Here is a 57,671-nt window from a genome sequence, read left to right on the forward strand (position 1 = left end):
GCCCCGAGCTGAGCGGCCACGTCCTTGTTCGAGGCACCCTGGGCGCAGGCCAGGATAATCCGACACCGCAGGGCCCACGCCTGCGGTGTCGAACGACGCCGCACCCATCCCTCGAGAGCGGCCCGCTCCTCGTCCGACAACGTCAACTCAGCCTTCGGCCGCCCCGTCCGTGCCATAAGGCAAGCCTACACATCTGAACAGAATTCCTGACTCAGAAGACTAGGCCCTGTCGTCGAACTGCCGTTTGCCGTGCGGCGTCTGGCACGCACGGCCAGGCCCCGGGGGTCCGCCGGGGACACGCCGCTACTTGCAGACGGTTCCGGCCGCCGGAACCTTGCCCTCCAGCAGGTAGCCGCCCACGGCCTTCTGCACGCAGGCGTTGCCGCTGTTGTACGCGCCGTGCCCCTGGCCCTTGTACGTCATCTCCATGCCGACGCCCTTGCCCAGCGCGTCCGCCATCGCCTTCGCGCCCCCGTACGGCGTCGCCGGGTCGCCGGTGTTGCCGACGACGAGGATGGGGGCCGCGCCCGGGGCGCTGACGTCCGGGGTGGTCCAGGCGCCCGGCACCGGCCAGCCGGTGCAGGCCATCAGGGACCAGCCCAGGTAGTCGCCGAAGATCTTCGAGGCGGACCGGAACTCGGGGAGCTTGACCTCGGTCTGGTCCGCGGTGAACCGCTGCTTGGAGTCGGCGCAGTTGATGGCGGTGTTGGCGGCCATCGAGTTGTCGTACTGGCCGTTGTCGGAACGGCCGTTCAGCGAGTCGGCGAGGGCGAGGAGCAGCGCGCCGTTGCCGCCGTCGGCCTCGTCCAGTCCCTGTTCCAGCAGCGGCCAGGTCTGCTTGGAGTAGAGGGCGGCAGCGATGCCGGTGGTCGCCAGGGTCTGCGTCAGTTGACGCGAACCGAGCCCCTGGATCGGCTTCTTCTCCAGCTGGGCGAGAAGACCGGCGACCCCCTGCTCGACCTCCTTCGAGGTGGAACCGGGCAGCTTGCAGGCTTCGCCGCGGTCGACGCAGTCCTGGGTGAAGTTGTTCAGCGCGAGCTGGAAGCCCTTGGCCTGGCCGAGCGAGGACTGCTCGGAGTCCAGCGTCGGGTCGACCACCGCGTCCAGTACCGACCTGCCGACGTTCTTCGGGAACAAGTGGGCGTAGACGCCGCCCAGTTGGGTGCCGTACGAGATGCCGAAGTAGTACAGCTTCTTGTCGCCGAGCACCTGCCGCATCAGATCCATGTCACGGGCGGCGTCGGTGGTGCCGACGTACGGGAGCTGCCTGCCGGAGTTCTTCTCGCAGGACTGCGCGAACGCCTTGGTGTTCTTGACGAAGGCGTTCACCTCCGCGCTGGTGTCCGGGGTGCTGTCGGTCTCGAAGCGGGCGTCGAGCTGCTTGTCGGTCTCGCACTCCACACCGTCGCTGCGGCCCACGCCGCGCGGGTCGAAGCTGACCAGGTCGTAGCGGGCGCGGAGCTTGTCGTAGTCGGTGCCGAAGGCGGGCAGGGTGGCGACACCGGAGGCGCCGGGGCCGCCGAAGTTGAAGATGAGGGAGCCGATCCGCTTGTCCTGGTTCTTGGCCCTGGCCCGGATCAGCGCCAGCTGGACCGTCTCGCCCTTGGGCTTCGCGTAGTCGAGCGGCGCCCGCATGAACGAACACTCCCAGGGGGTGCCGCCGGGCAGCGGGGACGGCGCCTTTCCGCTGCCCTGCGCCGGGGACGGGGCGGGGCAGGGCTGCCACGTCAGTTTCTGGGAAGCGAGGTCGCCGGAGCCGCTCGCCTCGGCGGCGTTCGCCGCGAGCGGTGAGCCCTGCGGCCCGTCCGGGTCGTCCTTGTTGCCGCTCTCCGAGCAGGCGGTGATGGGCAGGAGCACGGTGACGGCGGCGGCCAGGGCGGCGGCGCGCAGGGCAGGGGAGGTCCTCATGGCCCCATGGTGCGGCGGGAAGCCGGTCGCTGCACGGGGCACCGGTCCAAGCGGGTGGCGGGCGGCCCCGCCGTCGCCCGACTGGCCTTGAGGGTCCCGCCCGGTGGCTGAGGGGGCGTCAGAGCTCGCCCTTGCGGGTCAGATGGTTGAAACAGAGCCAGCCGGGAAGCACCGGCAGCCACAGCGTCAGCAGGCGGTACAGCAGCACGGCGGGTGCCGCGACCTCCTTCGGCAGGCCGACCGCGATCAGACCCAGCGTCAGCGCGCCCTCGACCGCGCCCATCCCGCCCGGGGTGGGCGCCGCCGACCCCAGCGCGTTGCCGGCGAGGAAGACCACCGCGATGCTGGCATAGCTGAGATGCGGTACGTCCGGACCGCTGAACGCCCGCACCGAGGCGTCCAGGCACATCACGAACAGACCGGTCAGCAGCAGCATTCCGCCGATGCCGGTCAGCAGCTTCTGCGGCCGCTGCACCACGTCGAGCATGCGCGGTACGACTCCGGCGAACAGCGACCGCACCCGCGTCACCACGAACTTCCGCAGGAACGGGACCGCCGTCACCACCAGCACCAGCACGGCGACCGTCAGCAGTCCGGCAATGACCGTCCTGGACGGGGTGAGCGAGGACGGGGTCTTCTCCGTACCGGTCAGATAGCCGAAGGCCGCCAGCAGCAGGATGTGGCAGCCGAGACCGAACAGCTGCGAGGCGCCGACGCTCGCCACGGCGAGCCCCGGGCGTACCCCGGCCCGCTGCAGGAAGCGGGTGTTCAGCGCCACACCGCCGACGGCGGCCGGGGCGACGATCTTCACGAAGGACCCGGCGACCTGCGCCAGCACCGTCTTGCCGAACGACACCCGCTCCGGCACGAAGCCCAGCAGACTCATCGCCGCCGCCACGTAGCTGAGGGCGGAGAAGGCGACCGCGGCCGCCACCCAGCCCCATTCCGCCTGCTCGACGACCGCGCCGAAGTCGGCCTGGGTGACCTGCGAGATGAGGAAGTACGCGGCGATCGCACCGGCGATGCAGCTGAGCAGGGTGCGGGCCTTGATGCGTTCGAGACGCACCGGTTCGACCGGTGCCTGCGGCCGGATCAGCAGCACCTGCTGCCGCATCTGGGAGAGCAGATCCTCCTCGCGGGCCCCGTCGAGGGCGTCGTCCAGGGCGCGTTTCTCGGCCTGCTTCTGGTTGCGGAGCGCCTTGCGGTCTGCCTTGCGGCCTGTCCTGTGGTCGGTGACCGCGCCGGTGGCGGCCGTCCCCTCCGGTGCCTCGGACTGCGTCCCGTGTTCGTGCGTCCTGGCCCGCTTGGCCGCGTCCGACGCCTCCAGCACCGCCTCGCGCTCCCGCTGCGAGCGCTCCCGGGCGAGCCGGCGCAGGGCCGCCCGGGTGGAGCGGCTCAGCGCGATGGGCTGGAGCAGCGGCAGGCAGTCCGCGACGGCGTCGGGACCGAGCACCTCCAGCGCCCCGGCCACGGCCCGCTCGGCGCCCACCCGCAGACCCGTCGTGGTCAGCAGCTGGGCGACATCCATCCGCAGGACCAGATCACCGGCCGCGATCTCGCCGCCGCGCAGATCGGTGACGAACACCTTGCCGGAACGATCGACCAGGATGGCGTCGCCGGTGAGCCTGCGGTGCGCGATCCGGCGCGACTGGAGCGCCTTCACCTGACGCCAGGCGCCGTGCAGCAACTCGTCGGTGATCTCCGAGTCCTCCAGCGCGTCCAGGGAACGGCCGCCGATGTGCTCGTACACCAGCATCACGGCGTCGGGTCCGAGCTCGGACGTGGCGATCAGCTTGGGCGCGTTGGCTCCGGCGGCGATCGCCGCGTAGGCGAGCAGCGCCTCCTGCTCCAGGGCCTGGCGCAGCGACTGGATGGAGCGGCGCTGGGTGATGCCGCGCAGGGTGAGCCTGCGCCACACCCGGTAGAAGAAGCCCTGGGCCTGCTGCTCGCGGTCGACGACCGTGACATCGAGCGGTGGCCCGTCCTCCAGGGAGACCAGATAGCGGCGCCCCCGGTCGCTCTGGTCGCCCGAGTCGGGGGCGTCGTCGGCGCGCATCGCGCTGACCGGGCGGAAGCCGACGTGGCGCAGACCGGCCATCAGATGCTGACCGGTCGGCCGTACGTTCGGCGAGCCGACCGCGTACAGCGTGCCGTACGCGACGGTCCAGCCGATCAGCACGGTGAGAATGATCGAGAACGGGGTCGTGTAGCCGCCGACCAGCATGGCGAACGCGTCGAGCAGCAGCACCACCCACAGCACGACCCGCCAGCGCGGCCGTCTCGCCATGCCGACCGCCGTCATATAGGCGATCACCGGCGCGAGATAGCCGTGCACGGGATCGGTGAGCGCGTCACCGGGCTGCGGCTGGGTCAGGGCGTCCTGGATGGTGCCGGGGGCGGACTTGGCGACCCAGAGGTCGGCGGCGAGCGTGACGCCGTGGGCCAGTACGGCGGCGAGCACCCCGTCGGCGATCCGCAGCCCGTCGCGTTTGATCAGCCGCTCGATGGCGAAGGCGACCGGGACGAGCAGCACGGCGATGCTGGAGACCAGACCCGCCATCTTGATCAGGATGTCGGGCGCCTGGCCGGTGCCTTTGTTGATGTCCTGTTCGAGGCCGGTGGTCGTGCCGTGGGCGAACGCGGCGATCGAGAACAGGACGACGATCGCCAGGACCCCGATGAGGAGCCGCATGAGATCGGAGGGGCGGTGCACCCGGGCGGGGAGCAGTGGTTCGTCTCCCGAGACGCGCTCGGCCTGCTCCTCCGCGGCGGTCGAGAGCGTCGAGCCGACCGGATGTTCGGGGCGCTCTCCGCGCTCGGCAGCGGGTTCCACGGGCTCGGTACGGGACTTTCCGGGCTCGGCATCATCCGGCTTTCCGGGCTCGGTACGGGGCTTTCCGGGCTCGGCATCCGGCTTTCCGGCGGGCGTGCGGGACGCGTCCGGCTGCGGCTCGGCGTCAGGGGCGTCCGCCGCCTTCGGTGGCTGCACGCCCTGCTCCTTCGTCGCCTCTGATTGGTCTTCGTGTTCTCGTATCACCGGTCACCGCCCGCACGATGGTGGCACGGCCCGGCGACGCAGGGGCGCATCAGGGTGCACTGCACGGACATGGGAAGCGCAAGATACGCCCCTTCGCTTCTGCCCGCAGGCCCTGTGACCGGACGCACACTGACCGGGCCGGGATGTCGGTGGCGTACGGCAGGATGGGCCGGATGAGCCAACACCGCACGAGCGGCGACGGGACGAGTGACGACCGCGCGAGCCACGCACTGCCGGAGTACGCGGAGCGGGTGCTCGATGTCGCCGACCTGATCCCGCCCGGCCGCGTCATGACGTACGGCGATGTCGCCGAGTGGCTGGGCGAGGGCGGTCCGCGCCAGGTCGGCCGGGTCATGTCGCTGTACGGGGCCGCGGTGCCGTGGTGGCGCGTGGTGCGCGCCGACGGGGCGCTGCTCCCCGGCCACGAGCTGCGGGCACTGGACCACTACCGCGCGGAGGGCACCCCGCTGCGTGAGGCGTCGCGCGGCGCGGAGGGCCACCTGCCGCGCCTCGACATGAAGCGGGCACGGTGGGACGGCGTCACCGCGGACGGGGGCGCGGACCGGGACAGGGGCGGAGGTGCTCACATCTGACAGCTTCGGCCATCCGGCGGCACAGGGGGCGACACCGGGGCCGTACGACGTACCCGACTTCCGGGAAGTGATCCAGGGCTTACGAGAAGTGATCAAGGGTGCACGGAAAGTGATCCATGGTCGAGTCTATGGCCTGTGACGCGACAGGACCGTGGCCGCGCGGAGTGACGGAAAGCACGGCCGGCCGCAGGACCGGGCACGCAACGGCGCCCGCGCCCCGGAACGTGACGAGGCACGCAGCGCACTCGTCCCGGATCGAGCCCGCGCTGGCGTAGCTTCGTAAGTTCGCGGCGCGCACCGCACCCTCATCTTCAGTACACCCACCAGGACCGGCGATCCACGTGAGCTCCTCCTCCTTCACCCGGCACAGTCCGCACCGTCGAACACGGCAGCGGTCCGCGGGCGCGTACCGACTGGTGCGCACCCCGCCGGGCTCCGTGGACCCTCCTCTCCTGGACGCAGCGCAACGCGCGGTGGTTGATCACCCCGGCGGCCCGCTCCTGGTGCTCGCCGGACCCGGCACCGGCAAGACGACCACGCTCGTCGAGGCGGTCGCCGCACGCATCGCACGGGGCGGCGACCCGGCGCGCATCCTGGTGCTCACCTTCAGCCGCAAGGCCGCCGTGGAGCTGCGCGACCGGATGGCCGCCCGCCTCGGCGCCGCCCGCGGACCGCAGGCGACCACGTTCCACTCCTTCTGTTACGCACTGGTCCGCGCCCACCAGGACGCCGACCTCTTCGCCGAACCGATGCGGCTGCTCTCCGGACCGGAGCAGGACGTCACCGTCCGCGAGCTGCTCGCCGGCCAGCTCGAACTGGAGCGGGACGGCTTCGCGCACATCCGCTGGCCCGACGAGCTGCGGGCCTGTCTGACCACGCGTGGCTTCGCCGACGAGGTGCGAGCGGTGCTGGCCCGCAGCCGTGAGCTGGGCCTGGGGCCGGACGCGCTGGCCGCCTTCGCCCGCCGCACCGGGCGGCCCGACTGGGGCGCCGCCGCCGAGTTCCTCGCCGAGTACCTGGACGTGCTGGACGGGCAGGGGGTGCTCGACTACGCGGAGCTGGTGCACCGGGCCGTGCTGCTCGCGGAGCGCCCCGAGGTGTCGGCGCTGCTCGCGGGGGAGTACGACGCGGTGTTCGTGGACGAGTACCAGGACACGGACCCGGCGCAGGTCCGGCTGCTGCACGCGCTGGCCGGCAACCGGGGCAGCGCCCCGGGCGCCGGGGGCGGCCGGGACCTGATCGCCTTCGGCGACCCGGACCAGTCGATCTACGCGTTCCGGGGCGCCGATGTGAACGGCATCCTCGACTTCCCGGACACGTTCCGGCGGGCGGACGGCGCCCCGGCCCCGGTCGGCGTGCTCACCACCTCGCGGCGTTCCGCCGGACGGCTGCTGGACGCCACCCGGCTGCTCACCCGCCGGATGCCGCTGACCCGGCTGCCCTCGGCGAAGGTCCGCGCCCACCGGGAGCTCGCCGCGGTCCGCGAGGGCGGCAGCGTGGAGGCGTACACCTATCCGACCGCGTCCACCGAGCTCGACAACATCGCCGATCTGCTGCGCCGGGCCCATCTGGAGGACGGCGTCCCGTGGAACGAGATGGCGGTGCTCGTACGGGCCGGAGGCCGCACGATCCCCTCGCTGCGCCGGGCCCTGACATCGGCGGGCGTCCCCCTGGAGGTCGACGGGGACGACCTTCCCCTGCGTCACGAACCGGCGGTGGCCCCGCTCCTGACAGCCCTGCGTGCGGTCGCCACGGCGGCTCTGCGCCGGGGTGCGCCGGGCGCGGAGGAGGAAGAGGAGGCTTCGGAGTCGGAGGGTGCTTCGGCGACGGAGGGTGAAGGCGCGGAGTCGGAGGGTGCTTCGGCGGCGGAGGGCGACGGTGCGGAGGTGCCCTCCTGGCTGGACACCGAGACCGCCCTGGCCCTGCTCGCCTCCCCCCTCGGCTCCATGGACGCGGCCGACCTGCGCCGCCTCGGCCGGGCCCTGCGCGACGAGGAGCGGGCCGCCGGGAACCGCGTACCGGCGCCCTCCGGCGACCTGCTGGCCCGCGCGCTCGCCGAGCCCGAACGGCTCGTCACGCACGATCCGGCGTACGCCCGCGGCGCCCAGCGCCTCGGCGCGCTCCTGCGCAAGGCGCGCGAGCTGCTCGAAGGCGGCGGCACCGCGGAGGAGGCGCTGTGGGCGCTGTGGGCAGGCACCCCGTGGCCGGGCCGACTGGATCGCGCCGCTCTGCGCGGCGGCGCGGGCGGCCGCAACGCCGACCGCGACCTCGACGCCGTCTGCGCGCTCTTCGACACCGCGGCCCGCGCCGAGGAACGCACCGGCGGGCGCGGCGCGCTCAACTTCCTGGAGGAGGTCGACGCCCAGGACATCGCCGCCGACACCCTCTCCAGGCGCGCGGTGCGCCCCGACGCCGTACGGCTGATGACCGCGCACCGCTCCAAGGGCCTGGAGTGGCGCCTCGTCGTCGTCGCGGGTGTGCAGGAGGGGCTCTGGCCGGATCTGCGCCGCCGCGGTTCGCTGCTGGAGGCGGACCGGATCGGCCGCGACGGCCTGGCCGAACCGCTCACCCCCGGCGCCCTCCTCGCCGAGGAGCGCCGGCTCTTCTACGTCGCAGCGACCCGCGCCCGCGAACGGCTCGTCGTCACCGCGGTGAAGGCACCCGCCGACGACGGCGACCAGCCGTCCCGCTTCCTCACCGAGCTCGGCGTCGAACCGCGCGATGTCACCGGCCGGCCGCGCCGCCCGCTCGCCGTCGCCGCGCTCGTCGCCGAACTCCGCGCCACCACCGTCGACCCCGAGGCCTCCGACGCCCTGCGCGAGGAAGCCGCCCGCCGCCTCGCCCGGCTCGCCGCGCTCACCGACGACGAGGGCCAGCCGCTCGTACCCGCGGCCCATCCCTACCGCTGGTGGGGCCTGTACGAACCGACCCGCTCCGCCGTCCCGCTCCGCGACCGGGACCAGCCCGTGGCCCTCTCCGGCAGCGCGCTCGACCAGCTCGCCAACACCTGCGCGCTCCAGTGGTTCCTCGGCCGCGAGGTGAAGGCGGACGCCCCGGCGACGGCGGCCCAGGGCTTCGGCAACGTCGTCCACGTACTCGCCGACGAGGTGGCCTCCGGACGTACCCCCGCCGATCTCGCCGTCCTGATGGAGCGGCTGGACTCGGTCTGGGACGGCCTCGTCTTCGATGCCCCCTGGAAGTCCCGGCAGGAGAAGGAACAGGCGCGGGCCGCCCTCGAACGCTTCCTGCGCTGGCACGTCATGGACCGCACCGGCCGTACCCCCACCGCGAGCGAGCACGACTTCGACGTGACGCTGGAGGCGGGGGAGTACCAGGTGCGCATCCGGGGCTCCATGGACCGTGTCGAGCAGGATGCCGAGGGCCGGGCCTACGTCGTCGACTTCAAGACCGGCAAGCAGTCCCCGACCAGGGACGAGGTCGCCCGCCACCCCCAGCTCGCCGTGTACCAGCTGGCCGTCCGGGAAGGCGCGGTCGACGAGGTCTTCGACGGCCGCCGACCCGAGCCCGGCGGCGCCGAACTCGTACAGCTGCGCCAGCCCGCCGCCAAGAAGGAGGGCGGCGAAGCCCTCCCCAAGGTGCAGGCGCAGGAACCCCTCGCCGGTGAATGGGTCCCCGATCTGCTGGCCACCGCCGCAGGCCGGGTCCTGGACGAACGCTTCACTCCCACGACCGGCCAGCACTGCACGCACTGCGCCTTCCGGGCCTCGTGCAGCGCACAGCCGGAGGGCCGCCACATCCTGGAGTGAGCGGGGCGCCGGACATCCGCAGGCCCGGCACGTTGTCGGTGCGTCCGGTTAGCCTCTGTGGGGTGTCCTCACGTATCACCGATCCCGAGCAGCTCAAGGAGCTCCTCGGGATCCCGTTCACCCCGGAGCAGACGGCCTGCATCACCGCGCCGCCCGCCCCGCAGGTGATCGTGGCCGGAGCCGGGTCCGGGAAGACCACGGTGATGGCGGCGCGCGTGGTGTGGCTGGTGGGCACCGGCCAGGTCGCCCCCGAGCAGGTCCTCGGGCTCACCTTCACCAACAAGGCGGCCGGTGAGCTCGCCGAGCGCGTCCGCAAGGCCCTGATCGCGGCCGGGGTCACCGATCCGGACGCCATCGACCCGGACAACCCCCCGGGCGAGCCCAGTATCTCCACGTACCACGCGTTCGCCGGCCGGCTCCTCACCGAGCACGGGCTGCGCATCGGACTCGAACCCACCACGCGCCTCCTCGCCGACGCCACCCGCTACCAGCTCGCCGCCCGCGTGCTGCGCGAGGCCCCCGGCCCCTACCCGGCTCTGACCAGGTCGTTCCCCACCCTCGTCAGCGATCTGCTGGCCCTCGACGCCGAGCTCGCCGAACACCTCGTACGCCCCGAACAGCTCGCCGAGTACGACACCGGCCTGCTGAGCACGCTCGCATCGGCCCGGCTCAGCAACGCCGAGCTGCGCAGGATCCCCGAGACCGCCGAGGCCCGCCGCGAGCTGCTCCAGCTGACCCGGCGCTACCGCGACGCCAAGAAGAGCCGCGACCTCCTCGACTTCGGCGACCAGATCGCGCTCTCCGCCGAGCTGGCCCTCACCCGGCCCGAGGTCGGCACGATCCTGCGCGACGAATTCCGGGTCGTGCTGCTCGACGAGTACCAGGACACCTCCGTCGCCCAGCGCCTGCTGCTCTCCGCCCTCTTCGGCAGCGGCCCCGGGGGCACGACCGGGCACGCCGTCACCGCCGTCGGCGACCCCTGTCAGGCGATCTACGGCTGGCGCGGCGCGTCCGTCGCCAACCTCGACGACTTCCCGCTCCACTTCCCGCACGCCGACGGCACCCCCGCCACCCGCTTCTCCCTCAGCGAGAACCGCCGCAGCGGCGGCCGGCTCCTGCACCTCGCCAACGGCCTCGCCGCACCGCTGCGCGCCATGCACGAAGGCGTCGAGGCGCTGCGCCCCGCCCCCGGCGCCGAGCGCGACGGCATCGTCCGCTGTGCGCTGCTCCGTACCCACGCCGAGGAGATCGACTGGCTCGCCGACTCGATCGCCCATCTGGTGAGGACCGGCAAGGCACCCGGCGAGATCGCCGTCCTGTGCCGCACCGCGGGCGACTTCCCGGAGATCCAGGCCGCGCTGGTGGCCCGCGACATCCCGGTCGAGGTCGTCGGCCTGTCCGGGCTGCTGCACCTGCCCGAGGTCGCCGACCTCGTCGCGGTCTGCGAGGTCCTCCAGGACCCGGGCGCCAACGCCTCCCTGGTCCGGCTGCTCACCGGTCCCCGCTGGCGGATCGGCCCCCGCGACCTGGCCCTGCTCGGCCGCCGCGCCCGGCTCCTCGTCCACCGCGCGGCCCACGCCGACGACGACTTCGACCCCGACCGCCGTCTCGCCGAGGCCGTCGAGGGCATCGACCCGGCCGAGGTGATCTCGCTCGCCGACGCGCTGGACACCTTCCTCGAATCGGGCGGCGGGGAGGACGACGGACTTCCGTTCTCCACCGAGGCCCGCATCCGCTTCGCCCGCCTCGCCGCCGAGCTGCGCGACCTGCGCCGCTCGCTGGCCGACCCGCTGATGGACGTGCTGCACCGGGTCCTCGCCACCACCGGCCTGGAGGTCGAGCTCTCCGCGTCGCCGCAGGCCCTGGCCGCCCGCCGCCGCGAGACCCTCGCCAACTTCCTCGACGTCGCGGCCCGCTTCGCCGCCGTCGACGGCGATGCCACCCTCCTCGCCTTCCTCGGCTTCCTGCGCACCGCCGCCCAGTACGAGAAGGGCCTGGACAACGCCCTGCCCGGCGGCGAGAACACCGTCAAGGTCCTCACCGCCCACAAGTCCAAGGGCCTGGAGTGGGAGGTCGTCGTGGTGCCCGGCCTGGTCACCGGCCAATTCCCCAGCGGCCAGTCCCGCGACGCCTGGACCGCCCAGTCCAAGGTCCTCCCGCACGCCCTGCGCGGGGACCGGGCGACCCTCCCCGATGTCCACTCCTGGGACGCCAAGGGGCTCAAGGCGTTCAAGGAGGAGATGAAGGAGCACCAGCACACCGAGGAGCTCCGCCTGGGTTACGTCACCTTCACCAGACCCCGCACCCTGCTGCTCGGCTCCGGCCACTGGTGGGGACCGTCCCAGAAGAAACCGCGCGGCCCGTCCGGCTTCCTGCACGCGCTGTACGAGCACTGCGCGGCCGGGCACGGCGAGATCGAGGTCTGGGCCGACGAACCGGCCGAGGACGAGGAGAACCCGGCGCTCGACGGGACGGCCGCCGACCATGCCTGGCCGCTTCCGCTGGACGACACCGCGCTGACCCGCCGCCGGGCCGCCGCGGACACGGTGATGGCGCACCTGGAGGCCCTGGCCACGACGGGGGGCGCGCCGGACGCGTACGAGGCGCTGCCCGACGAGGCTCCGGAGCCGGGCGTCGGCGCTTACGACGACGCCCCGTTCCCGGACGACGAGGCGTACCTCGACGACGCCCCGTTCCCGGACGGGGCCCCGTACGCCGACGACGAGGCCGACGACTGGGACGCACTGTCGACGGAGCCCCCTCCCGCCCGCACCTCCGCACCCCCCGCCCCCACGCCGCACGTCCCCGCGGCCCGCACCCCCGAGCCCGCCGGGGCGCACCGGCTCACCCCCGAGGAAGCCCGCACCCTCGCCTCCTGGGACCGCGACCTCGACGCCCTCACCGGCGAACTGCGCCGCGCCCGCGCCACCGTGCGCGACGTCCTCGTACCCGCGTCGCTCTCCGCCACCCAGCTGCTGCGCCTCGCCGACGACCCCGACGGCTTCGCCCAGGAACTGGCCCGGCCCATGCCGCGGCCGCCGCAGCCGGCGGCCCGCCGGGGCACCCGCTTCCACGCCTGGGTGGAGTCCCGATTCGAGGAGCTGCCGCTGCCGATGCTCGGGCCCGACGAGCTGCCCGGCGGTGACGAGAACGACGCCGAGATCGCCGACGAGCGCGACCTCGCCGCGCTCAAGGAGGCCTTCGAGCGCACCCCGTACGCCCGCCGCACCCCGTACCGCGTCGAGACGCCGTTCCAGATCATCCTGGCCGGCCGGGTGATCCGGGGCCGCATCGACGCGGTGTACCGCACCGGGGACACGTACGAGATCGTCGACTGGAAGACCACCCGCACCAACACCGCCGACCCCCTCCAGCTCGCGGTCTACCGTCTGGCCTGGGCGGAACTGCACGATCTGCCGCTCACCGACGTCACCGCCACGTTCCTGTACGTGCGCAGCGGAGAGACCGTCCACCCCGCCCGCCTCCCGGGCCGGGCGGAACTGGAACGGATCCTGCTGGACGAGCCACCGCCCACGGGGTAGGGCCTTGTCCGGCGGATCACGGCCGCCCCCCGGCCACCGCGGGCGGGCGGACCCCATGGGGCGAGGCACTAGGCTCAAGGCCATGAGCGACACCCCGGACAGCGCCGTCCGTACGTACACCGAGCAGCACCGCACAGCCTTCCTGGACGACCTCGCCGCCTGGCTGCGCATCCCGTCCGTATCCGCCCAGCCGGAGCACGACGGGGACGTACGGCGCAGCGCCGAGTGGCTGTCCGCCAAACTCGGGGAGACCGGCTTCCCGGTCACCGAGATCTGGGAGACGCCCGGCGCCCCCGCGGTCTTCGCCCACTGGCCGTCCGACGACCCGGACGCCCCGACCGTCCTCGTCTACGGGCACCACGACGTGCAGCCCGCCGCCCGCGAGGACGGCTGGGACACCGACCCGTTCGAGCCGGTGATCCGCGACGGCCGGATGTACGGGCGGGGCGCCGCCGACGACAAGGGGCAGGTGTTCTTCCACACACTCGGCGTCCGCGCCCACCTCGCCACCACCGGCCGCACCGCCCCCGCCGTCAACCTCAAGCTCCTGATCGAGGGTGAGGAGGAGTCCGGCTCGCCGAACTTCCGCGCCCTGGTCGAGGAGCGGGCCGGCCGGCTCACCGCCGACGCCGTGATCGTTTCCGACACCGGCATGTGGGACGAGTCGATCCCCACGGTCTGCACCGGCATGCGCGGCCTGGCCGAGTGCGAGATCGAGCTGTACGGCCCCGAGCAGGACATCCACTCCGGTTCGTTCGGCGGCGCGGTCCCCAACCCGGCGACCGCCGTCGCCCGGCTCGTCGCCGCGCTGCACGACGCGGACGGCCGGGTCTCGATCCCCGGCTTCTACGACGGTGTGGCCGAACTCACCGACACCGAACGCGCGCTCTTCGCCGAGCTGCCCTTCGACGAGGCCACCTGGCTGCGCACCGCCAAGTCCCGCGCGGCATCGGGCGAGACCGGCTACTCCACGCTGGAACGCGTCTGGGCCCGCCCCACCGCCGAGGTCAACGGCATCGGCGGCGGCTACCAGGGCGCCGGCAGCAAGACGATCATCCCTTGCTCCGCCCTGGTGAAGATCAGCTTCCGGCTGGTCGCAGGCCAGGACCCGGACCGGATCCAGCAGGTGGTCCGGGCCTGGGCCGAGGAGCAGGTCCCGGCCGGTGTCGGGCACCGGATCACCTTCGCCCCCGCCACCCGCCCCTGTCTGACCCCGCTGGACCACCCCGCCCTGCAGGCCGTGGCCCGCGCCATGGGACGGGCCTTCGGCCAGAAGATCCTCTTCACCCGCGAAGGGGGCTCGGGACCCGCCGCCGACCTCCAGGACGTGCTCGGCGCACCCGTCCTCTTCCTGGGCATCTCCGTACCGTCCGACGGCTGGCACGCCCCCAACGAGAAGGTTGAGCTCGACCTTCTGCTCAAGGGCGTGGAGACGACCGCCCATCTCTGGGGCGAACTGGCCGCCGCACTCCGCTGAATCCTCTGAACACCCGATCCATCCCGGGGGAGTAGGAAGCACCTGTGAGCACCTTCGACAACGCCACCGCAGACCGGCCCATCGGTCTCACCGCGCCCAGCGGCATCGACCGCGCCGCGCACCACCGCCTCGACGAGGCATGGCTGTCCGCCGCGTGGAGCCACCCGACCACCCGCGTGTTCGTCGTCTCCGGCGGCCAGGTGCTGATCGACGACACCGCCGACGGCGGTACGGAGATCGTCATGACCCCGGCCTTCGAGGCCCCGGTCACCGAGACCCATCGCTACTTCCTCGGCACCGACGAGGACGGCGTCAGCTACTTCGCGCTCCAGAAGGACTCGCTGCCCGGCCGCATGGACCAGCCGGCCCGTCCGGCCGGCCTGCGCGAGGCCGGTCTGCTGCTCGGCCCGCGCGACGCGGGCCTGATGGTGCACGCGGTGGCCCTGGAGAACTGGCAGCGACTGCACCGCTTCTGCTCCCGCTGCGGCGAGCGCACGGTCATCGCGGCGGCCGGCCACATCCGCCGCTGCCCGGCCTGCGGCGCCGAGCACTACCCGCGTACCGACCCCGCGGTGATCATGCTCGTGACGGACGACCAGGACCGCGCCCTGCTGGGCCGCCAGGTCCACTGGCCCGAGGGCCGCTTCTCCACGCTCGCGGGCTTCGTCGAGCCGGGGGAGTCGATCGAGCAGTCCGTGGCGCGCGAGGTCTTCGAGGAGGCGGGGGTCACGGTCGGCGAGGTCGAGTACATCGCCAGCCAGCCCTGGCCGTTCCCGTCGAGCCTGATGCTCGGTTTCATGGCACGGGCCACCTCGTCCGAGATCAATGTGGACGGCGAGGAGATCGAGGAGGCCCGCTGGTTCTCCCGCGAGGACCTGAAGGCGGCCTTCGAATCGGGCGAGATCCTGCCCCCGTTCGGCATCTCGATCGCGGCGCGCCTGATCGAGCTCTGGTACGGCAAGCCGCTCCCGAAGCCGGGCAGCGTCGGCTGACGCCGGACCCGTACGCGGACGCCCCCTCCGGTGCCGGACCGGAGGGGGCGTCCACGTACTGCGGCAGCGCCGGGATCAGGCGGCGAGCGCCTGCTTCACCTGCGCCAGCGACGGGTTCGTCATGACGGCCTCGGCACCCGTGGAGCCGACCACCAGGACGGTGGGAACGGTCTGGTTGCCCCCGTTGGCCTTCTCGACGAAGGCCGCGGACTGCGGGTCCTGCTCGATGTTGATCTCGTTGTACGCGATGCCCTCGCGGTCCATCTGGCCCTTCAGCCGACGGCAGTAACCGCACCAGGTGGTGCTGTACATCGTCACAGTGCCCGCCATGTCTTCGCGCTCCTTGGTCTCGTCAGTCTTCTCAGACTCGTCTGTCGCATCCGTCTCATCCGTCACGCGGAGAAGCTGGACCCGTGCGTCGCCGCACGGAAAGGGAACGTACGCGAGGCAACCACCATTCCCGTCGGCCACCCCGCATCGGGCCGCGGCCCTGTGCCGGCCGGGCCGCCCAGCACCAGCCGGGCAGTCGCCCCGCATTAGTACGACAGATGCGGCCCCCCTGTGGACAACTTCCGCGTCCGCCTCCTCCGACCTGGCAGCATGGCGGGGTGACAGCAGCAACGCATTCCTCCCTTTTCCCGCAGGTCCCCGAGTCGGCCGACGCCGTGCTCGACGGCCTGGACCCCGAGCAGCGCGAGGTCGCCACGGCCCTGCACGGCCCGGTGTGTGTGCTGGCCGGAGCCGGTACGGGCAAGACGCGTGCGATCACCCATCGCATCGCCTACGGGGTGCGTGCCGGGATACTTCAGCCGACGAGTGTGCTTGCCGTCACGTTCACCAACCGGGCCGCCGGTGAGATGCGCGGGCGGCTGCGCCAGCTCGGCGCGGGAGGCGTCCAGGCACGGACGTTCCACTCCGCCGCCCTGCGCCAGCTCCAGTACTTCTGGCCGAAAGCGGTCGGTGGCGACCTGCCCCGGCTGCTGGAGCGCAAGGTCCAGCTGGTCGCCGAGGCCGCGGCCCGCTGCCGCATCCGGCTCGACCGCAACGAGCTGCGGGACGTCACCAGCGAGATCGAGTGGTCCAAGGTCACCCAGACCGTGCCCGCCGACTATCCGGCCGTGGTCGCGAAGACCCAGCGCGACGCCCCGCGGGATCCGGCCGAGATCTCCCAGATCTACGCGACGTACGAGGAGCTGAAGCGCGACCGCTCGGTGATCGACTTCGAGGACGTGCTGCTCCTCACCGTCGCCATCCTCCAGGACCGCCACGACATCGCCGACCACGTCCGCCGCCAGTACCAGCACTTCGTCGTCGACGAGTACCAGGACGTCAGCCCGCTCCAGCAACGGCTGCTCGACCTCTGGCTCGGTGACCGGGACACCCTGTGCGTCGTCGGCGACGCCAGCCAGACGATCTACTCCTTCACCGGAGCCACCCCCGACCACCTGCTGAATTTCCGCACCCGCCATCCCAACGCGACGGTGGTCAAGCTGGTCCGGGACTACCGCTCCACCCCCCAGGTCGTCCATCTGGCCAACGGACTGCTCGGCCAGGCCCGCGGCCGCGCCGCGGAGCACCGGCTCGAACTGGTCTCGCAGCGCGAGCCCGGCCCCGAGCCCGCCTACACGGAGTACGCCGACGAGCCCTCGGAGGCCGAGGGCACCGCCCGCCGGATCCGCGATCTGATCGCCGCGGGGGTCCCGGCCGGCGAGATCGCCGTGCTCTACCGGGTCAACTCCCAGTCCGAGGTCTACGAGCAGGCCCTGGCGGACGCGGGCGTGCCGTACCAACTGCGCGGCGCGGAGCGCTTCTTCGAACGGGCGGAGGTGCGGGAGGCGGGAGTCGCCCTGCGCGGCGCCGCCCGTGCCGGAGGCAACGACTCCCTGCTCGACGACGCGGAGGGACTGCCCGCGGAAGTGCGCGCTGTGCTTTCCACCAAGGGATGGACCTCGGAGCCCCCCGCGGGCTCAGGGGCGGTGCGCGACCGCTGGGAATCCCTGGCCGCCCTGGTCCGGCTCGCCGAGGACTTCGAGCGGGCCAAGCCGGGCGCGACGCTCTCCGACCTGGTGGCGGAGCTCGACGAGCGGGCCGCCGCCCAGCACGCCCCCAAGGTCCAGGGGGTCACCCTCGCCTCGCTGCACTCGGCGAAGGGCCTGGAGTGGGACGCCGTGTTCCTGGTCGGCCTGACCGAGGGCATGATGCCGATCGCCTACGCCAAGACCGACGAGCAGGTCGAGGAGGAGCGCCGGCTGCTGTACGTCGGCGTCACCCGGGCCCGCCTCCATCTCTCGCTGTCGTGGTCGCTCTCCCGCTCGCCCGGCGGCCGTGCCGGACGGCGCCCGAGCCGCTTCCTCAACGGACTGCGCCCCGGCTCGGTGCCCCTCAGCACGCGTGGCGCGGCCGGTGGCGGCGGGATCGAACGGGGCCCGGGACCGGTCGCCAAGCGCGGCCGTCGCGGCCCGGCCCGGTGCCGGGTCTGCGGCAAGACCCTCACCGACGCCGGCGAGATGAAGCTGATGCGCTGCGAGGACTGCCCCTCCGACATGGACGAGGCACTGTACGAGCGGCTGCGCGACTGGCGGGCGGTCAGGGCGAAGGAGATCGGTCAGCCCGCGTACTGCGTGTTCACGGACAAGACGCTGATGGCGATCGCCGAGGCCGTACCGGGCAGCGAGGGCGAACTGGCGGTGATCTCCGGGGTCGGCGCGCGGAAGTTGGGCCGGTTCGGCACCGCTGTCCTGGCCATTTGCGCAGGTGAGACGGTGGAGGAAGCGCTCGGGGAGGCCGCTGACGAGGTGTGAGAAAAACTCGTCGAAAAAATAGTTTGCGCCTGCCCCAGTCATCACCATAGGTTCTTAACCACGGGAACAGCGACTTCTCTGAAGCCCTGATCCTGTGCTGTACTTATCCGAATACGTAGGACCGGCCTGCCGGTCCGCCCGAGACGCCGAGAGGAGGCGATTGAAGTGATCAGCATCATCGAGACCAACAAAATGACCGATCTTTCGGTCGTCTCCGCCTGCTCGCTCGGCCTCGCGTGCTCTTCCGAGTCCTCGCTCCGTGGCACCGGTCTGTCCGGCATTTCCGCCGCCAGCCCGCTGTCTCCGGCGAGCCTCCCCGTGCGGGAGCGCAATGAGCGACCGGCTCAGGCACCGGCAGCAGCAGTAGCGAAGGGACAGGCCCAGGCCTATGCCTTTGCGGCCGTCGGTGCGGGAGCGGAATCCGGCGCCAAGAAGCAGACGATGCAGCACCACACGATGTGGGCCTTCCGTGGGCCTGAACCCTGGAGTGATCCAGCCTGATCCACCATCAGGCCGGCGCCTTCAGGGCCGCGGAACCCCACTCGGGATCCGCGGCCCTTTTGTTTTGTCCAAACGGACGAGACAGCACGAAGGAGCCTCGGGACAAGCAACACCCGGTACCAGCCGCCACCCGGCCAACAGGCCGGAACGACCAGACGAGGACACCACCCACCGTGCAACTCGAAGCGCACGCCCCGTCCGTACCGCCTTCCGACACGATCCCGCCGCCCGGCCTCACGGAGGACTCCACCTTGATCCCCCTCACTGCGCTCACCGCGCTCGACGACGCCATCGAGAACCTCGGCGTGCCCGTCCCGTGCCGCTCCTACGACCCGGAGGTCTTCTTCGCGGAGTCGCCGGCCGACGTCGAGTACGCCAAGTCCCTCTGCCGCACCTGCCCGCTCGTCGAGGCCTGCCTCGCCGGCGCCAAGGAGCGTCGCGAGCCGTGGGGCGTCTGGGGCGGTGAGCTCTTCATCCAGGGCGTCGTCGTCGCTCGCAAGCGGCCGCGTGGCCGTCCGCGCAAGAACCCGGTCGCGGCGTGACCGCCGGACTGGGGGTCACGGCCCCCAAACCCATGAAGCGCATCGGAACCATCGACCGTCCCCACACCCACGATCCCCGAAATCAGGCAGAAATGTCCGTCCCCACCAATGAGCCCGTCGGCTCCGCAACACCGAACGTCACGATCATCGGCGCGAACGACTCGCGTCAGAACAGGACCCGCGAGATGCAACTCATCCCAGAAGCCTTGGCTCGTGCTCATATGCACGACCGCCTGAGGGAGGCCGACACGCAGCGGCAGGCCGTGCGCCTGGTCAACGCGCGCCGGATGCAGCGCAGGGCCGAGCGCGCCTCGATGCGCGCCCGCCGAGCGCTGGCCATGGCGGTCATGCACTAGTCAGGCCGAACACCAGCAGCACCCGCTGCCGGGCAGCCGCTCTGCCCAGCAGCAATCAGTACCCATAGTCAGTACCCCTTCCGCGGGGCCGGTCCGAACGGGCCGGCCCCGCGGTCGTGCTGTGCGGCAGTACTGCGTGGCGGTGCTGTGTGGTGCCGCGCGGCACGGCGGCGACGGCGTTATCGTCACGAGGTGGACGAGGAGACACAGCACCGGATTCAGCAGCCCGCGCAGAAGGACGCCGCAGTCGTCACCTGTGCTCTGTGCGGTACCTCCGCCGACAGCGAGGCCGCACCGCCGACCTGGATCTGCTCCGTGGAGAACGGCAGGCGCCAGTACTTCTGCGAAGAGTGCGCCCGCACCCACATCAGGGCGATCGAAAGCCGCCTCGACTCCGCCTGGTGGTGACCCTGGCGGTGGCCCTTGTGGTGACCTGCCCGATGGAAGCGCAGTCGGCCGTGGCGCCCTGACCTACGCCCCGGAGGGCACGTCGCCCGCCAACTCCTGCACCGCCGACTCCTGCACCGCCGACTCCTGCTCGTCCTCAGGCAGAAAGCCCGGCAACCAGGATTCGAGCTCGTCGCGCAGTCGCACCGTCGCACCCAGCTGGCACAGCACCCCGATCGTGCTCAGCGTCACCCGGTGTATCAGCAGATAGGCGGGCGGCAGATTCAGCTGCTTGCCGAGCTGGTGAGCGGGGGAGCGGGGGTCCGCGATCCGGGCCGCCTGATTGCGCATCCAGCTCCGGGTGAACGTGAACTCCTCCACCTGCGCCGGCTCGATGATCGGGAGGAGGTAGTCGAGCACCGCATCCGGGTCGAGGTCGATCGAGTCCTTGACGAACCCCTCCTCGCGCAACAGCTCGTACACCACATCCGCCTCGCCCGCCAGCGTTAGCCGCAGGGAGTCCCCGATGGTCTGCGGCAGACCGCCCGGCAGCCGGTCCACCGTCCCGAAATCCAGCACTCCGAGCCGCCACTGCCCGTCGTCACCGGCCTCCTCGTCCGGGGGCAGCAGCCGGAAGTTGCCCGGATGCGGGTCCGCGTGCAGCAGACCGGTGCGCGCGGGCCCCGAGAAGAGGAAGCGCGCCAGCAGCTGACCGGCCCGGTCCCGCTGATCCGGCGTGCCCTCCGCGATCACGTCGGCGAGCGGGACACCGTCCATCCACTCCGTCACCAGCACCTGGTCGGACTGGTGCACCACACCGGGGATCACCACATCCGGGTCGCCCGCGAACTCCTCGGCGTGATCCCGCTGCGACCGCGCCTCCTGCTCGTAGTCCAGCTCCTCCGAGACCCGGTCGCGCAGCTCCGTGATGAGCGGCTTGATGTCTATTCCGGGGATCAACGGGCCGAGCAGTCGGGCGAATCTGCTGAGCTGGGTCAGATCCGAGAGCAGCGCCTCCCCGGCGCCCGGATACTGCACCTTCACCGCGACGTTCCGTCCGTCGTGCCACACGGCCCGGTGCACCTGACCGATCGAGGCGGCGGCCGACGGTCTGTCCTCGAATTCGAGGAACAACTGCCGCCAGTCCTCGCCGAGCCGCTCCTCCAGCACCGCGTGGACGGTACCGCTGGGCATGGGCGGTGCGGCTTCCTGCAGTTTGGTGAGCGCCGCCCGGTACGGTCCGGCGACCTCCTCGGGCAGCGCCGACTCGAAGACGGACAGGGCCTGCCCGAGCTTCATCGCCCCGCCCTTCAACTCGCCCAAGACCTTGAACAGCTGGTCCGCGGTGCGCTGCTGCACCTCACGGGCGACCAACTCCGCCGATCTCCCGCCGATCCGCTTGCCCAGACCCCACGTCGCCCGGCCGGCGAAGCCCAGAGGCAGGGCGGCCAACTTGGCGGTACGGGTGACCGCTTTCCGGGGAAGATCAGACATGAGCCCCTCCAAATCCCAGACTGCCGTACCGCGTGCGGCGGTTACCCGGCCATTGTGTCCTGCCTCGTGTCGGTCCCGGAGGAGCGCTCCCTCCCAGTGTGCCCAGCCGCTCCGCACGAACAGTCGAGGTGCGGTCCCATCCGCTCGGGGCGCCAGTCCAACAGCGGCAGCGCGGCCTCCCAACGGGTTCCCGTACTCGCGGGCAGTTCCCCGTCCAGAAAGGACAGCGCGTGAGCGGCCGCCAGGCCCGCCACCGCCGTCGCCAGTCCCAGGTCACAGGCCTGTACGGCAGTGCGCCGCCCGGACCGCCACTGGGACAGCATCCTGGTCCAGTCCTCGTCCCGGCCCGCGCGCTCCAGCGCCAGACACCCGGCGCAGGCCGTTCCCCCGGGCAGGACCAGGGGACCGACGACTCCCGTCGCCTCCATCACTCCGGCGTAGAGATGAGGAGTCCCCGACGCGATCCACGGTTCGGCCGACCGCGGGTCGGGGGCGTACGTCGCGAGGCCGTCGCGAGGAGCCACCACGATCAGCGACAGCCCCGCCTCGCCACCGGCCGGAGAACCCGCCGTCTCCGCCGCCCGGGGAGCCGAACCCGCGGCGGATCTGCGCACCAACTGCCGGGCGGCGGTGTCCCTGCGCTCCCCGACAGCCGTCGCCGGAAGCCCGCCGGGCGAGACGTCCCACGGCTCGGTGTGCCCGCCGTCCAGAACCTCCACCCGGCCCACGCCGGACCCGGACAGCACTGCCGCGATCGCGGCGCCGACCCGTCCGGCGCCCCGTACCTGGACCCGCATCGCCCGGCGGGCCGCCAGCCGTCGCATCCCGCCGCCCGGTTCGGGATGGACGACGGAGAGCGACGCCAGATCGGGGCGGTGCCGATCCAGGGCGCCGGGCCGGCTCCGCAACACGTCGGTCTCCGGGCCGGCGGCCCGCACATCGTCGATCAGCCCCGCGTTCGCCAATCGTCCCACCAAGGTGTCCACTTGATGGTCCGACAGGTCCAGCGTGCGGGCCTCCTCGCGCAGCAGCGGCAGGCCGCGTGTTCCGTCGAGCAGTTCCAGAAAACTGCCCGTGGCGATATCCAGCGGGCCGAACTTCACCGCATGGGCGTGAGTCACCCCGAATTGCACGGTGCCTCGGCTGCGCCATGCGCGGCGCAGTGCGGGCTTCAACATCGGATGCACGGTTACCCCCGGTCTGTGTTCCTTGATCTCTGTGCGTGGGGCCGCGGCCCCGGATCTCGCGGGATCCGTTGCCAGAATGCAGGCCGGCGCTGAAGTGTGCGGAAAGTTGTCCACAGGCATGGGGTATTAGTCGTTCAAATGGTGCATGCCGTGGAGTGGATCAAGCGTGAACCGTCCCGGAGACGGGACTTCCTCCACTGACACCGGGTAACGTCGTGGCGTGCCCGCCGACCCGTCACCCGGATTCGCCGGGGAGACCCCCACGCGCAGCGCCGGAACCCAGCAGCGCAGCGCGGCGGACCGTCCGCCCCGCGCCTCGGCAACGAGCGCGGTCGAGGTCCGCAGGAGCAATCGCCGCAGCAGAACGGTCTCCGCGTACCGGGAGGGCGACCGCACCATCGTGCTCATCCCGGCCCGGATGTCGGAGGCCGAGGAGCGGCGCTGGGTGAGCGTGATGCTCGACAAGCTCGCGGCGCAGGAGAGTAAACGCGTCTTCGGCGACAGCGAACTCGCCGAGCGGGCCGAGCGGTTGTCCGCCCAGTACTTCGAGGGCCGGGCCCGGCCGGCGTCGGTGCGGTGGGTGACCAACCAGAACACCCGATGGGGGTCCTGCACCCCGGCGGAGGGCAGCATCCGCCTGTCGCACCGACTCCAGGGCATGCCCGAGTACGTCGTCGACTACGTACTGGTCCATGAGCTGGCCCACCTGCTCGTCCCCGGCCACGGCCCGCGCTTCTGGCGGCTGCTGGAGGCATATCCCCGGACCGAGCGGGCACGCGGATATCTGGAAGGCGTGGTGGCGGCCGACCGGCTGCCTCATCTGCCCGCCGCACGCGGTGAGTGACATCCACCGATTCTGTACCGGGTGTGTACCGACTTAGCTCGATGTCGGCGTTTGCGGTTAGCCTGGCGCGACGCATTCACATTCGGGATGGGGGACGGTCGTTACGCATGGCCAGGGAATTCCAACGCGGCCACAAGGCCAAGATCAGCGATCTCACGCCGGGGACGGATCTGTACGTAGGTGTGCAGATCGCCGGTCCGGGACTGACCTTTGACATCAGCTGCTTCGGCCTCGATGCCAATGAGCAGCTCTCCGACGACCGGTATTTCATCTTCTTCAATCAGCCTAAATCGCCCGAGGAGTCCATTCAGCTTCTCGGCACCCAGGCCGGTGACACCGAGTCGTTCCGCGTCACCCTGGACCGCATTCCGGCCAACATCCACAAGCTGTCGTTCACCGCGACGGTCGACGGGGCCGGGCAGATGTCCCAGATCGGCCCCGGATACATCCGGATCGTCGCAGGTGGCGAGGAAGTCGTCAGGTACGCCTTCAACGGTTCGGAGTTCACCACCGAGCGTGCGGTGATGCTCGGCGACTTCTATCTGAAGGACGTCTGGCGGTTCGCCGCGGTCGGCCAGGGCTTCGACGGCGGCCTGGAAGCGCTGCTGAAGAACTTCGGCGGCGAGGTCGCCGAGGAGGCGCCCGCCGCACCTCAACCGCAGGCGGTGGCTCCGTCGTTCGCCCCGCCCGCCCAGGCGGCCGCACCGGCGCCCGCCCCGTCCTTCGGGGCCCCGGTCGCACCGCAGGCGCCCCAGGCCCCGCAGCCGGCCCCGTCCTTCGGACTACCGCCCGCGCAGGCCCCGGCCCCCACACCGCAGCAGCAGATGCATGCCGCGCCGACGATGGCGGCGCCGCTGGCACCGCACGGCGGCACGGTGCCGCCGCCCGCCCCCGCTCCGGCCCCGTACGGGCAGCCGGGCCAGCCGCCCCAGCAGCCGCAGTTCGGGCAGGTCCCCGGCCAGGCACCCCCCGCCGCCCCGTACGGCCAGCAGCCCCCCGGCCCGTACGGTCAGCAGGCCCCGGCCCCGTACGGTCAGCAGCCTCCCGGCATGCAGCCGCCCGGTGCGCCCCAAGGTGTACCGCAGGGCGTGCCGCAGGCCGGTGCCGGTCTTCAGGCGGCACTCCAGCCGTACAAGGAGACGGCCACCGGCCAGCGCTGGACCCCGCAGAACCAGCAGCTCATGCGGGTCGACCTCACCATGGGCGGTATGCCCGTGCTCGCCCGCCAGGGCAGCATGGTGATGTACCAGGGCAAGGTCGACTTCAGCTACAAGGGCGCCGGTTTCGCCGGTCGCATCGTCGGCAACGCCACCGGCCAGGAGATGCAGCTGATGCGCTGCACCGGCCGCGGCCAGGTCTTCCTCGCCGAGGACGGCTCGCATCTGCACGCCATCGAGCTGCAGGGCGACGGCATCTGTGTCTCGGCGGAGAACGTCCTCGCCTTCGACGAATCGCTGCAGCACGAGGTCCGCAGGATCGAGGGCCACGGCATCCCCGGTGGCGCCCTGTTCACCATGCAGTTCCAGGGCACCGGCACGGTCATCGTCAAAACCCACGGCGTTCCCGTCGTCCTGCCCGTCACGCCGACCACCTTCGCCGACTGCAACGCCGTCGTGGCCTGGTCGTCCGCGTCCCAGGTGATCATCTCCAGCCAGGTCCGGCTGCGCCGCAACGCGTATCCGGGACACAGCGGGGAGACCGTGAACCTCCAGTTCCGGGGAGCCCCCGGCAACTTCATCGTCGTCCAGCCCTACGAGGTCTGAGGGAGCCCGTCATGAATCAGCAACTCGCGGGCTACGCCCCGACCCCCGTCACGGCCCGTATGGAGAACCACGGCCGCACGATGCTCAAGGTCGCCATGGCCACCGGCCAGGACCTCTACGCACGTACCGGCTCGATGGTCGCGTACGAGGGCTTCATCCAGTACGAACCCAACCCGCCCGCCGTCCGGCAGATCGCCTCCCAGTGGATCACCGGCGAGGGCGCGCCGATCATGAAGTGCTCCGGCGACGGACTGCTCTACCTCGCCGACTACGGCGCCGATGTGGTCGTCATCAACCTCAACAACGACTCCCTCTCGGTCAACGGCACCAATGTCCTCGCCTTCGACGGTCATCTCACCTGGGGCGTGGAGCGGGTCAAGGGCCTCTCCAAGTTCACGGGCCAGGGCCTGTGGAACGTCTGCATCTCGGGCACCGGGTGGGTCGCCATCACCTCGCGCGGCACCCCGATCGTCGTCGACTGCGGACGCGGCGAGGACGAGACGTACGTCGACCCGGACGCCCTCGTGGCCTGGTCCCCGAACCTCAAGGTGAAGGGCAAGCGCAGCTTCAAGGCATCCTCGCTCATCGGGCGGGGCAGCGGCGAGGCGTACCAGATGGCTTTCTCCGGCCAGGGCATCGTCGTCGTGCAGCCGAGCGAGGACAGTACCGACCGCCTGCGGGTCCGGAACTGACGGGGGAGGAGAACACACCATGCAGAGTCCGCTTTTCAGCTACACGGAACAGCAGTCCCAGGACCGGTACACCGTCCAGAACCCGCAGCTCCTGCGGGTCTCGCTGACCGGCAGCGACGACGTCCTCGCCCGCAAGGGCGCCATGGTCGCGTACCAGGGTCTGATGGAGTTCGACGGCGAGTACCAGTCGCACGGGCAGCGCCGCGCCCGCGCGAACACCGGCGAAGGCCTCGACCTGATGCGCTGCTCCGGGCAGGGCACCGTCTACCTCGCCAACCTCGCGCAGTACATCCACGTCGTGGACGTCGACCGTGACGGCATCACGGTCGACAGCGCCTACGTCCTCGCGCTGGACTCCTCGCTGCACACCGAGGTCATCGCGGTGGACAGCCAGTACGGCATCTCGGGCACCGGGAAGTACCAGCTCAACATCTCCGGCACCGGCAAGGTCGCCCTGATGACCTCCGGCCAGCCGCTGATGATGCAGGTCACGCCGGACAAGTACGTCAACGCCGACGCCGACGCGATCGTCGCCTGGTCCAGCTCGCTGCGGGTGCAGATGCAGGCCCAGACACATTCCTCGGGCGTCTGGCGGCGGCGCGGAAACACCGGCGAGGGCTGGGAGCTCAGCTTCCTCGGCCAGGGCTTCGCCCTCGTCCAGCCGAGCGAGGTGCTGCCCCCGCAGAACCACGAGATCGGCCAGGGCATCCGGGCCCAGTACGGGATGGGACAGCAGGGCACCCACGGTCAGAACCAGAACAACTCCTGGAACTGAGCCACAGCGCACCGGCACGCACGAAACGGGTGAGGGGCGGTCTCCGCGGAGACCGCCCCTCACCCGTTTCGCAGGTCGCTCCTACCGGCGCCGCTCCAGCGCGGCGCGGGCGCGCTCCATCAGCCGTACGACCGATGTGTCGGCCACCGAAGCGACCTCGTCGTACGCGTACCAGCGCAGGTCCAGCGACTCGTCGCTGATCTGCTCCGTCGCGCCCGAGGGCGCCAGCGCCACGTACTGCACATCCAGGTGCCAGTGGCAGGGCGCGGGGATCGGGTGGCGGTCCAGCGTCACCGGGCCGCCCGCGAGCAGGGTCAGGCCGGTGATGCCGGACTCCTCGGTCGCTTCCCGCAGCGCCGCGGCGGCGAGCGAGGCGTCCTGCGGCTCGCAGTGACCGCCCATCTGCAGCCACATCCGCAGCTTGCGGTGGAGGGTGAGCAGGACCCGGCCGCGCTCCGGGTCGACGACCAGCGCGCTGGCCGTCAGATGGCCCGCTTCGCAGGCCTTCCACATGCCGTCGGGATGCCGCGCCAGATGGTCGAGATAGACCTGGCGCAGCTCGCCCCGGTGCGGATCCGCAGGGCTGCCGTACCCCTTCAGTACGAGAACGGCGTCGTCGTGCAGGCTCACCGCTCGGTGTCGCCCTTGCCGTCGTCCTCGCGGCCCTCGGCCTCCCCGGTGCCGGGGGAGTCCTTGCCGTCCGTGTCCGCGGCGGGCTTCTGCGGGCCCTTCGCGGCCTCGCCGAGCATCTTGTCCAGCTCGGAGAAGTCCAGCTGCTCGTGGTGCACAAAGCCGTCCGGATCGTCCAGGTCCTGGGCCGTCGGCAGCATGTCGGGGTGCTCCCACAGGGCGTCGCGCCCGTCGAGACCGCGCGCGTCGGTGAGAGACGCCCACAGGCGCGAGGCGTCACGCAGCCGCCGCGGGCGCAGCTGAAGGCCGATGAGCGTGGCGAACGTCTGCTCGGCGGGACCACCGGAGGCGCGGCGCCTGCGCATCGTCTCGCGCAGCGCGTCCGCCGAGGTCAGGCGGGACTTCGCGGCCTCGTGGACCACGGCGTCCACCCAGCCCTCGACGAGTGCGAGCGCCGTCTCCAGCCGGGCCAGGGCGGCCTTCTGCTCAGGCGTGTCCTCCGGCTGGAACATGCCCTGCTGAAGGGCGTCCTGGAGCTGCTCGGGCTGCGACGGGTCGAACTGGCCGACCACGTCCTCCAGCTTGCTGGTGTCGACCTTGATGCCGCGCGCATACCCCTCGACGGCGCCGAACAGATGCGAGCGCAGCCACGGAACATGGGCGAAGAGGCGCTGGTGCGCGGCCTCGCGCAGGGCGAGATACAGCCGCACCTCGTCCTGCGGCACGCTGAGGTCCTTGCCGAACCTCTCCACGTTCAGCGGCAGCAGCGCGGCCTTGCCCGCGGGGCCCAGCGGGAGGCCGATGTCGGTCGAACCGACGACCTCGCCCGCCAGCACGCCGACGGCCTGCCCGATCTGCTGGCCGAACATCGCGCCGCCCATCGACCGCATCATGCCGATCAGCGGGCCGGCCATCGCCTGCATCTCCTCGGGCAGCACGTCGCCCATGGCGAGACCGACGCGCTCGGCCACCGGGTCGACCAGCTTCTGCCAGGCCGGAAGGGACGCCTCGACCCACTCCGCACGGCTCCACGCCACGGTCGAGACCGAACCGGAGGGCAGCGACGTCGCGCCGTCCAGCCAGAGGTCGGCGAGGCGCAGCGCCTCGTCGACCGCGGACCGCTCGGACGGGCCGACGCTGGCGTCCTTCGTGCCGTCCGGCGTGCCCTGCGAGACCGTCTGGCGGGCGATCTGCTTGGCCATGTCCCAGTTCACCGGACCGCCCTCGTAGCTCAGCATCTGGCCGAGCTGCTGGAAGGCGGCACCCAGGTCATTGGGGTTCATCGAGCCGAACATCGCCGCGAACGGGTTGTCCCCGCCCGCGCCGGGCCCGAAGCCGAACGGGTTCGCCGGCCCGCCCGAGCCCTGCCCACCTCCGGTGGGGTCCTTCTTCTTGCCCTCGTCGCCGTTCTCCGGCTCCTCCGGCGGAAGGCCGAATCCGAATGGGGTGTCACTCACGGGGTTTCCTCGGCTCGTAGGGCCGTCGGCTCGAACCGACGGCGACTGCCCGACATCACCATCCAGCGTAGACACCAAAAGTCCGCTCAGGGCCTCAGTGCTCCGCCGGCTCCCGGCCTGCGGCAGGATGGACGCCACCTGGTACGCACGCGTCATTCGGGTACGTACTGAAGACAACCGCTGGAGACGCCCGGTGAGTTCCCCAGATCCTCAGGTTCGCGCAGCGCGAAACCTGTCCGCCCCCTCGACCGAGAACAAACCAGAAAAGAGCCGCTCCAGGAGCCGTGGCCCCGTCGTCGCGGTCACCGGAGCCGCGGGGGGCGTGGGCGAGCTGCTCACCGCACGCCTCGCGGCATCCGAGGAGATCAAGCAGGTCATCGCCATCGATGAACGCCGCGGAGAGGTCTCCGAGGCGACCTGGCACATCCTCGACGTGCGCGACCCCGCCATCGCGGAGAAGCTGCGCGGCGCAGATGTCGTTGTGCATCTCGCACTCGATCTGGACCTGGAGACCGACCCCGCCGCCCGCACCGCCTACAACGTGCGCGGCACCCAGACGGTGCTGACGGCCGCCGCCGCCGTCGGTGTCCACAGGGTCGTGCTGTGCACATCGGCGATGGTCTACGGGGCGCTGCCCGACAACGACATCCCGCTCGCCGAGGACGCCGAACTGCGCGCCACGGCCGAGGCCACCGGCGTCGGCGACCTCCTGGAGATCGAACGGCTGGGCCGCCGCGCGCCCCGCGCCCACCCCGGGCTCAACGTGACCGTGGTCCGCCCCACCGTCCTGGTCGGCGGCACGGACACCGCGTTGACCCGCTACTTCGAGTCGCCGCGCCTCCTGGTCGTCGCCGGATCGCGTCCCACCTGGCAGTTCTGCCATGTCGACGACCTGGTCACAGCCCTGGAGTACGCCGCGCTGGAGAAGATCGACGGCGAGTTCGCAGTCGGCTGCGACGGCTGGCTGGAACAGGAGGAGGTCGAGGAGCTCAGCGGCGTCCGCCGGATGGAGCTGCCCTCCGCCGTGGCCCTGGGCGCCGCCGCCCGGCTGCACCGGATCGGCCTCACCCCGTCCCCGGCGGGCGATCTGGCGTACACGATGCACCCCTGGGTGGTCAGCGTGAGTCGGCTGCACGACGTGGGATGGCGCCCGAGCTGGACCAACGAGGAAGTGCTCGCCGCGCTCCTCGAAGAGGTCGAGGGCCGGCACACCGTCGCCGGACGCCGCCTCGGCCGCAAGGACGCCACCGCGGCGGGTGCCGCCGGTGCGACCGTGGCACTGCTCGGCACCGCCGCCCTGGTCCGCCGCGCCCGCAAGGCCCGCCGCCGCATCTGAGGGCTGTCGGGGCCACGCCCTCCCGAGGACTTCTGTAGAAGGCTCCAAGGTCAGGGGCGGCCCGCCGGTGGAAAGCGCTATTCCGCCTTGTCGGTGCCGTACGGCACCATGGGCCCCATGGCACCCACCAACGACCACCCCGGCGAGCGGGCGGCAGGCGACCCCGTCCGGCTGCTGGAGATCCGCGACACCCCGCTGTCGGTCGACGAGATCTTCCGGGCCGTAGGGGACGACGCCGCGGGCGGCACGGCGCTCTTCGTCGGCACGGTGCGAAACCACGACGGCGGTCAGGACGTCGGCGGGCTCGGGTACTCCTGTCACCCCTCGGCGCAGGACGAGATGCGCCGGGTGGCCGAGAAGGTCGTCGCGGATTTCCCGGTCCGGGCGCTGGCCGCGGTCCACCGGGTGGGTGACCTCCAAGTGGGCGATCTCGCCGTGGTCGTCGCCGTCTCCTGTCCGCACCGTGCCGAGGCGTTCGCGGCCTGCCGCAAGCTCATCGACGACCTCAAGCACGAGGTCCCGATCTGGAAGCACCAGCGTTTCTCGGACGGCACCGAGGAATGGGTCGGAGCCTGCTGAGCGCAAGCCGGCCGGGAGGCCGTCCGACCCGATTTGCGTAACCCCACCCCTGCCGTGAGCGTTGGTTCCGCAGACGGTTAATCTGCTGATCGGTCTGTTGCGGTCGCTCATGGCGTAGGGAGGTCGTAATGGCAGCACTCGCCTGGTTGTTGATTCCGCTTTTCGCTGCGCTCGGCGCTGCGATATGGGGAAGCTGGGCCGCCAGAAACCGAACGACCGGCGATGTCTCCGAACTCGCCGGCTACGCCAGGTTCCGTGAGGCGATGGAGAAGTCGCACTCCGGTTCCGATGTCGTCTGACGTTTCATCGCGCGTACGCAGTCGCCAATCCCGCATCGCGGCTCCGGCTGCCGATGCCCTCCCGCGCAGCCCGTGCCCGGTTTCCCGCCCCGTACGGACCGGCCCCGGCGGTGCATTGACAGACCCTTCCCGTACTGTCGTTCCATGCCACGCCGCACCGCGACGATGCTCGCCTCCACCCTGATCCTCATCGCGCTGCTCTGCGCAGGCGTGCTGATCAAAGTGCCGTATTCGGAGATGTCTCCCGGGCCGACCGTGAACACCCTCGGCAAGGTCGGCGGCGAACCCGTCCTGCAGATTTCCGGGCACAAGACGTACCCGACGACCGGCAACCTCAATATGACGACGGTCAGAGTCACCGGTGCCGACTACAGCATGAATCTCGTCGAGTCCGTCTACGGCTGGCTGGCACACGACAGCGTGGTCGTGCCGCACAACACCCTCTACCCCGACGGCAAGACCGAACAGCAGTCGACGCAGGAGAACGCCGAGGAGTTCAGCCAGTCCCAGGAGAGCGCCAAGGTCGCCGCGCTGACCGAACTGGGCATCCCGGTGTCGTCGCGCGTCGTGGTCTCCACGGTGGTCAAGGACAGCCCCGCCCAGGGCAAGCTGCACGCGGGCGATGTGATCAAGCAGGTCGATGGCACGCCCGTCGAGCAGCCCGAGGACGTCGCGAAGCTCGTCACCCGCCGCGACCCCGGCGAGAAGGTCACGTTCACGATCATCCCGGCCCGGACGGCACAGGCGGCCGAGAAGGCCGGCAAGGAGCCCGAGGGCAGCCGGAAGATCGTCATCACCACCGCGAAGGCCCCCAAGGAGAACCGCGCGATCGTCGGCATCCAGGCCGGGACGGACCACACGTTCCCGTTCCGGATCGACATCAAGCTCGCCGACGTCGGCGGCCCGAGCGCCGGTCTGATGTTCTCGCTGGGCATCGTCGACAAGCTGACACCCGGCAATCTCACGGGCGGCAAGTTCGTCGCGGGCACCGGCACGATCGACGACAAGGGCAAGGTCGGCCCGATCGGCGGCATCAACATGAAGCTGGTCGGCGCGCGAAACGCCGGCGCCAGGTACTTCCTGACGCCGGACGAGAACTGCAAGGCCGCCGCCTCCGACACCCCGAGCGGACTCACGCTGGTGAAGGTGAAGACGATCGACGACGCGAAGAAGTCGCTGGAGAAGATCCGGGTGGGGGACACGGCCGGCCTGCCGAGCTGCTCGGCAGGCTGACCGCGCCCCCTCGGGGGAATGCGACGGGGTCAGGCCTCGAAGGTCGCGGCCAGCGCGTCGGCCAGGCCCGGCACCAGACCGGCGCCGGTCCGCACCTCGCTCGGGGCGTCCTTCGCGCGAAGCCGTACGGCCGACTCGCGCGTGCCGTCCCGGAGGACCGCCACGGTCATCCGCACCTCCTGACGTTCCGGGTGCTTGGCGACCCACTTGGTCAGCTGCGCGTCGCTGAGCCCTTCGGGCACGGAGGCCTCGGCGGACGGCGGCAGCATCAGCCGCTCCACCGTCATTGCGCACCCGATCACCGCGTCGGGCCAGGCGATCGTGGCGAGGAACTCGTCCAGGGCGGTGCCCGGCGGCAGCTCGTCCTGCTCGATGGGGGTCAGTGAGGAAGTCGGGGATTCGGCGCTGTCCAGACCGAGCTGGGCGGCGAGACCGGGCTCCTGGACGCGCAGCCGGCCGGTGTCGACCAGGGCGAAGAGCCGGGCCGGCTGATCCCAGCCGAGGCCGGAGATGTACTCGTCGATTTCGAGCACGGCGACGGTGAGCGGGCTCGCGGCCATCGGAGGGCCTGAGGGGGAAACGTTGGGCATGCTCAATATCCTGCCTCCTTCCGCCCCGGGAACGGGAACTAGGTAAAGCCTCAGTAAGTTGCATAGGTGGGCTCTACGATCGCTGGGCCCGCTTCACACGACCCGCGAACTTCGAGGTGCGCACGTTGGCTTTCCAGATGCCGGACCGCGGCGGAGGCCCGACCGGGCCACGGATCAGAGTCGGCCGCCCGTCCCGGCGTGCCCGTACCCTGCTCATGACACTGGGCGTCCTGGCGGTTCTCGCCATGGCGTTCGTCATGTTCGCCGGGTTCTGGACGGACTGGCTGTGGTACAGGTCGGTCGCGTATTCGTCCGTCTTCACCACCACCCTGTGGACCAAGATCGGGCTGTTCCTCGTCTTCGGACTGCTGATGGCAGTCGCCGTCGGCCTGAACATCTGGCTCGCGCACCGGCTCCGGCCGCCGCTGAGCGCGATGTCGCTGGAACAGCAGAGCCTGGACCGCTACCGGATGAGCCTCGCCCCGTACAAGAAGTGGGCGCTGCTCGCGATCACCGCGCTCGTCGGGCTGATCGCCGGAGCATCCGCCTCCGGCCAGTGGCGTACCTGGCTGATGTACGTGAACGGCGTGGCGTTCGGGCAGAAGGACCCCCAGTTCCATCTGGACGTGTCCTTCTACGCCTTCGACCTGCCCTGGTACCGCTTCCTGCTGGGCTTCGGCTTCGCGGCCACGGTGCTCTCGCTGATCGCCGCCGCGATGACCCACTACCTGTACGGCGGTCTGCGCGTCACCAGCCCCGGAGCGCGGGCGACCGGCGCGGCCACCGGCCATCTGTCGGTGCTGCTCGGTGTCTTCGTCTCGCTGAAGGCCGTGGCCTACTGGCTCGACCGGTACGGCCTGGCCGTGAAGTCCAGCGACTTCAAGGCCACGGACAACTGGACGGGCCTGCGGTACGTCGACGCCAACGCCTATCTGCCGGCGAAGACCATCCTGTTCTGCATCGCCGCGATCTGCGCCGTGCTGTTCTTCGCGACGCTCTGGCGCCGCACCTGGCAGCTCCCGGTGATCGGCTTCGGCCTGATGGTGCTCTCGGCGATCCTGATCGGCGGGCTGTACCCGGCGATCGTGCAGAAGTTCCAGGTCCAGCCGAACGAGCAGGCCAAGGAAGCCCCGTTCATCCGGAAGAACATCGAAGCGACGCGTGACGCGTACGACATCGACAACGCGCAGGTCGACGACTACTCGGGCAAGAGCACGACGGACGACGACACCAAGCTGCGCGCGAGCGCGAACGAGGCCGCCAGCTACCGGGTGATGGACCCCAACGTCGTCTCCCCGGCCTTCCAGCAGCTCCAGCAGAAGAGGAACTACTACCAGTTCCCCAAGACGCTGGACGTGGACCGCTACAAGGACGCCGCCGGCAAGGACCAGGACACGGTCATCGGTCTGCGCGAGCTCAACCTCGACGGCATCCCCAAGCGCAACTGGATCAACGACCACTTCACCTACACCCACGGCTACGGCGCCATCGCGGCCCGGGGCACGACGACCGGCAAGAACCCGAAGGGTTCCCCGGACTTCACCGAGTCCGGCCTGCCGACCAGCGGTGACCTCGGCAAGTACGAGCAGCAGATCTACTACGGCGAGAAGACCGAGCAGTACTCCATCGTCGGCGGGCCCCAGAAGGAGCTCGACTACGAGGAGGACGGCGAGAAGACCACCAGCTACAAGGGCAACAGCGGGGTCAGTCTCTCCAACGTCTTCAACCGCGCCGCGTACGCCGTCTCGTTCAGTGAGCCGCAGATCCTCTACTCGGGAGCCATCGGCGAGGGTTCGCGGATTCTCTACAACCGCACGCCCAAGGAGCGCGTCGAGGCGGTCGCCCCGTGGCTGACCATCGACGGCGACGCCTACCCGGCGGTGGTGAACGGCCGCATCCAGTGGGTCGTCGACGCGTACACCACCACCAACGGCTACCCGTACGCCTCCCGTACGACGCTCGGCGACACCACGGCCGACTCGCTGACCACCAACCAGCGTGCGGTCGTCGCCCAGCAGAACCAGGTCAACTACATCCGCAACTCGGTGAAGGCCACCGTCGACGCGTACGACGGCAAGGTCAAGCTCTACGAGTGGGACACCGAGGACCCGGTCCTCAAGACCTGGCGCAAGGCGTTCCCGGGGACCGTGGAGCCCAGGGCGGACATCCCGCAGGAGCTCATGGACCACCTGCGTTACCCGCAGGACCTGTTCAAGGTGCAGCGTGAGCTGCTCACCCGCTACCACGTCACGAACCCCGCGCAGTTCTACAGCGGCAGTGACGCGTGGCAGGTCCCGGACGACCCGACCAACAAGGAGTCCGGTGCCGTCCCGCCGTACTACCTGAGCATAAAGATGCCGGACCAGACGGCCCAGAAGTTCTCGCTGACGACGACGTTCACCCCGAAGGGGCGGCCCGACCTCGGGGCGTTCATGGCGGTGGACGCGGACGCGGCCAGCAAGGACTACGGCACGATAAGACTGCTGAGAGTCACCACCACGGTGAAGGGCCCCGGGCAGGTACAGAGCGAGCTCAACGGCAACGACGACGTCGCCGAGTTCGTGAGAAACCTGAAGGGAACCGACTCCGACATCGAGTACGGCAACCTGCTGACCGTGCCGCTCGAAGGGGGCTTCCTCTACATCGAGCCGGTGTACACGCGCGGTGGCACGCAGAACTATCCGCTGCTGCGCAAGGTCGCCGCTTCGTACGGGTCGAAGACCGTCTTCGAGAACAGCCTCGGGGAGGCGCTCAACGCGGTCTTCGGGGTGACGGACTCCGGCACCACCCAGCCGCCGTCGGACACCACCCGGCCCCCGGGCGACACCACGCAGCCTCCGGCCACCGGTGACGCGGCGCTGAAGAAGGCGATCGCGGACGCGCAGAAGGCCTACGCGGAGGGCGAGGCGGCCCTGAAGGAGCAGGACTGGACCGCCTACGGCAAGGCCCAGGCGGATCTGCAGCACGCGTTGGAGCGTGCGGCGGCGGCTCAGCCCAAGTCGGGCAGTGTGAACAGCGCGAGCAGCGCCAACGGCGCAGACAGCGCGAACAGTTCGGACAAAAAGGGCAAACCGGCCAGCGCTGACAGCGGTGGCTGAGTGACCCGGTAAAGGCTCACCCTCGCGTCGTGGTACTGTTTCAACACAACGACGCGGGGTGGAGCAGCTCGGTAGCTCGCTGGGCTCATAACCCAGAGGTCGCAGGTTCAAATCCTGTCCCCGCTACTGAAAGACGAAGGCCCGGATCCTTTCGAGGATCCGGGCCTTCGTCGTGTCATGACGACTTTCTTGTGCAGGGTGCGTGAAGTGCGGTTCGCGGGGCACGAGTTGGGTCCGGACGTGTTTGACTTATCTCTCTGTGGGCATGTCGACAAAACGCTGAAGTGACCTCACTGGCCGCGATATACCAGGTGTACGCGGGTTGCAGGTGGTGCGACGATGGTATTTATGGGGGACAGGGCAACTCTGTTGGAGACAGGGCGGTTTGTACAGCGTCGCGGTCATCGGCCGGATAACGCGATGAATGCGGCTTTTGGTAGTACCACCGCGGAGAACAACGAGACCACTGACACACCTGAGAAGCCCGAGACACCTGAGATCATCAAGGCGACCGAGACTGCCGAGACTGCGGGGTGTGCCGCGACCGTCGAGAGCACGGAGTTCACAGAGAACACGGGAAGCGCGGGGACCGACAGGAGCGCCGGGGCCGTCGGGGCCACGGAGACTCCCGGGAGCGCCGAGAGCCCGGAGAGCGCCGAGAGCGAGGCGCGTCACCGTCGCGCCGCCGACGCCGGGGACACCGCGTCGATGAGCGTCCTCGGCGCCCTGCTGCTGCGCCGCGGTGATCTGGACGGCGCCGAACCCTATCTGCGCGGGGCCACCGCGGACGGCGACCGGGCCGCGGCCAACAACCTGGGCGTCCTCCTCCACCAGCGCGGATACGTCGACGACGCGGCCGGCTGGTGGCGCATCGCCGCCGTCGCGGGGTCCGCCGCCGCCGCGCACGCGCTGGGCCGCCACTACCGGGAGCGCGGCGACGAGCCCGGTGCCGAGTACTGGCTGCGGCAGTCCGCCGAGCAGGGTCACGCGCTGGGTGCGTACGCCCTGGCCGACCTGCTGGAACACCGCAGCGACGTCGGCGCGGAACGCTGGCTGCGGGCCGCCGCCGAGCAGGGGCACCGGGAAGCCGCGTACCGTCTCGCGCGCATGCTGGACCGCAACGCCGCCGACGATCCGCACGACGCCTTCGGCCGCCCGGGGCTGGGCCCCGGCGCGGGCGACCGGCCCGGTGCGCCCGGCCGTTCCGCGGTGCGCAAGGACGACGGCCCGGTGGCGGGTCCGGCGACCGGGCGCGTGGGCGAGGCCGAGCAGTGGTACCGGCAGGCCGCCGCGCGCGGCCACCGGCGTGCCGCCCTCCACCTCGGCGCCATCCTCGAACAGCGCGGCGAACCCAAGGAGGCCGGCCGGTGGTACCTCATCTCCGCGAAGGCGGGCGAGGCACGCGCCGCCTGCGCGCTCGGCTTCCTGCTGCGTGACGCGGGCGACGAGGAGAGCGCCGCCGTGTGGTGGTTGCGCGCCGCCCAGGACGGCGACGGGAACGCCGCCAACGCCCTGGGCGCCCTGCACGCGGCCCGGGGCGAGCAGCAGACCGCCGAGCGCTGGTACCGCGCCGCCATGGACGCGGGCGATGTCAACGGCGCCTACAACCTGGGCCTGCTCTGCGCGGCCCAGGACCGTACGCCGCAGGCCGAGCAGTGGTACCGCCGTGCCGCGTACGCGGGCCACCGCGAGGCCGCCAACGCGCTGGCCGTGCTCCTGCTCCAGGCGGGCGACGCGACCGGTGCCGAGCCCTGGTTCTCCAAGGCGGCCGAGGCGGGCAGCGTCGACGCGGCGTTCAACCTGGGCATCCTGTACGCCGGGCGCGACGAGGACCGTACGGCACTGGTCTGGTACGAGCGTGCCGCGGCGGCCGGCCACACCGAAGCCGCCCTCCAGGTCGGCATGGCCCTGCTGCACCACGGCGAGGAGCAGGAGGCGGAGCGTCATCTGCGCTGCGCGGCGGGCGGCGGCAGCGCGGAGGCCGCCTTCCGGCTGGCCGGGGTGCTGGACTCGCGGCAGCCGCCGCCCGGCCCTCCCGCGCTCGGCGAGCCGATGCCGGAGAAGAGCGAGTGCGAGGAGTGGTACGAGCGGGCCGCCGAGCAGGGGCACCGCCGCGCCCAGGTGCGGGTCGGCATGCTCGCCGCGGCCCGGGGCGACGTGGACAGCGCCGCCCGTTGGTACCGCGAGGCCGCCGAGTCGGGCAGCCGCAACGGCGCCTTCAACCTCGGGCTGCTGCTCGCCCGCGAGGGCAGCGAGCGCGAGGCGGCGCTGTGGTGGAGCCGGGCCGCGAACGACGGGCACGGTCGGGCCGCCCTGCGCCTCGCCCTGCTGGCCGCCCGCCGGGGCGAGCTCACCGAGGGGCAGCGCTGGTGTGCGCGGGCGGTCGAGCTGGGCCCGGCGGAGGTCGCCGAGCGGGCTGCCCGGCTGCGCGAGGCGCTGCACCAGGAGCTGACCGCTTAGAGCCTGTCGGGTGACCTCCGACCGGGCGGCCACGCCCTGGCACGCGCGCTATCCGATCTGAGGTCACCCGACAGGCTCTTAGGGCTGTGCAGGGCTGCGCAGGACCATGCGCAGCCCGTCGGCCCCGGGCGCCGGAACGGATTTGCGCTGGTCGGGAGCGGTGACGTACAGTTCTAAACACAACGACGCGGGGTGGAGCAGCTCGGTAGCTCGCTGGGCTCATAACCCAGAGGTCGCAGGTTCAAATCCTGTCCCCGCTACTGAAGACAGAAGGCCGGATCCTTTCAAGGATCCGGCCTTCTGTGCATGCGCTGCGCGTGAGTCAGAGCTTGTGGCCCACCGCCTCCGCGTACATCGCCCGGTCGACGGCCTTCGCCTCCGGCACCGAGGCGCCCTTCGAGACGCCCGAATCGGCGTACGCCTCCTGCAGTCGGTCCGTCGTGCCTTTCCGTATCTCCCAGTCCATCCGCATCGACGGGGTCGACCGCAGCGTGGCCTGGTCGGTCTTCAGCAGCTTCGCCAGCTCGGCGACGAAGCCGGGATCGGACTTGTAGTCGCCGGCGAAGTAAGTGTTCACCGTCCGGATGTAGGCGCGGAGAAAGGCGACCCCCGCGTCCGGGTCCTTGTTCAGCAGCGTCGGGCCGAAGAGCAGGCCGCCGAGCGGTTCGCCGACGGGCTGGCCTCCCAGGAACGCGTACTTCCGGTCGCCGTCCACCTTGCGCCAGATCGGGTCGAGCAGCCAGGCCGAGTCCACGCCGCCGTTCTGCAGCGCGGTCAGCACATCCGCGGAACCGAGCTGCTGGAAGCTGATCCTGTCGAGGCCGCCGCCGTGCTTCTTCAGGGAGGTGTCCATCGGGTACGCGATGACCGAGCCCTTGCCGATCATGGTGCCCAGTTTCCGGCCCGCCATCTCGACGTGATCGGCGCTCTCGCCGTCCTTGAGACGCACCCACAGGCCGCTCTTGGAGGTGGGGTCGGGGGAGAAGTTCCCCGCGACCCACTTGATGTCGAAGCCGCCGTTGATGCCGTTCATCACGGCTGCCTCGGGAGCCGCCCACTGGGCGTCCACATCGCCCTTGGCGAGCAGCGGCAGGGCGTCCGGGGTGGGCAGTACTCTCAGTTCGACGTCCAGCCCCTCCTTCGCGAACTCGCCCTTCGCCACCGCGACCTGGAGCGGAGCGACGTACTCCGCGCTCAGGGTGCCGGTGGCGACGGTGATCTTCCGCTTCTTCGCCAGGGGCCGGGCCGCCGGGGCGCCCTTGTCGCAGCGGGCCGCCTTCCGGTCGGGGGCGAGGTCGGCCGGGTCGGTCCAGCTGCCGGTGCCACAGCCCGCGACGGGCCTGACGGTGCGCGGCGCGGCGGCGGCGCCGTCGCCGCCGGAGTCGTGCCCGGCGCAGCCCGCCGCGCCGAGCAGGGATGCCGTGACGAGCACGAGGGTGCGGGTGAAGGGGGTGTGGGTACGCACAGTGCCTCCGTACGAGGAGCGTGGGGAGCCGTTCAGGACCGACTGCGGCCGCGGTCGCGCGGGGCCCACGGGGTGAGCAGCCGCCCGGCGATCCGCACCGCTTCGGAGAAGACGACACCGAGAACCGCCACACACACGATGCCGACGAACATCACGTCGTTCTGGAACAGTGCCCGGGAGTCGAAGATCAGATGGCCGAGACCGTCGGCCGCGGCGATCTGTTCGGAGGCGACGATGACGAGCACGGCCACCCCTGCCGCGATCCGTGCCCCGACCAGGACCGCGGGCAGCGACGCGGGCAGCAGCACATGGCGGAACATCTGCCAGGGCGAGGCGCCGAAGACCTGACCGGCATCACGATGGCCGACCGGGACGGCGAGCACGGCCGCCATGGTGGAGATCCAGACGAAGAAGAAGACGGTCGCGGCGACCAGGGCGATCTGCGGCCCTTCACCGAGGCCGAACATATTGAGGAAGACCGGCAGCAGGGCCAGCTTCGGCACGACGTACAGGGCGTCGAGCAACGGCTCCAGCGCCGCCCGTACGAGGGAGAGCGAGCCCATCAGCAGGCCGAGCGCGTATCCCGCGACGGTGCCGATCGCATAGCCGCCGAGGACCCGCTTGAGCGTGGCCCATACATCCGGCCACAGTTCACCGGCGCCCGCCCGGTCCAAGCCGTCCGCCAGGATGGTGGAGGGGGCGGGGTAGACCCGGTCGTCGATCCAGGACTGTGCGGCGGCCAGTTGCCAGAGCAGCACGAGGAGCAGCGGTACGGCGACGGCGAGCGAGATCTCCAGGGCGCGGCGCCTGCGGTGGGTGCGTACCGGATGCAGCTCCTGCGGGCCCGGCCTGCGGAGCAGGACGCCGTCGTCGGGCTTCGTGGCATTCATGGTGACGGTCATGCCGGGACCGCCTCCCTGCGCACCTCGCCACGCAGAAGTTCCCACAACTCGCTCTTCAACGCGGTGAATTCGGGCGCCGACCGGACTGTGCCGGTGCGCGGCCGGTCGAACGGCGGGCGGCGCTCGGCGATGATCCGCCCCGGTCTGGCGGACATCACCAGCACCCTGTCCCCGAGCACGATCGCCTCTTCGAGGCTGTGGGTGATGAAGAGGGTGGTGGTACGGGTGGTCTGGGTGAGGTCGAGCAGCTCGTCCTGGAGGATGGTGCGCAGCTGGGCGTCGAGCGCCGCGAACGGCTCGTCCATCAGCAGTATCTCGGGTTCGACGGCAAGGGCGCGGGCGATCGCGACCCGTTGCCGCATCCCGCCGGAGAGGGCAGCCGGATACGCCCCCGCGAAGTCGGAGAGCCCCATCCGGGCCAGCCAGTCGCGCGCCCTGACGTCGGCCTCCTTGCGTGGTACGCGCTGGATGTCGAGACCGAACCGGACATTGGCGAGCACGGTCTTCCAGTCGTAGATGCCGTAGTCCTGGAAGATCATCGCCGCCGGACGGGGTGAGGCCGTACGGATGGACAGCTCGCCGGAGCTGGGGCGGAGCAGTCCGGCGGCGATCCTGAGCAGCGTGGACTTGCCGCAGCCGGACGGGCCGACGATGCAGGTGAACTCGCCCGGCGAGACGGAGAGATCGAGCGGGCCGAGGGCGGACAGGGCCTTGGCGCCGCGCCCGAACGAGCGGGTGAGCGCGTCGGCGCGGAGTTTGGGACTGGTGGTTGCGGTGGTCGGTGGGGTCGGGTGCAGATCTCCCACGGGTCTCTCCTCGCGCGTATCGAGGTGCGGATCCGCCGCGGGGCGGACGTGATCGCCGCAGACGATATGACTACCCGTCAGATTCGGGAAGGGGGTGCGCACGTGCCGGTGGCGGGGAGGCGTGTCGTCCGCTGCGAGGATCCACGCGAAAGGCCCCGGTGCGCGTGATGCTCGCACCGGGGCCTTCGCCGGGTGGATCAGGTCGTCGCGGCGCAGTTCGGGCAGATGCCCCGGTAGGTCACCTCGACGCCGGACACCGTGAAGCCGAAGCGCTCGGCGCTCGGCAGATCCGCCATCGGGTCGCCGGCCGGGTGCACGTCGCGGATCGTGCCGCAGCTCGCGCAGACGAGGTGGTGGTGGGGTCGGTGTGCGTTCGGGTCGTACCGCTTGGCGCGGCGGTCGGTGGAGACCTCTATGACCTCACCGAGCGTCACCATCTCGCCCAGTGTGTTGTAGACGGTGGCGCGGGAGATCTCGGGCAGCTTGGCCACGGCCCGCGCGTGGACCTCGTCGGCCGTCAGGTGCACATGGTCCCCGTCGAGGACCTCGGCCACGACGCGCCGCTGCGCAGTCATGCGCCAGCCGCGTCCGCGAAGTCGTTCCAACAGGTCACTCATAGAAACAAGCCTAACAGTGAAGGGACCAGGTCCCGAACGGGTGTGACTTTGGATGTTCACTTGACTTGGACTAAGTCCATTGTAGGATCGGCATCGGCATACGCCAAGGGACAGGCTGTGCAGGACAAGACGAATGTGCAGGAACGACGCAGGAGGCGCACGTGACGCAGGGACCGCTCACCACGGAGGCCGGCGCGCCGGTCGCCGACAACCAGAACAGCCAGACCGCGGGCGTCGGCGGTCCCGTCCTGGTGCAGGACCAGTCGCTGCTGGAGAAGCTCGCGCACTTCAACCGTGAGCGCATTCCGGAGCGCATCGTGCATGCCCGCGGCGCAGGCGCGTACGGCACGTTCACGCTGACCCGCGACGTCTCGCAGTGGACGCGGGCGAAGTTCCTCTCCGAGGTCGGCAAGCAGACCGAGACCTTCCTGCGCTTCTCGACCGTCGCCGGCAACCTCGGCTCGGCCGACGCGGTGCGCGACCCCCGCGGTTTCGCGCTGAAGTTCTACACCGAGGAGGGCAACTACGACCTCGTCGGCAACAACACCCCGGTGTTCTTCATCAAGGACGCCATCAAGTTCCCGGACTTCATCCACACCCAGAAGCGCGACCCGTACACCGGCTCGCAGGAGGCGGACAACGTCTGGGACTTCTGGGGTCTGTCGCCCGAGTCCACCCACCAGGTGACCTGGCTCTTCGGCGACCGGGGCATCCCGGCCACGCTGCGCCACATGAACGGGTACGGCTCGCACACGTTCCAGTGGAACAACGAGGCCGGCGAGGTCTTCTGGGTCAAGTACCACTTCAAGACCGACCAGGGCATCAAGAACCTCACCCAGGCCGAGGCCAACAAGCTCGCCGGTGAGGACCCGGACAGCCACCAGCGCGATCTGCGCGAAGCGATCGAGCGCGGCGACTTCCCGTCCTGGACGGTGCAGGTCCAGATCATGCCGGCGGCCGAGGCGGCCACGTACCGCTTCAACCCGTTCGACCTCACCAAGGTGTGGCCGCACGCGGACTACCCGCCGATCGAGATCGGGAAGCTGGAGCTCAACCGCAACCCGGAGAACGTCTTCGCGGAGACCGAGCAGTCGATCTTCAGCCCCGCGCACTTCGTGCCGGGCATCGGTCCGTCCCCCGACAAGATGCTCCAGGGCCGCCTCTTCGCGTACGGCGACGCCCACCGCTACCGCGTCGGCATCAACGCCGACCACCTGCCGGTGAACCGTCCGCACGCCACCGAGGCGCGCACCCACAGCCGTGACGGCTACCTGTACGACGGCCGCCACAAGGGCGCGAAGAACTACGAGCCGAACAGCTTCGGCGGTCCGGTCCAGACCGACCGCCCGCTGTGGGGGCCCACCACCGTCACCGGTGAGGTCGCCACGCACGTGGCTCCGAGCCACGCCGAGGACAACGACTTCGTGCAGGCCGGAAACCTCTACCGGCTCTACTCCGAGGACGAGAAGGCGCGGCTGATCGACAACCTCGCCGGGTTCATCGCCAAGGTGTCGCGCGATGACATCGCCGAGCGCGCGATCAACAACTTCCGTCAGGCGGACGGCGACTTCGGCAAGCGTCTGGAGGCCGCGGTCCAGGCCCTTCGCGGCTGATCCGGCGACTGTCGTCGGCGGTGGGCCGGTCTCCCCTTCGGGGGAGGCCGGCCCACCGGTCGTTCACGGGGGCTCAGCCGATGAGTTGCGCGTGGTGGCGGCGCCTGGTGGGTGCCCAGCAGCGCAGGATGTCGCGGACGGAGACGATGCCCACGGGCCCGTGGTCGTCCAGCACGATCAGGTGGCGGAACCCGCCGTGTGTCATGGCCTCCGCAGCCTCTTCCAGGGTCCAGGTGGGGGCGGCGAAGACCACATCGGTGGTGGTGTGGGTGGCGGCGGTCTCGGTATCCGGATCCTGGCCGGAGCCGACGGCGTTGAGGATGTCGCGTTCGGTGAGGATGCCGAGCCCGCTGTTGTCCTTGTCGAGGACGACCGCGGCCCCGATATGGCGGACCGACATCAGCCGGGCGGCCTGGCGGAGCGTATGGGCGGGGCCGATGGTGAGGACCAGCGTGCTCATGGCGTCACGGACGAGCATGAAAGGAGCCACCTCCTTGGTGAAAAGGCCGCGTGAGCCGATTCACAAATTCACAAGCGGGGGGACTCTCAGAGTTGCACCGATGCGTGGACGGAACAAGGGGGGCGAAGTAGCCCGAAGGGCGCGCGACGGCGCGCGACGCCCTTCGGTGCCGTGATCCGGTGACGTGATCCCGGTCAGCGGTGCCGGTCGGTGGCGCCGGCTCAGTAGCGCTGGTTCAGGTAGCCGAGCAGCTCGTGGTGGAGCAGCCCGTTCGAGGCCGCGGCGTTGCCGCCGCCCGGACCGGAGACCCCGTCCAGGCTGGTGAACCTCCCGCCCGCCTCCTGGACGATGATGGCGTTGGCGGCCATGTCCCAGAGCGAGAGCTCCGGCTCCGCGCAGATGTCCACCGAGCCCTCGGCGACCATCATGTACGGCCAGAAGTCCCCGTACCCGCGGGTGCGCCAGCAGGCCCTGGTCAGATCCAGGAATCCGTCGAGGCGGCCCTGCTCCTCCCAGCCGCTCAGCGACGCGTACGCGAACGAGGAGTCGGCGATCCGCTCGACGTTCGACACCTGGATCCGGGTCGCGGAGGTCAGACTGCGGCCGGAGAACGCGCCCGCCCCCTTCGCCGCCCACCAGCGCCGGTTCAGTGCGGGCGCGGAGACCACGCCGACCACCGGCTGGAAGCCGTCCTCGCCCGCCTCCATCAGCGAGATCAGCGTCGCCCAGACCGGCACGCCGCGTACGTAGTTCTTGGTGCCGTCGATCGGGTCGACGACCCAGCGCCGGGGACCGGTGCCCTCGATCCCGAATTCCTCGCCCAGAATCGCGTCGCGCGGGCGGGCCCGATGGAGGTGGCCGCGGATCAGTTCCTCGGCGGCCTTGTCGGCCTCGCTCACCGGCGTCATGTCCGGCTTGGTCTCGACCTTGAGGTCGAGAGCCTTGAACCGGTCCATCGTCGCCGCGTCGGCGGCGTCCGCCAGAACATGGGCAAGGCGCAGATCATCGTGGTAATCGGGCATGCCGTCACAGTATCGATCACAGGTGGGCAGGGCTACAGGACCCTGGAGCCGCGCGGACCATTGACAGTCCCCGGGAGCGGGTCAACTCTGGGACGCGCAGCCCTCGGGCCTGCCCGGCGCAGGAGGCGACGATGCCCACAGCGCGAGAAGCACTGCTGGACGCCGCCCTCTCGGCGCTGGCGACCCTGCCCTGGACGTCGGTGCGCATGGTTGACGTGGCGTACGCCGCCGGCGTCTCCCGGCAGACCCTCTACAACGAGTTCGGCGGCAAGGACGGCCTGGCCCGTGCCCTGGTCCGCGATGCCGCCGACGGCTATCTGGCCGGTGTCGAGCGGGCGCTGGGGTCGGCCGGCGGTACGGAGGACGGGCTGGCCGCCGTGGCTGCCTGGACCGTCCGGGCCGTACGTACGAACGTGCTGGTCAAGGCCTTGCTCACCGGCTGCTGGAGCGAGCGGTTGCCCCGCCCCGCACCCTCTGCGGCCGGGTGCGCGTCCCCGGTGCCCGGCCGGCGGCGTGCCGATCCGGGGCCGCCGACCCCCGCCGAACTGCTCCGCCGGGCCGGCGAACGCGCGGTGGCAGCCTTCGACGGGGGCCGGCCGACACACGACCCGGAAGCACTGGCCGTGACCTGCGAGATCGCGCTGCGGCTCGCCCTGAGCTACGCGCTGGTGCCCGCGCCTTCGGGGGCGGAGGGCGAGACGGCACCGCTGGTACGCCACGTGGTGGCGGGGGCTCCGGGCGCGGTCAGTGGGACGAGCCCGAGAGCTGGAGCCCGATCACCCCGAGAATCACCAGGGAGATCGAGACCAGCTTGAGGGTGGAGACCACGTCGTCGAGGAAGACCATGCCGTAGATCGCGGTGCCCGCCGCACCGATGCCGGTCCACACCGCGTAGGCGGGCCCCACGTCGAGTTTCTTCAGCGACATCGTCAGCAGCCCGAAGGAGCCGAGGGCGAAGACGCAGAACGCGATGGTCGGCCAGAGCCGGGTGAAGCCGTGCGAGAGTTTCAGACAGACGGCGAAGCCGGTCTCCAGAAGTCCTGCGACCACGACCAGCAGCCACGCCATCGTCAGTGCCCTCCCACGTCGGTGACCGCCTTGCCACACTGGGTGTGATTATGCATTTACCGGCGGCGGTAGATCGCAAACGTGCCCCGGTCAGTCGCCTTCGCGTCGTTCCCGGGTGGACAGCAGCCGGCGCAGCGAGTCCAGCCGGGCCGGATCGGCGTGGCCCTCCGCCACCCAGGCATCCAGGGCGCATTCCGGTTGGTGGCTGTCGTGGGTGCAGCCGCGCGGGCAGCCCTCGGTGCCGGGCTCCAGGTCCGGGAACGCGTGGATCACCCGGGACGGGTCGATGTGGTTGAGCCCGAAGGAGCGGACACCGGGAGTGTCGATCACCCAGCCGCGGTAGTCGGGCAGCGGCAGCGCCAACGCCGACGTGGTGGTGTGCCGGCCGCGGCCGGTGACCGCGTTGACCACTCCCGTCGTACGCCGCCGGTCCTTCGGCACCAGCGCGTTGACCAGCGTGGTCTTGCCGACACCGGAGTGCCCGACGAAGGCGGTGACCCGGTCGTGCAGCTGCTCGCGGACCCGCTCGGCCGCGTCGCCGTTCTCCAGCTCCTCGCGGCTGGTCACGATGAACGGGACGCCCAGCGGGGTGTACGCCTCCAGCAGCTTGTCCGGGGAGGCCAGATCGGACTTGGTGAGGACCAGGAGCGGGGAGAGCCCGCCGTCGTACGCGGCGACCAGGCAGCGGTCGATCATCCGCGGACGGGGTTCCGGATCGGCCAGTGCGGTGACGATCGCCAGCTGGTCGGCGTTGGCGACGACCACCCGCTCGAACGGATCGTCGTCGTCCGCGGTCCGGCGCAGCACCGAGCGGCGCTCACCGATGCGGACGATGCGGGCGAGGGTGTCCTTGTCGCCGGAGAGATCGCCGACGATGGAGACCGTGTCACCCACCACGGCGGCCTTCCGGCCCAGCTCACGGGCCTTCATCGCCATGACCGTACGGCCGTCGACGAGACAGGTGAGGCGGCCGCGGTCGACGGTGAGGACCATGCCCTCCTCGGCGTCCTCGTGCTTCGGGCGGGTATGAGTGCGAGGCCGGTTGCCCTTCGGGTTGGGGCGGAACCGGATGTCGTCCTCGTCGGGGTTCTTGCCGTAGCGGCGCATGTCTCAGGCCCCGAGCATTCCGGTCCACATCTGCGGGAAGTCCGGCAGGGTCTTGGCGGTTGTCGCCACGTTCTCGATCTCCACTCCGGGGACGGCAAGGCCGATGATCGACCCCGCGGTTGCCATCCGGTGGTCGTCGTACGTATGGAAGGTACCGCCGTGCAGCGGCCTGGGCCGGATGTGGAGGCCGTCGGCGGTCTCGGTGACATCGCCGCCGAGCTCGTTGATCTCCTTCGTGAGCGCGGCCAGCCGGTCCGTCTCGTGCAACCGCAGATGGGCGACACCGCTCAGGGTGGACGGCGCATCGGCCAGCGCCGCGACCGCCGCGATGCCGGGGGTGAGCTCGCCGACCTCGCCGAGGTCGACGTCGATGCCGTGGATACGGCCCGAACCGGTGAAGGTGAGGCCGTGCTCGGTCAGCTCGCAGCTGCCGCCCATCGCCGTGAAGATCTCCCGCAGCGCGTCGCCCGGCTGGGTGGTGCGCTCGGGCCAGTCGGGGATGGTGACCCGGCCGCCGGTGACCAGCGCGGCCGCGAGGAACGGCTGGGCGTTGGAGAGATCGGGCTCGATGGTCAGATCACGGCCCAGCAGGGCCGAGTGGGAGACCCGCCAGACGTTCGGCTCGCCACCCGTCTCCGGCTCGTCGACCTGCGCGCCGACCGCCCGCAGCATGTCGACGGTCATCCGGATGTGCGGCATGGAGGGGAGCCTGGCGCCGGTGTGGCGCACCTCCACCCCCTGGTTGTAGCGCGGCGCCGACAGCAGCAGTGCCGAGACGAACTGGGAGGACGAGGAGGCGTCGATCGCCACCGGTCCGCCGTCCAGTGCGCCGCCGCCGTGCACCGTCATCGGCAGCGAGCCGCGCCCCTCGTCGTCGATCCGGGCGCCGAGCACCCGCAGCGCGTCGATCACGCCGGTCAGCGGGCGCTCGTACGAACGCGGGTCGCCGTCGAAGCGGACCGGGCCGTCGGCGAGGGCCGCGACCGGCGGCAGGAAGCGCATGACCGTGCCGGCGTTGCCGACGTCGACCGTGGTGGGGCCGTGCAGTCCGGCCGGGATGACCCGCCAGGCCTCGCCGGAGCCGTCCGGGCCCACGCCCTCCTCGATGCCGACGCCCATCGCGCGCAGCGCCTCGGCCATCAGCAGGGTGTCGCGGGAGCGCAGCGGGCGGCGCAGCCAGCCGGGCTCGGCGGCGAGCGCGGCGAGGACGAGCGCGCGATTGGTGACCGATTTCGATCCGGGCACGGTGACGGTCGCGTCGACGGCCCCGGTCGCATGCGGGGCGGGCCAGAGGGCGGGGTGCACGGAACTATCGGTCATGGCCCTTACTTTAGTGGCTCACCGCAAACCCGAATCTCGATCAAATGGGTCGAAACGGGGGCGTAACGCAGGTGCGGTAGAAGCCGTCGGCCGGAACCGGCGCTCCCGTGCCGCCGGCCCTCACATCCCGAGCAGCCAGCGCCCGCCGCCGATCAGCGAGCAGAGCGACACCGCGTGGAAGAGGAAGAGCCAGAGCGCGGCCGGTACGTCCGTCAGCCGGGACAGCTGGTCCGCGTCCGAGTCCGGCGCACCGCCGTACCGCCGCTTGGACTGGAGCTCGAAGGCCGGGCGCACGCCGCCGAGCAGCAGGAACCAGACCACGGTGTACGCGAACAGCGACTGCCAGGCCGGTGAGGCCAGCCAGGACACCAGCAGGAAGGCCGATCCGGTGAAGATCACCGTCAGCGCCCCGTACACATTGCGGATCATCACCAGCATCACCGCGAGCAGCGCGGTGGCCACCCACAGCAGCAGCGTGATCCTGCCGTCGACCAGCAGCCACGCGCCGCCCAGGCCCAGCAGCGGCGGGGCGGTGTAGCCGGCGGCCGCGGTGAGGATCATGCCGATACCGGTCGGCTTGCCGCGGCTGACGGTCAGGCCGCTGGTGTCCGAGTGCAGCCGGATGCCGGACAGCTGTCGTCCGGTGAGCAGCGCGATCAGCCCGTGCCCGCCCTCGTGCGCGATGGTGATCGCGTTGCGGGTCAGCCGCCATATCGGGTTCGGCACGACCGCGATCAGCGCGAGCGTGCCGGTCACCACCACGAGCCACTGCTCGGGTGCGGGCTGGGTGCCGAACACGCGGTCCCACAGATTGCCCAGATCGGTGCTGTCCATGGTGTGGGCGGCTCCTCGTGGTTTCGGCTTGCGGTATCGGCATCTTGTCGGCGTGGCGGTCGTGGCAGTCTGGCACTTATGTGCGGACGGTATGCAGCGAGTCGGCGGCCCGAGGACCTGACCGGACTCTTCCAGGTCGAGAAGTGGGAACCGGCGGAGGCCCTGGCTCCCGACTGGAACGTGGCGCCCACCAAGGAGGTCTACGCCGTACTGGAGCGTCCTCTGAAAGACGCAGACGATCAGCGTCCGGTTCGCCAGATGCGCGCGCTGAAGTGGGGACTCGTACCGTCCTGGGCGAAGTCGCCGGAGGGCGCCGCACGGATGATCAACGCCCGCGCGGAGACCGTCCACGAGAAGCCGTCCTTCCGCCGTCCCTTCGTCTCCCGGCGCTGCATCCTGCCCGCCGACGGCTACTACGAGTGGGTCACCGGCGCGGATGAACGGCAGCTGGAGGAGAAGGGGAAGAAGAAGCGCCCGCGCAAGCAGCCGTACTTCGTGACACCCGCCGACGGATCGGTCTTCGCGATGGCCGGGCTCTACGAGTTCTGGCGCGACCGGACCCTGCCGGACGACCACCCGATGGCCTGGTGGGTGACCTGCTCGGTGATCACGACCGGGGCGGAGACCACCCCGCTCGCCGTCGCCCCCGCCGACGGCCCGGCCGCGCTCGCCGACATCCACCCCCGGATGCCGCTGATGCTGACTCCGGACCGCTGGGACGCCTGGCTCGACCCGTCGCGCACCGACGTCGAGGAGCTGAAGGCCCTGCTCGCACCGCCGCCGGGCGGGCTGATGCGGGCCTATCCGGTGGCCACGGCCGTCAGCAACGTCCGCAACAACGGCCCAGAGCTGCTGGAAGAGCTGACCGCCCCGGAAGTGAGCACGCTCTTCTGAGCAAGCACGCTTTCCCGTGCAGTCGGCTCCCCAGCAGTCGGCCTCCCGGGCTCTCGGCGGGGAGGATGGGGTGCGTGAGTACTACAGAGACGGGCCGCGGAGCCGAGGCGGCCGAAATGGTCGACACCGATGCCGGACCGGCCAGGATCACCTGGTTCCCCGCGACGGGCACGACGAAGGCCGGGAACGCCCGGCTGGTCCTCGCCCTCGGCCACGGCGCCGGCGGCGGCATCGAGGCCCGCGACCTCCAGGCACTGGCCACCGCGCTGCCCGCCCACGGGGTGACCGTCGCCCTGGTGGAGCAGCCGTGGCGGGTCGCCGGGAAGCGGCTCGCGCCCGCCCCGAAGACCCTGGACACCGGGTGGCGGGGGCTGTGGCCCGCGCTCACCGCCGCCGGGCCGCCCGTCGTCGCGGGCGGGCGCAGCGCCGGGGCCCGGGTGGCCTGCCGGACGGCCGCGGAGCTCGGCGCACACGCGGTCCTCGCGCTCAGCTTCCCGCTGCACCCTCCGGGCAGGCCGGAGAAGTCCCGCGCGGACGAGCTCCTCGGCTCCGGCGTCCCCACGCTCGTCGTGCAGGGCGGCCACGACCCGTTCGGGCGGCCCGCCGAATTCCCGCCGGGGGAGTACGAAATCGCCGAGGTGCCGTACGGCGACCACGGGTTCGCCGTACCGAAGAAAGCCGGTCCGGGCCAGGACGAGGCGATGGGGATCCTGACCGCCGCCGTGACCGGATGGCTGGCCGCCCTCGTGTGACGTACACCCCGGGAATGTTGCGCGGGGGGCCACTGTTGTGGGTGTCATCGGTACATCAACGTCGTACGTGGAGAGGGAGTCCGTCGCATGGGTTCGACCATCTGCCCGCGCCGCTCGAACGCCGCTGACCTGGAGTGGACGGTGCTGCACGCGGCCAAGACCACTCCCGAGCGGGCCGTGGGCGGATCGGATCGACAGCCCGTCTCGAAGCAAGGTCGACTATTCTCCGATTCGAGCGGGTCCGGTTTCGGTTCCGCCACAGCGTTGGAGGAGGTGGGTCCGGTCACTGGGACCGACACAGGGACCGACGACGGCCGCGCACAGGAGACGCCCGCCGAGCGCAACGCGCGCTTCGAACGGGACGCTCTCGGTTTCCTCGACCAGATGTACTCGGCCGCGCTGCGCATGACGCGCAACCCCGCGGACGCCGAGGACCTGGTCCAGGAGACGTATGCCAAGGCGTACGGTTCCTTCCACCAGTTCCGTGAGGGCACCAACCTCAAGGCGTGGATGTACCGCATCCTCACCAACACGTTCATCAACTCGTACCGCAAGAAGCAGCGCGAACCCCAGCGCAGCGCCGCCGAGGAGATCGAGGACTGGCAGCTGGCGCGCGCCGAGTCGCACATGTCGACCGGTCTGCGCTCCGCCGAGTCGCAGGCGCTCGACCACCTGCCGGACTCCGACGTGAAGTCCGCTCTGCAGGCGATCCCCGAAGAGTTCCGCATCGCCGTGTATCTCGCCGATGTCGAGGGCTTTGCCTACAAGGAGATCGCGGACATCATGGGGACTCCCATCGGTACGGTGATGTCCCGACTGCACCGGGGCCGCCGCCAACTGCGCGGCATGCTGGAGGACTACGCCCGTGAGCGCGGGCTCGTCCCGGCCGGTGCCGGAGAGTCGGACGATCGGAAAGGCTCGGGCTCATGAGCTGCGGAGAGCCGCACGAGACGGACTGCTCGGAAGTCCTCGATCATCTCTATGAGTTTCTCGACCATGAGATGCCCGACAGCGACTGCACCAAGTTCGAGGTGCACTTCGAGGAGTGCTCCCCGTGCCTGGAGAAGTACGGCCTGGAGCAGGCCGTCAAGAAGCTGGTGAAGCGCTGCTGCGGCCAGGACGACGTGCCGAGTGATCTGCGGTCCAAGGTGATGGGCCGGATCGATCTGATCCGCTCGGGGCAGGTCGTGCCCGAGCAGGACGTGACGGCCGCGGGAAGCGAACAGCCGACCGCCGCCAAGGAGTGACACCCGGCGGCCGGCCGGTACCGGCCGCCGCCACCGAATCACCCGAATGTGCTAATAGGGCTCATTGACGCTCGACCGGTTGCACAACTCGCTAGCCTGGCGCCTCCATTGACCATGTTGGGGGGCGGGCCGAGCGGGTGAGAGCCACACGCGGGGCGGCGCGCGCGTACATTCCGGCGGTCGCGGTGGGCGCCCTGCTCTGTGTGCTCCCCGCGCTGCGGAGCGGTGTGGGGACCCCGTGGGTCACCATCGCACTGCTCACCGGGCTCTATCTCGTCTGCGAACTCCCCGGGCGCTGCCCCTTCTTCGGCAGCTCCGTGCCGATCCGTGCCGGATCGTTCTTTCCGCTGCTGCTCGCCGCCGCCTTCCTGCTGCCGCCCGCCGCGGCCGCCCTCGTTGCCGTGCCCGGATCGCTCGTCGGCCGGGTGGAACAGCCGCCCGCCATCGCACGGCGCGTCTGGCGGGCCGCGCAGCTCGCCGTCACGGTCTGGGCGGCCTCGTCCGTCCACGGACTGCTCGGCGGCCCCGCCACGCTCGGCGGCATCGGTACCGGCCCGGACCGGATCCCCGACCTTCCCTACGCGATCCTGCCCGCCTGCGCCGCCGCCCTGGCCTTCAGCCTCGCCCTGACCGCGCTGGACGGCTCCATCCTGGTCGCGGCCGAACGGCTGCCCCTGCGGCGGGCCTGGAGCGGGCTGCTGCCCCGCTCGCTGGGGCCGCATCTGGTGCACGGACTCGCCGGGCTGATGATGGCGGTCCTGTGGCGGGGCCCGTACGGGCCGCTGTCCGCGCTCATCGTCCTGCTGCCGATGTACATCTCCTGCTGGGTCTTCGCCCAGTACCACCGCGAGCACGCCGCCCACCGCGCCACCATCAGGGCGCTGGTGCAGGCCGTCGACATCAAGGACACCTACACCCGCGGCCACAGCGAACGGGTCGGGCGGGCCTCCGTCCTCATCGCCCGCGAACTCGGCATGGACCAGGACCGCCTGGAGGTCGTCCGGTTCGCCGGCATCCTGCACGACGTCGGCAAGCTCGGAGTCCCCACCCGGGTGCTCCGCAAGGACGGGCCGCTCACGCCGGAGGAGCGACAGGTGATCGAACTGCATCCGGAGTACGGGCACGAGATCGTCCGCGGCATCGGCTTCCTCGGCGAGGCGCGGGCCGCGATCCTGCACCACCACGAACGGCTCGACGGCAGCGGCTATCCGTACGGGCTCAGCGGGCGCGAGATCCCGGAGTTCGCCCGGGTCGTCGCGGTGGCGGACGCCTTCGACGCGATGACCTCGACCCGTTCGTACCGGCGGGGCAGACCGGTGCCGGCCGCGCTGGAGGAGCTGAAGCGGTGCGCGGGCACGCAGTTCGACCCGCAGATGGTCCGGGCGCTGGTGCGCGGTCTCGAACGGCACGGCTGGTCGGCGGTGACGACGGCCGTGACGGCGGACGAGCCCGAGGTCCCGAGGCCGAGGTGCGAGGACGCGGGGGCCGTCCCCGGCCGCCCGGCGGATCGTCCCGGGCCGCCCGGCGGGCTCGACCGCGTACCCCCTCCGCAGCCGTCGGCGGACGGGCTCGGCGCGGTGTCCGGTCCGCAGTCGCGCGCGGACCGCCGCGGATGACCCGGGCCAGGGCCGGGACACGGCTGCCGCCCGTCGTCCTCACCGTCCGCGCCGCCGCGGCCCTGCTCGCCGTCGCCGGGCTCGGCCACACCCTCTGGGACGGCGTCCACGACCCCGGCCACGCCCTCGCCTTCGGGGTGCTCATCACGGTGGGCGAACTGGCCCGCTGGGGTGCGCTGCCCGGTGAGCGCGAGCCCGCACCGCTCGGGGCCGCCGGAGCACTCGCGTACGCCCTCCTCGGCCGCAGCGGCGGCGAAGCAACCGCGCACGGTGTCCTCCAGGTGATCGCCGTGCTCGTCGCGGCACAGCTGGTCGCCTGTGTGCCCCATGTGGCGCGTGGCACGGGACCCGCACCCGACCGGGTGGCCCGCCGCGTCCTGACCGTCACCTTCGCCGCCGTGTGCTTCCAGCCGCTGTACAACAGCGGCCGCAGCGGGAGCTGGTTCGGCGAAGGGCCGTACTACGTGCTCGTCCTGCTCCTGATCCTCGTCCTGACCGCGCTGTGCGACGCCGTGCTCGCGGCCCTGCTGCTGCGTTCGTACACCCGCCATCCCTATCCGCCGCTGCTCCGGGACGAGCTGCGCGGTCTCATCGGCATCGGGTCGGCGGTCTGCGCGACCGGGGTCGTGATGGCCCTCGGGGTGGCCGTCGCCGGGCTGTGGGCGCTGCCGGTCCTGTGCGTACCGCTGCTGCTGACCCAGGTCTCGTTCCGCCGGTTCGTCGCCGTGCGCACCACGTACCGGCAGACCATCGCCTCGCTCGCCAGGTCCACCGAGATCGCCGGGTACACCCCGCACGGGCATGCCCGCAGGGTCGCGGTGCTCTGCCGGGCCGTCGGCCGTGAGCTGGGGCTCTCCGGGAACCGGCTGACCGCGCTGGAGCACGCCGCCCTGATGCACGACATCGGCCAGCTCTCGCTCGTCGACCCGGTCCCGGACGGGGCGACGGCCACCCTGCCCGCCGCCGAGCAGCGCCGCATCGCGCTGCTCGGCGGCGCCGTGGTCCGCCAGACCGGGGTGGACACCGAGGTCGCCGTCGTGGTGGAACGGCAGGCCGACCCCTATCGCGAGCAGCCGTTGTCCGCCAGGATCGTCAGGGTCGTCAACGCATACGACGACCTCCGCGGGGAAAGTCTCATCGGGCCGCTGGGCGCGCTGGAACAACTCAGGCTCGGGACCGCCCACGACTATCAGCCCGAAGTCGTGGAATCACTGGCCAGGGTCCTGTCCCGGGGCGGTCCGGCCCCGGTCCTGCCCGGGTAACCCATGGGTAATGAGCGGGCGTCCGGTCCGGCATGGTTGGATGCGAAGAAGAGCGGAAAACGAGGGTGTCCAGTCGGGACAGGCGGGAATCGTGAGGATCTTCGGGAAGGTACGGCATCGGCCCTCCGCCTCTTGGCGGCAGGCCACCGACCGCGCGTTCACGCTGATCGGCGACGGCCGGTACGAGGACGCGGGTGCACTGCTGACACGTGCGGCGGACCTGGAACCCTGGCTCTCCGAGTCGTGGTTCAACCTGGCGCTGCTACACAAATTCCGGCATGACTGGGAACAGGCGAGAGCCGCCGGCCTGCGGGCCGTCGCGCTGCTCGACAAGGAATCCGGTGCTCCCGACTGGTGGAACGTCGGGATCGCCGCCACCGCGCTGCAGGACTGGCCGCTGGCCCGCCGGGCCTGGCAGGCGTACGGCCTGAAGGTGCCGGGCGCCGGCCAGCACACCTCGGCGGCCAACAGCGAGCCGGTCGGCATGGAGCTGGGCAGCGCCGCGGTACGGCTGTCGCCGGAGGGCGAGGCCGAGGTCGTGTGGGGCCGCCGGCTCGATCCGGCCCGGATGGAGGTGCTCTCCATTCCGCTGCCGTCGTCCGGCCGCCGCTGGGGCGAGGTCGTCCTGCACGACGGGGTGCCGCACGGCGAGCGGGTCACCGCGGCCGGGCCCTCGTACCCCGTCTTCGACGAGATCGAGCTGTGGGCGCCGTCCCCCGTGCCCACCTGGGTGGTGCTGCTCGAAGCGGCCACCGAGGCGGACCGGGACGCGCTGGAGCAGCTGGCGTCCGATGCCGGGTTCGCCGCCGAGGACTGGTCGTCCTCCGTGCGGCTGCTCTGCCGGGCCTGCTCGGAGAGCCGGATGGAGAGCGACGAGGGCGACGGCGAGCACCTCGACCCGCACGACCACAGCGAACCGGGGCATCCGGGACCGCTGGGCCACCGCACCGCCGGTGAGCTGTGGGTGCCCGAACGGGAGTGCGGGATAGCGGCACCGGCCGGGCTGGTGCGAGGTCTGCTGGACGGCTGGATGGCGGACAGCCCGGACAGTCGTGAGTGGCGGGATCTCGAAGAAGTCTGCTGACCGCTGCCCGTAGGCTGTACGGGCACCGGTCGCGGTGCTCGGGTGCCCGGCCCCGGAACTGTCGGATGACCGGGTTTCAGGTTTTGAGGAAGGCGTACGGCGGACATGGCGCAGCAGGAGACGGACGAGCAGATCAGCGTCGACGACGAGGGTTTCGTCGTGGACACGGAGGACTGTGAGGCGCGCGAGGCGGCATATCGCGAGCGCGGCACCTCCCGTCCGATCACGGTCGTGGGCAACCCGGTGCTCCACAAGGAGTGCAAGGACGTCACCGCGTTCGACGACGAGCTGGGCCGGCTGATCGACGACATGTTCGCGAGCCAGCGGACGGCGGAGGGCGTGGGCCTGGCCGCCAACCAGATCGGCGTCGACCTCAAGGTCTTCGTCTACGACTGCCCGGACGACGAGGGCGTGCGGCACGTGGGCGCCGTCTGCAACCCGGTGCTCGAAGAGCTGGCGCCCGAGGACCGGATCCTGGACGACTCCAACGAGGGCTGCCTCTCCGTCCCGACGGCGTACGCCTCGCTGGCCCGCCCGGACTACGCGGTGGTCCGCGGACAGGACGCCAAGGGCAACCCGGTCAAGATCCGGGGCAACGGCTACTTCGCCCGCTGCCTCCAGCACGAGACGGACCACCTGTACGGCTACCTGTACATCGACCGGCTCTCGAAGCGGGACCGCAAGGACGCGCTGCGGCAGATGGCGGAGAACACGCCGCGCTACGAGATCGTGCCGAACGACTGAGTGCGCAGCCGACTGTCACCGACGGGCCCGGTCCTTCTCGCGAGGAGGACCGGGCCCGTCGGGCTTCAACCCCGGATGGCTGCCAACTGCCATTCATTCGTGGGTAGTTGACGCGCGTCGACTCGTCCGACAGGCTCTCTCCCCATACCTCCGTCACGGTAGGGAGCCCCCATGCTCGGACGTACCGCACGACTCCTGCTCGGACTTGTCATGGCCATGGCTTTCGCCTTGTGCGGTGCCGTGGTGACCGCCGGCACCGCACAGGCCGACGGCTGCTACACCTGGACCCGCACGATGTCCCCCGGTGCCACCGGCAACGACGTCGTCCAGCTCCAGATCCGGGTGGCCGGCTACCCCGGCTACAACTCTGTACTCGCCATCGACGGCTCCTACGGACCGGCCACCACCGCCGCCGTCAAGCGCTTCCAGGCCGCCTACGGCCTCGCCGCCGACGGCATCGCGGGCCCGGCCACCCAGGCCAAGATCTACGAGCTCCAGGACAATGACTGCACCCCGGC

Annotated in this window: 49 protein-coding genes and 2 tRNA genes (1 of these 51 running past the window's edge); 33 read left to right on the forward strand and 18 right to left on the reverse strand. The window is 71.1% G+C overall.

The window, feature by feature from the left end; genetic code table 11:
• Positions 1-303: 303 nt before the first annotated feature.
• Complete coding sequence (locus ACFVX4_RS23795) at positions 304-1,908, reverse strand: alpha/beta hydrolase (RefSeq protein ID WP_389980609.1); 1,605 nt, start codon at positions 1,906-1,908, stop codon at positions 304-306.
• 118 nt (positions 1,909-2,026) lie between these two features.
• Complete coding sequence (locus tag ACFVX4_RS23800; protein ID WP_389980611.1) at positions 2,027-4,897, reverse strand: lysylphosphatidylglycerol synthase domain-containing protein; 2,871 nt, start codon at positions 4,895-4,897, stop codon at positions 2,027-2,029.
• Positions 4,898-5,118: 221 nt separating this feature from the next.
• Here ACFVX4_RS23800 and ACFVX4_RS23805 point away from each other — a divergent pair, with 221 nt between their 5' ends.
• The 5 genes from ACFVX4_RS23805 to nudC all read left to right on the forward strand — a co-directional run bounded on the left by ACFVX4_RS23805 (position 5,119) and on the right by nudC (position 15,316).
• On the forward strand, positions 5,119-5,538 hold the full coding sequence (locus ACFVX4_RS23805) for an MGMT family protein (protein WP_389980613.1): 420 nt from the start codon (positions 5,119-5,121) through the stop codon (positions 5,536-5,538).
• A gap of 341 nt (positions 5,539-5,879) precedes the next feature.
• Positions 5,880-9,305, forward strand: coding sequence for an ATP-dependent helicase (locus ACFVX4_RS23810; RefSeq protein WP_389980615.1), 3,426 nt, complete (start codon positions 5,880-5,882; stop codon positions 9,303-9,305).
• 62 nt (positions 9,306-9,367) lie between these two features.
• Complete coding sequence (locus ACFVX4_RS23815; RefSeq protein ID WP_389980617.1) at positions 9,368-12,847, forward strand: UvrD-helicase domain-containing protein; 3,480 nt, start codon at positions 9,368-9,370, stop codon at positions 12,845-12,847.
• A gap of 82 nt (positions 12,848-12,929) precedes the next feature.
• Complete coding sequence (locus ACFVX4_RS23820; protein ID WP_389980619.1) at positions 12,930-14,324, forward strand: dipeptidase; 1,395 nt, start codon at positions 12,930-12,932, stop codon at positions 14,322-14,324.
• A 44-nt stretch (positions 14,325-14,368) separates the two neighbouring features.
• Complete coding sequence (nudC, locus tag ACFVX4_RS23825; protein WP_266729841.1) at positions 14,369-15,316, forward strand: NAD(+) diphosphatase; 948 nt, start codon at positions 14,369-14,371, stop codon at positions 15,314-15,316.
• Between the two features lie 75 nt (positions 15,317-15,391).
• On the opposite strand, the gene ACFVX4_RS23830 is transcribed toward nudC, so the two are convergent.
• Positions 15,392-15,646 (reverse strand): mycoredoxin, encoded by a 255-nt coding sequence (locus ACFVX4_RS23830; protein ID WP_266414605.1) that lies wholly within the window; start codon positions 15,644-15,646, stop codon positions 15,392-15,394.
• A 278-nt stretch (positions 15,647-15,924) separates the two neighbouring features.
• On the opposite strand from ACFVX4_RS23830, the gene ACFVX4_RS23835 reads away from it, so the two are divergent.
• The 5 genes from ACFVX4_RS23835 to ACFVX4_RS23855 all read left to right on the forward strand — a co-directional run bounded on the left by ACFVX4_RS23835 (position 15,925) and on the right by ACFVX4_RS23855 (position 19,924).
• Positions 15,925-18,117, forward strand: coding sequence for an ATP-dependent DNA helicase UvrD2 (locus ACFVX4_RS23835; RefSeq protein ID WP_389980621.1), 2,193 nt, complete (start codon positions 15,925-15,927; stop codon positions 18,115-18,117).
• Between the two features lie 165 nt (positions 18,118-18,282).
• Positions 18,283-18,618 (forward strand): hypothetical protein, encoded by a 336-nt coding sequence (locus ACFVX4_RS23840; protein ID WP_389980623.1) that lies wholly within the window; start codon positions 18,283-18,285, stop codon positions 18,616-18,618.
• 173 nt (positions 18,619-18,791) lie between these two features.
• The gene (locus tag ACFVX4_RS23845; RefSeq protein ID WP_093549938.1) at positions 18,792-19,160 is read left to right on the forward strand and encodes a WhiB family transcriptional regulator; all 369 of its coding nucleotides are present in this window, start codon (positions 18,792-18,794) and stop codon (positions 19,158-19,160) included.
• A gap of 32 nt (positions 19,161-19,192) precedes the next feature.
• Positions 19,193-19,516: a hypothetical protein gene (locus tag ACFVX4_RS23850; protein ID WP_072484182.1), complete on the forward strand. Its 324-nt coding sequence runs from the start codon at positions 19,193-19,195 to the stop codon at positions 19,514-19,516.
• 192 nt (positions 19,517-19,708) lie between these two features.
• Positions 19,709-19,924: a hypothetical protein gene (locus tag ACFVX4_RS23855; RefSeq protein WP_389980625.1), complete on the forward strand. Its 216-nt coding sequence runs from the start codon at positions 19,709-19,711 to the stop codon at positions 19,922-19,924.
• 63 nt (positions 19,925-19,987) lie between these two features.
• Here the strand turns inward: ACFVX4_RS23855 and ACFVX4_RS23860 are convergent, their stop codons facing one another.
• Both ACFVX4_RS23860 and ACFVX4_RS23865 read right to left on the reverse strand, forming a co-directional pair.
• On the reverse strand, positions 19,988-21,397 hold the full coding sequence (locus tag ACFVX4_RS23860; RefSeq protein WP_389980627.1) for an ABC1 kinase family protein: 1,410 nt from the start codon (positions 21,395-21,397) through the stop codon (positions 19,988-19,990).
• A 41-nt stretch (positions 21,398-21,438) separates the two neighbouring features.
• Positions 21,439-22,584, reverse strand: a complete 1,146-nt coding sequence (locus tag ACFVX4_RS23865; RefSeq protein WP_389980629.1) for a ThiF family adenylyltransferase — start codon at positions 22,582-22,584, stop codon at positions 21,439-21,441.
• Positions 22,585-22,804: 220 nt separating this feature from the next.
• Here ACFVX4_RS23865 and ACFVX4_RS23870 point away from each other — a divergent pair, with 220 nt between their 5' ends.
• The 4 genes from ACFVX4_RS23870 (at position 22,805) to ACFVX4_RS23885 (ending at position 26,658) form a co-directional block, all read left to right on the forward strand.
• Positions 22,805-23,428 carry a M48 family metallopeptidase gene (locus ACFVX4_RS23870; RefSeq protein ID WP_389980631.1) on the forward strand — a complete coding sequence of 208 codons (624 nt, stop codon included), beginning with the start codon at positions 22,805-22,807 and terminating at the stop codon, positions 23,426-23,428.
• 107 nt (positions 23,429-23,535) lie between these two features.
• The gene (locus tag ACFVX4_RS23875) at positions 23,536-25,191 is read left to right on the forward strand and encodes a TerD family protein (protein WP_389980633.1); all 1,656 of its coding nucleotides are present in this window, start codon (positions 23,536-23,538) and stop codon (positions 25,189-25,191) included.
• 11 nt (positions 25,192-25,202) lie between these two features.
• The gene (locus ACFVX4_RS23880; RefSeq protein ID WP_389980635.1) at positions 25,203-25,883 is read left to right on the forward strand and encodes an AIM24 family protein; all 681 of its coding nucleotides are present in this window, start codon (positions 25,203-25,205) and stop codon (positions 25,881-25,883) included.
• A gap of 19 nt (positions 25,884-25,902) precedes the next feature.
• Complete coding sequence (locus ACFVX4_RS23885) at positions 25,903-26,658, forward strand: AIM24 family protein (protein WP_389980637.1); 756 nt, start codon at positions 25,903-25,905, stop codon at positions 26,656-26,658.
• Between the two features lie 81 nt (positions 26,659-26,739).
• Here ACFVX4_RS23885 and ACFVX4_RS23890 read toward each other — a convergent pair whose 3' ends face one another.
• Positions 26,740-27,288: an NUDIX hydrolase gene (locus tag ACFVX4_RS23890; RefSeq protein WP_389980639.1), complete on the reverse strand. Its 549-nt coding sequence runs from the start codon at positions 27,286-27,288 to the stop codon at positions 26,740-26,742.
• Positions 27,285-28,745 carry a zinc-dependent metalloprotease gene (locus ACFVX4_RS23895; RefSeq protein WP_389980641.1) on the reverse strand — a complete coding sequence of 487 codons (1,461 nt, stop codon included), beginning with the start codon at positions 28,743-28,745 and terminating at the stop codon, positions 27,285-27,287. Before ACFVX4_RS23895 ends, ACFVX4_RS23890 begins: the two co-directional genes overlap by 4 nt.
• A gap of 193 nt (positions 28,746-28,938) precedes the next feature.
• Between ACFVX4_RS23895 and ACFVX4_RS23900 the strand changes: the two genes are divergently transcribed.
• The 4 genes from ACFVX4_RS23900 (at position 28,939) to ACFVX4_RS23915 (ending at position 32,192) form a co-directional block, all read left to right on the forward strand.
• Positions 28,939-30,081, forward strand: a complete 1,143-nt coding sequence (locus tag ACFVX4_RS23900; protein ID WP_266414571.1) for an SDR family oxidoreductase — start codon at positions 28,939-28,941, stop codon at positions 30,079-30,081.
• A gap of 117 nt (positions 30,082-30,198) precedes the next feature.
• On the forward strand, positions 30,199-30,660 hold the full coding sequence (locus ACFVX4_RS23905; RefSeq protein WP_385336088.1) for a molybdenum cofactor biosynthesis protein MoaE: 462 nt from the start codon (positions 30,199-30,201) through the stop codon (positions 30,658-30,660).
• A 128-nt stretch (positions 30,661-30,788) separates the two neighbouring features.
• Entirely contained in the window at positions 30,789-30,959 is a 171-nt protein-coding gene (locus tag ACFVX4_RS23910; protein ID WP_187438840.1) for a hypothetical protein, read from the forward strand.
• A gap of 144 nt (positions 30,960-31,103) precedes the next feature.
• A complete protein-coding gene (locus tag ACFVX4_RS23915) occupies positions 31,104-32,192 on the forward strand; it encodes a PDZ domain-containing protein (protein WP_389980644.1) in 1,089 nt (362 codons plus the stop codon).
• Positions 32,193-32,221: 29 nt separating this feature from the next.
• Here ACFVX4_RS23915 and ACFVX4_RS23920 read toward each other — a convergent pair whose 3' ends face one another.
• Positions 32,222-32,782, reverse strand: a complete 561-nt coding sequence (locus ACFVX4_RS23920; protein WP_389980646.1) for a PPA1309 family protein — start codon at positions 32,780-32,782, stop codon at positions 32,222-32,224.
• Positions 32,783-32,919: 137 nt separating this feature from the next.
• Here ACFVX4_RS23920 and ACFVX4_RS23925 point away from each other — a divergent pair, with 137 nt between their 5' ends.
• The 4 genes from ACFVX4_RS23925 to ACFVX4_RS23940 all read left to right on the forward strand — a co-directional run bounded on the left by ACFVX4_RS23925 (position 32,920) and on the right by ACFVX4_RS23940 (position 38,600).
• A complete protein-coding gene (locus ACFVX4_RS23925; protein WP_389980808.1) occupies positions 32,920-35,880 on the forward strand; it encodes a UPF0182 family protein in 2,961 nt (986 codons plus the stop codon).
• A 52-nt stretch (positions 35,881-35,932) separates the two neighbouring features.
• A tRNA-Met gene (locus ACFVX4_RS23930) sits at positions 35,933-36,006 on the forward strand.
• A 213-nt stretch (positions 36,007-36,219) separates the two neighbouring features.
• On the forward strand, positions 36,220-38,340 hold the full coding sequence (locus ACFVX4_RS23935; RefSeq protein ID WP_389980648.1) for a tetratricopeptide repeat protein: 2,121 nt from the start codon (positions 36,220-36,222) through the stop codon (positions 38,338-38,340).
• 186 nt (positions 38,341-38,526) lie between these two features.
• Positions 38,527-38,600: transfer RNA gene (locus tag ACFVX4_RS23940), tRNA-Met, on the forward strand.
• Between the two features lie 62 nt (positions 38,601-38,662).
• On the opposite strand, the gene ACFVX4_RS23945 is transcribed toward ACFVX4_RS23940, so the two are convergent.
• The 4 genes from ACFVX4_RS23945 to ACFVX4_RS23960 all read right to left on the reverse strand — a co-directional run bounded on the left by ACFVX4_RS23945 (position 38,663) and on the right by ACFVX4_RS23960 (position 42,130).
• Positions 38,663-39,805 (reverse strand): ABC transporter substrate-binding protein, encoded by a 1,143-nt coding sequence (locus ACFVX4_RS23945; RefSeq protein ID WP_389980650.1) that lies wholly within the window; start codon positions 39,803-39,805, stop codon positions 38,663-38,665.
• A 32-nt stretch (positions 39,806-39,837) separates the two neighbouring features.
• Positions 39,838-40,707 (reverse strand): ABC transporter permease, encoded by an 870-nt coding sequence (locus ACFVX4_RS23950; RefSeq protein WP_389980652.1) that lies wholly within the window; start codon positions 40,705-40,707, stop codon positions 39,838-39,840.
• A complete protein-coding gene (locus ACFVX4_RS23955) occupies positions 40,704-41,513 on the reverse strand; it encodes an ABC transporter ATP-binding protein (RefSeq protein WP_389980654.1) in 810 nt (269 codons plus the stop codon). The genes ACFVX4_RS23950 and ACFVX4_RS23955 overlap by 4 nt, the downstream gene beginning before the upstream one ends.
• A 197-nt stretch (positions 41,514-41,710) precedes the next feature.
• Positions 41,711-42,130 carry a Fur family transcriptional regulator gene (locus ACFVX4_RS23960; protein WP_266414548.1) on the reverse strand — a complete coding sequence of 140 codons (420 nt, stop codon included), beginning with the start codon at positions 42,128-42,130 and terminating at the stop codon, positions 41,711-41,713.
• 161 nt (positions 42,131-42,291) lie between these two features.
• Between ACFVX4_RS23960 and ACFVX4_RS23965 the strand changes: the two genes are divergently transcribed.
• Positions 42,292-43,743 carry a catalase gene (locus ACFVX4_RS23965; RefSeq protein WP_389980656.1) on the forward strand — a complete coding sequence of 484 codons (1,452 nt, stop codon included), beginning with the start codon at positions 42,292-42,294 and terminating at the stop codon, positions 43,741-43,743.
• Between the two features lie 73 nt (positions 43,744-43,816).
• Here the strand turns inward: ACFVX4_RS23965 and ACFVX4_RS23970 are convergent, their stop codons facing one another.
• Positions 43,817-44,221, reverse strand: a complete 405-nt coding sequence (locus ACFVX4_RS23970; protein WP_385329282.1) for a cyclic nucleotide-binding/CBS domain-containing protein — start codon at positions 44,219-44,221, stop codon at positions 43,817-43,819.
• A gap of 203 nt (positions 44,222-44,424) precedes the next feature.
• A complete protein-coding gene (gene hisN, locus ACFVX4_RS23975) occupies positions 44,425-45,225 on the reverse strand; it encodes a histidinol-phosphatase (protein WP_389980658.1) in 801 nt (266 codons plus the stop codon).
• Between the two features lie 131 nt (positions 45,226-45,356).
• Here hisN and ACFVX4_RS23980 point away from each other — a divergent pair, with 131 nt between their 5' ends.
• Complete coding sequence (locus ACFVX4_RS23980; protein WP_389980660.1) at positions 45,357-46,040, forward strand: TetR/AcrR family transcriptional regulator; 684 nt, start codon at positions 45,357-45,359, stop codon at positions 46,038-46,040.
• On the opposite strand, the gene ACFVX4_RS23985 is transcribed toward ACFVX4_RS23980, so the two are convergent.
• From ACFVX4_RS23985 to ACFVX4_RS24000, 4 genes are all read right to left on the reverse strand, one after another.
• Positions 45,970-46,293, reverse strand: coding sequence for a multidrug efflux SMR transporter (locus tag ACFVX4_RS23985; RefSeq protein ID WP_266414540.1), 324 nt, complete (start codon positions 46,291-46,293; stop codon positions 45,970-45,972). The genes ACFVX4_RS23980 and ACFVX4_RS23985 overlap by 71 nt on opposite strands.
• 90 nt (positions 46,294-46,383) lie before the next feature.
• Positions 46,384-47,400, reverse strand: a complete 1,017-nt coding sequence (rsgA, locus tag ACFVX4_RS23990; protein WP_389980662.1) for a ribosome small subunit-dependent GTPase A — start codon at positions 47,398-47,400, stop codon at positions 46,384-46,386.
• Positions 47,401-47,403: 3 nt separating this feature from the next.
• Entirely contained in the window at positions 47,404-48,720 is a 1,317-nt protein-coding gene (gene aroA / locus ACFVX4_RS23995; protein WP_266414534.1) for a 3-phosphoshikimate 1-carboxyvinyltransferase, read from the reverse strand.
• A 120-nt stretch (positions 48,721-48,840) separates the two neighbouring features.
• Complete coding sequence (locus ACFVX4_RS24000; protein ID WP_266414532.1) at positions 48,841-49,554, reverse strand: M50 family metallopeptidase; 714 nt, start codon at positions 49,552-49,554, stop codon at positions 48,841-48,843.
• Between the two features lie 78 nt (positions 49,555-49,632).
• Between ACFVX4_RS24000 and ACFVX4_RS24005 the strand changes: the two genes are divergently transcribed.
• The 9 genes from ACFVX4_RS24005 to ACFVX4_RS24045 form a co-directional block, all read left to right on the forward strand.
• Entirely contained in the window at positions 49,633-50,448 is an 816-nt protein-coding gene (locus tag ACFVX4_RS24005) for an SOS response-associated peptidase (protein WP_389980665.1), read from the forward strand.
• 65 nt (positions 50,449-50,513) lie between these two features.
• Positions 50,514-51,200 (forward strand): alpha/beta family hydrolase, encoded by a 687-nt coding sequence (locus ACFVX4_RS24010; protein ID WP_389980667.1) that lies wholly within the window; start codon positions 50,514-50,516, stop codon positions 51,198-51,200.
• Positions 51,201-51,473: 273 nt separating this feature from the next.
• Entirely contained in the window at positions 51,474-52,130 is a 657-nt protein-coding gene (locus ACFVX4_RS24015) for a sigma-70 family RNA polymerase sigma factor (protein WP_266425425.1), read from the forward strand.
• Complete coding sequence (gene rsrA, locus ACFVX4_RS24020) at positions 52,127-52,447, forward strand: mycothiol system anti-sigma-R factor (protein WP_266414528.1); 321 nt, start codon at positions 52,127-52,129, stop codon at positions 52,445-52,447. Before ACFVX4_RS24015 ends, rsrA begins: the two co-directional genes overlap by 4 nt.
• Positions 52,448-52,584: 137 nt before the next feature.
• Positions 52,585-54,063 (forward strand): HD-GYP domain-containing protein, encoded by a 1,479-nt coding sequence (locus ACFVX4_RS24025; RefSeq protein WP_389980669.1) that lies wholly within the window; start codon positions 52,585-52,587, stop codon positions 54,061-54,063.
• A complete protein-coding gene (locus ACFVX4_RS24030; protein ID WP_389980671.1) occupies positions 54,060-55,325 on the forward strand; it encodes an HD-GYP domain-containing protein in 1,266 nt (421 codons plus the stop codon). The genes ACFVX4_RS24025 and ACFVX4_RS24030 overlap by 4 nt, the downstream gene beginning before the upstream one ends.
• Before the next feature lie 91 nt (positions 55,326-55,416).
• On the forward strand, positions 55,417-56,409 hold the full coding sequence (locus ACFVX4_RS24035) for a tetratricopeptide repeat protein (RefSeq protein WP_389980673.1): 993 nt from the start codon (positions 55,417-55,419) through the stop codon (positions 56,407-56,409).
• 105 nt (positions 56,410-56,514) lie between these two features.
• Positions 56,515-57,153 (forward strand): peptide deformylase, encoded by a 639-nt coding sequence (gene def, locus ACFVX4_RS24040; RefSeq protein ID WP_389980675.1) that lies wholly within the window; start codon positions 56,515-56,517, stop codon positions 57,151-57,153.
• Between the two features lie 171 nt (positions 57,154-57,324).
• On the forward strand, positions 57,325-57,671 hold the start of the coding sequence (locus tag ACFVX4_RS24045) for a D-Ala-D-Ala carboxypeptidase family metallohydrolase (RefSeq protein WP_389980677.1). It continues 391 nt past the right edge of the window; only the first 347 of its 738 coding nucleotides appear in the window; it begins with the start codon at positions 57,325-57,327; its stop codon lies off the right edge, out of view.

Origin of the sequence: Streptomyces sp. NPDC058240 (assembly GCF_042882135.1) — a bacterium.
Taxonomy (GTDB): Bacteria; Actinomycetota; Actinomycetes; order Streptomycetales; family Streptomycetaceae; genus Streptomyces.

Bases quoted from the DNA above. Each gene is read 5' to 3' on its own strand.
- aroA (WP_266414534.1), bottom strand. From the start codon at position 48,720: ATGACCGATAGTTCCGTGCACCCCGCCCTCTGGCCCGCCCCGCATGCG.
- ACFVX4_RS23850 (WP_072484182.1), top strand. From the start codon at position 19,193: ATGAAGCGCATCGGAACCATCGACCGTCCCCACACCCACGATCCCCGA.
- ACFVX4_RS23960 (WP_266414548.1), bottom strand. From the start codon at position 42,130: ATGAGTGACCTGTTGGAACGACTTCGCGGACGCGGCTGGCGCATGACT.
- ACFVX4_RS23830 (WP_266414605.1), bottom strand. From the start codon at position 15,646: ATGGCGGGCACTGTGACGATGTACAGCACCACCTGGTGCGGTTACTGC.
- ACFVX4_RS23970 (WP_385329282.1), bottom strand. From the start codon at position 44,221: ATGCTCGTCCGTGACGCCATGAGCACGCTGGTCCTCACCATCGGCCCC.
- rsrA (WP_266414528.1), top strand. From the start codon at position 52,127: ATGAGCTGCGGAGAGCCGCACGAGACGGACTGCTCGGAAGTCCTCGAT.
- ACFVX4_RS23980 (WP_389980660.1), top strand. From the start codon at position 45,357: ATGCCCACAGCGCGAGAAGCACTGCTGGACGCCGCCCTCTCGGCGCTG.
- ACFVX4_RS23820 (WP_389980619.1), top strand. From the start codon at position 12,930: ATGAGCGACACCCCGGACAGCGCCGTCCGTACGTACACCGAGCAGCAC.
- ACFVX4_RS24010 (WP_389980667.1), top strand. From the start codon at position 50,514: ATGGGGTGCGTGAGTACTACAGAGACGGGCCGCGGAGCCGAGGCGGCC.
- ACFVX4_RS23805 (WP_389980613.1), top strand. From the start codon at position 5,119: ATGAGCCAACACCGCACGAGCGGCGACGGGACGAGTGACGACCGCGCG.
- ACFVX4_RS23910 (WP_187438840.1), top strand. From the start codon at position 30,789: ATGGCAGCACTCGCCTGGTTGTTGATTCCGCTTTTCGCTGCGCTCGGC.
- ACFVX4_RS23935 (WP_389980648.1), top strand. From the start codon at position 36,220: ATGGTATTTATGGGGGACAGGGCAACTCTGTTGGAGACAGGGCGGTTT.
- rsgA (WP_389980662.1), bottom strand. From the start codon at position 47,400: ATGCGCCGCTACGGCAAGAACCCCGACGAGGACGACATCCGGTTCCGC.
- ACFVX4_RS23860 (WP_389980627.1), bottom strand. From the start codon at position 21,397: ATGTCTGATCTTCCCCGGAAAGCGGTCACCCGTACCGCCAAGTTGGCC.
- ACFVX4_RS23795 (WP_389980609.1), bottom strand. From the start codon at position 1,908: ATGAGGACCTCCCCTGCCCTGCGCGCCGCCGCCCTGGCCGCCGCCGTC.
- ACFVX4_RS23985 (WP_266414540.1), bottom strand. From the start codon at position 46,293: ATGGCGTGGCTGCTGGTCGTGGTCGCAGGACTTCTGGAGACCGGCTTC.
- ACFVX4_RS23905 (WP_385336088.1), top strand. From the start codon at position 30,199: ATGGCACCCACCAACGACCACCCCGGCGAGCGGGCGGCAGGCGACCCC.
- ACFVX4_RS23920 (WP_389980646.1), bottom strand. From the start codon at position 32,782: ATGCCCAACGTTTCCCCCTCAGGCCCTCCGATGGCCGCGAGCCCGCTC.
- ACFVX4_RS23875 (WP_389980633.1), top strand. From the start codon at position 23,536: ATGGCCAGGGAATTCCAACGCGGCCACAAGGCCAAGATCAGCGATCTC.
- ACFVX4_RS23885 (WP_389980637.1), top strand. From the start codon at position 25,903: ATGCAGAGTCCGCTTTTCAGCTACACGGAACAGCAGTCCCAGGACCGG.
- ACFVX4_RS23925 (WP_389980808.1), top strand. From the start codon at position 32,920: ATGCCGGACCGCGGCGGAGGCCCGACCGGGCCACGGATCAGAGTCGGC.
- ACFVX4_RS23950 (WP_389980652.1), bottom strand. From the start codon at position 40,707: ATGACCGTCACCATGAATGCCACGAAGCCCGACGACGGCGTCCTGCTC.
- ACFVX4_RS24005 (WP_389980665.1), top strand. From the start codon at position 49,633: ATGTGCGGACGGTATGCAGCGAGTCGGCGGCCCGAGGACCTGACCGGA.
- hisN (WP_389980658.1), bottom strand. From the start codon at position 45,225: ATGCCCGATTACCACGATGATCTGCGCCTTGCCCATGTTCTGGCGGAC.
- ACFVX4_RS24030 (WP_389980671.1), top strand. From the start codon at position 54,060: ATGACCCGGGCCAGGGCCGGGACACGGCTGCCGCCCGTCGTCCTCACC.
- ACFVX4_RS24000 (WP_266414532.1), bottom strand. From the start codon at position 49,554: ATGGACAGCACCGATCTGGGCAATCTGTGGGACCGCGTGTTCGGCACC.
- ACFVX4_RS23915 (WP_389980644.1), top strand. From the start codon at position 31,104: ATGCCACGCCGCACCGCGACGATGCTCGCCTCCACCCTGATCCTCATC.
- def (WP_389980675.1), top strand. From the start codon at position 56,515: ATGGCGCAGCAGGAGACGGACGAGCAGATCAGCGTCGACGACGAGGGT.
- ACFVX4_RS23880 (WP_389980635.1), top strand. From the start codon at position 25,203: ATGAATCAGCAACTCGCGGGCTACGCCCCGACCCCCGTCACGGCCCGT.